36 protein-coding genes and 1 other RNA gene (1 of these 37 running past the window's edge) are annotated in these 57,671 nt (G+C 47.2%); 9 read left to right on the forward strand and 28 right to left on the reverse strand.

Annotated features, from left to right (window positions below; all coding sequences use genetic code 11):
* Positions 1 to 2,682 (forward strand): GEVED domain-containing protein (locus VFC92_01880; protein ID HZK06925.1); only part of this gene is annotated, 2,682 nt, incomplete at its 5' end.
* A 371-nt stretch (positions 2,683 to 3,053) separates the two neighbouring features.
* A complete protein-coding gene (locus tag VFC92_01885) occupies positions 3,054 to 5,033 on the forward strand; it encodes an ABC-F family ATP-binding cassette domain-containing protein (GenBank protein ID HZK06926.1) in 1,980 nt (659 codons plus the stop codon).
* A gap of 246 nt (positions 5,034 to 5,279) precedes the next feature.
* Here VFC92_01885 and rnpB read toward each other — a convergent pair.
* Positions 5,280 to 5,712, reverse strand: an RNA gene (gene rnpB / locus VFC92_01890) — RNase P RNA component class A.
* Positions 5,713 to 5,880: 168 nt separating this feature from the next.
* Between rnpB and VFC92_01895 the strand changes: the two genes are divergently transcribed.
* Together VFC92_01895 and VFC92_01900 are read left to right on the forward strand one after the other, a co-directional pair.
* Complete coding sequence (locus VFC92_01895) at positions 5,881 to 6,144, forward strand: twin-arginine translocase TatA/TatE family subunit (GenBank protein ID HZK06927.1); 264 nt, start codon at positions 5,881 to 5,883, stop codon at positions 6,142 to 6,144.
* Positions 6,145 to 6,207: 63 nt separating this feature from the next.
* A complete protein-coding gene (locus VFC92_01900) occupies positions 6,208 to 7,548 on the forward strand; it encodes an MATE family efflux transporter (GenBank protein ID HZK06928.1) in 1,341 nt (446 codons plus the stop codon).
* Between the two features lie 137 nt (positions 7,549 to 7,685).
* Here VFC92_01900 and lepA read toward each other — a convergent pair whose 3' ends face one another.
* The 4 genes from lepA to VFC92_01920 all read right to left on the reverse strand — a co-directional run bounded on the left by lepA (position 7,686) and on the right by VFC92_01920 (position 15,891).
* Positions 7,686 to 9,476 carry a translation elongation factor 4 gene (gene lepA, locus VFC92_01905; protein ID HZK06929.1) on the reverse strand — a complete coding sequence of 597 codons (1,791 nt, stop codon included), beginning with the start codon at positions 9,474 to 9,476 and terminating at the stop codon, positions 7,686 to 7,688.
* A 336-nt stretch (positions 9,477 to 9,812) separates the two neighbouring features.
* The gene (locus VFC92_01910) at positions 9,813 to 11,336 is read right to left on the reverse strand and encodes a hypothetical protein (GenBank protein HZK06930.1); all 1,524 of its coding nucleotides are present in this window, start codon (positions 11,334 to 11,336) and stop codon (positions 9,813 to 9,815) included.
* Positions 11,337 to 11,421: 85 nt separating this feature from the next.
* Positions 11,422 to 12,912 (reverse strand): RagB/SusD family nutrient uptake outer membrane protein, encoded by a 1,491-nt coding sequence (locus VFC92_01915; GenBank protein HZK06931.1) that lies wholly within the window; start codon positions 12,910 to 12,912, stop codon positions 11,422 to 11,424.
* Positions 12,913 to 12,924: 12 nt separating this feature from the next.
* A complete protein-coding gene (locus VFC92_01920) occupies positions 12,925 to 15,891 on the reverse strand; it encodes a SusC/RagA family TonB-linked outer membrane protein (protein ID HZK06932.1) in 2,967 nt (988 codons plus the stop codon).
* A 336-nt stretch (positions 15,892 to 16,227) separates the two neighbouring features.
* Between VFC92_01920 and VFC92_01925 the strand changes: the two genes are divergently transcribed.
* Both VFC92_01925 and VFC92_01930 read left to right on the forward strand, forming a co-directional pair.
* A complete protein-coding gene (locus VFC92_01925) occupies positions 16,228 to 17,943 on the forward strand; it encodes a T9SS type A sorting domain-containing protein (GenBank protein ID HZK06933.1) in 1,716 nt (571 codons plus the stop codon).
* Positions 17,944 to 18,282: 339 nt separating this feature from the next.
* Positions 18,283 to 18,591: a hypothetical protein gene (locus VFC92_01930; GenBank protein ID HZK06934.1), complete on the forward strand. Its 309-nt coding sequence runs from the start codon at positions 18,283 to 18,285 to the stop codon at positions 18,589 to 18,591.
* A 250-nt stretch (positions 18,592 to 18,841) separates the two neighbouring features.
* On the opposite strand, the gene VFC92_01935 is transcribed toward VFC92_01930, so the two are convergent.
* The 9 genes from VFC92_01935 to rsmG all read right to left on the reverse strand — a co-directional run bounded on the left by VFC92_01935 (position 18,842) and on the right by rsmG (position 33,017).
* Entirely contained in the window at positions 18,842 to 21,253 is a 2,412-nt protein-coding gene (locus VFC92_01935; protein ID HZK06935.1) for a glucoamylase family protein, read from the reverse strand.
* Between the two features lie 17 nt (positions 21,254 to 21,270).
* Entirely contained in the window at positions 21,271 to 23,439 is a 2,169-nt protein-coding gene (bglX, locus tag VFC92_01940; GenBank protein HZK06936.1) for a beta-glucosidase BglX, read from the reverse strand.
* A gap of 72 nt (positions 23,440 to 23,511) precedes the next feature.
* Positions 23,512 to 25,026 carry a RagB/SusD family nutrient uptake outer membrane protein gene (locus VFC92_01945; GenBank protein ID HZK06937.1) on the reverse strand — a complete coding sequence of 505 codons (1,515 nt, stop codon included), beginning with the start codon at positions 25,024 to 25,026 and terminating at the stop codon, positions 23,512 to 23,514.
* A 10-nt stretch (positions 25,027 to 25,036) separates the two neighbouring features.
* The gene (locus VFC92_01950; protein HZK06938.1) at positions 25,037 to 27,994 is read right to left on the reverse strand and encodes a TonB-dependent receptor; all 2,958 of its coding nucleotides are present in this window, start codon (positions 27,992 to 27,994) and stop codon (positions 25,037 to 25,039) included.
* A 101-nt stretch (positions 27,995 to 28,095) separates the two neighbouring features.
* Entirely contained in the window at positions 28,096 to 29,499 is a 1,404-nt protein-coding gene (locus tag VFC92_01955; protein ID HZK06939.1) for a glucoamylase family protein, read from the reverse strand.
* A gap of 131 nt (positions 29,500 to 29,630) precedes the next feature.
* Positions 29,631 to 30,617 (reverse strand): tRNA-dihydrouridine synthase family protein, encoded by a 987-nt coding sequence (locus tag VFC92_01960; protein ID HZK06940.1) that lies wholly within the window; start codon positions 30,615 to 30,617, stop codon positions 29,631 to 29,633.
* Between the two features lie 368 nt (positions 30,618 to 30,985).
* The gene (locus tag VFC92_01965; GenBank protein ID HZK06941.1) at positions 30,986 to 31,690 is read right to left on the reverse strand and encodes a tRNA/rRNA methyltransferase; all 705 of its coding nucleotides are present in this window, start codon (positions 31,688 to 31,690) and stop codon (positions 30,986 to 30,988) included.
* A 43-nt stretch (positions 31,691 to 31,733) separates the two neighbouring features.
* Positions 31,734 to 32,315, reverse strand: coding sequence for a hypothetical protein (locus VFC92_01970; protein HZK06942.1), 582 nt, complete (start codon positions 32,313 to 32,315; stop codon positions 31,734 to 31,736).
* A gap of 30 nt (positions 32,316 to 32,345) precedes the next feature.
* A complete protein-coding gene (gene rsmG / locus VFC92_01975) occupies positions 32,346 to 33,017 on the reverse strand; it encodes a 16S rRNA (guanine(527)-N(7))-methyltransferase RsmG (GenBank protein ID HZK06943.1) in 672 nt (223 codons plus the stop codon).
* A gap of 116 nt (positions 33,018 to 33,133) precedes the next feature.
* On the opposite strand from rsmG, the gene VFC92_01980 reads away from it, so the two are divergent.
* Positions 33,134 to 36,016 (forward strand): PD-(D/E)XK nuclease family protein, encoded by a 2,883-nt coding sequence (locus VFC92_01980; GenBank protein ID HZK06944.1) that lies wholly within the window; start codon positions 33,134 to 33,136, stop codon positions 36,014 to 36,016.
* 116 nt (positions 36,017 to 36,132) lie between these two features.
* Here VFC92_01980 and VFC92_01985 read toward each other — a convergent pair whose 3' ends face one another.
* The 7 genes from VFC92_01985 to VFC92_02015 all read right to left on the reverse strand — a co-directional run bounded on the left by VFC92_01985 (position 36,133) and on the right by VFC92_02015 (position 47,464).
* Positions 36,133 to 37,671: an OstA-like protein gene (locus tag VFC92_01985; protein ID HZK06945.1), complete on the reverse strand. Its 1,539-nt coding sequence runs from the start codon at positions 37,669 to 37,671 to the stop codon at positions 36,133 to 36,135.
* Positions 37,672 to 38,038: 367 nt separating this feature from the next.
* Positions 38,039 to 39,766, reverse strand: coding sequence for an alpha-amylase family glycosyl hydrolase (locus VFC92_01990; GenBank protein ID HZK06946.1), 1,728 nt, complete (start codon positions 39,764 to 39,766; stop codon positions 38,039 to 38,041).
* A gap of 127 nt (positions 39,767 to 39,893) precedes the next feature.
* A complete protein-coding gene (locus tag VFC92_01995) occupies positions 39,894 to 42,398 on the reverse strand; it encodes a TIM-barrel domain-containing protein (protein ID HZK06947.1) in 2,505 nt (834 codons plus the stop codon).
* A gap of 1 nt (position 42,399) precedes the next feature.
* Positions 42,400 to 43,314, reverse strand: coding sequence for a cyanophycinase (locus VFC92_02000; GenBank protein HZK06948.1), 915 nt, complete (start codon positions 43,312 to 43,314; stop codon positions 42,400 to 42,402).
* Between the two features lie 212 nt (positions 43,315 to 43,526).
* The gene (locus tag VFC92_02005; GenBank protein ID HZK06949.1) at positions 43,527 to 44,783 is read right to left on the reverse strand and encodes an MFS transporter; all 1,257 of its coding nucleotides are present in this window, start codon (positions 44,781 to 44,783) and stop codon (positions 43,527 to 43,529) included.
* A gap of 89 nt (positions 44,784 to 44,872) precedes the next feature.
* The gene (locus VFC92_02010) at positions 44,873 to 46,720 is read right to left on the reverse strand and encodes a glycoside hydrolase family 13 protein (protein HZK06950.1); all 1,848 of its coding nucleotides are present in this window, start codon (positions 46,718 to 46,720) and stop codon (positions 44,873 to 44,875) included.
* 18 nt (positions 46,721 to 46,738) lie between these two features.
* Positions 46,739 to 47,464 (reverse strand): prolyl oligopeptidase family serine peptidase, encoded by a 726-nt coding sequence (locus tag VFC92_02015; protein HZK06951.1) that lies wholly within the window; start codon positions 47,462 to 47,464, stop codon positions 46,739 to 46,741.
* A 375-nt stretch (positions 47,465 to 47,839) separates the two neighbouring features.
* Between VFC92_02015 and VFC92_02020 the strand changes: the two genes are divergently transcribed.
* Complete coding sequence (locus tag VFC92_02020) at positions 47,840 to 49,114, forward strand: BamA/TamA family outer membrane protein (protein ID HZK06952.1); 1,275 nt, start codon at positions 47,840 to 47,842, stop codon at positions 49,112 to 49,114.
* Between the two features lie 175 nt (positions 49,115 to 49,289).
* On the opposite strand, the gene VFC92_02025 is transcribed toward VFC92_02020, so the two are convergent.
* From VFC92_02025 to VFC92_02045, 5 genes are all read right to left on the reverse strand, one after another.
* Positions 49,290 to 49,637: a type II toxin-antitoxin system PemK/MazF family toxin gene (locus tag VFC92_02025; protein ID HZK06953.1), complete on the reverse strand. Its 348-nt coding sequence runs from the start codon at positions 49,635 to 49,637 to the stop codon at positions 49,290 to 49,292.
* Positions 49,627 to 49,857: a hypothetical protein gene (locus VFC92_02030; GenBank protein ID HZK06954.1), complete on the reverse strand. Its 231-nt coding sequence runs from the start codon at positions 49,855 to 49,857 to the stop codon at positions 49,627 to 49,629. Before VFC92_02030 ends, VFC92_02025 begins: the two co-directional genes overlap by 11 nt.
* Positions 49,858 to 50,303: 446 nt before the next feature.
* Positions 50,304 to 51,401 (reverse strand): TlpA disulfide reductase family protein, encoded by a 1,098-nt coding sequence (locus VFC92_02035; protein ID HZK06955.1) that lies wholly within the window; start codon positions 51,399 to 51,401, stop codon positions 50,304 to 50,306.
* A 62-nt stretch (positions 51,402 to 51,463) separates the two neighbouring features.
* Complete coding sequence (locus VFC92_02040) at positions 51,464 to 51,589, reverse strand: hypothetical protein (protein HZK06956.1); 126 nt, start codon at positions 51,587 to 51,589, stop codon at positions 51,464 to 51,466.
* A 171-nt stretch (positions 51,590 to 51,760) separates the two neighbouring features.
* Positions 51,761 to 53,881: a prolyl oligopeptidase family serine peptidase gene (locus VFC92_02045; protein ID HZK06957.1), complete on the reverse strand. Its 2,121-nt coding sequence runs from the start codon at positions 53,879 to 53,881 to the stop codon at positions 51,761 to 51,763.
* Positions 53,882 to 54,203: 322 nt separating this feature from the next.
* On the opposite strand from VFC92_02045, the gene VFC92_02050 reads away from it, so the two are divergent.
* Positions 54,204 to 55,094 (forward strand): hypothetical protein, encoded by an 891-nt coding sequence (locus tag VFC92_02050; GenBank protein HZK06958.1) that lies wholly within the window; start codon positions 54,204 to 54,206, stop codon positions 55,092 to 55,094.
* 207 nt (positions 55,095 to 55,301) lie between these two features.
* Here the strand turns inward: VFC92_02050 and VFC92_02055 are convergent, their stop codons facing one another.
* Complete coding sequence (locus tag VFC92_02055; GenBank protein ID HZK06959.1) at positions 55,302 to 57,335, reverse strand: tetratricopeptide repeat protein; 2,034 nt, start codon at positions 57,333 to 57,335, stop codon at positions 55,302 to 55,304.
* A 265-nt stretch (positions 57,336 to 57,600) separates the two neighbouring features.
* Positions 57,601 to 57,671 carry the final stretch of a DUF3857 domain-containing protein gene (locus tag VFC92_02060; GenBank protein ID HZK06960.1) on the reverse strand. Its footprint extends 1,753 nt past the window's final position, so the window shows 71 of its 1,824 coding nt (coding positions 1,754-1,824); its start codon lies off the right edge, out of view; it ends in the stop codon at positions 57,601 to 57,603.

Consider the following 57,671-nt stretch of genomic DNA (forward strand, 5'->3'; position numbering starts at 1 on the left):
GCCAATGTATTGTGTGGAGCCATCAACAACAGCAGTGGCTGGCAAGGTGGTGTAGCCGACTTTACAGCTATTTTCACCGAGATCAACGCTGGCGAATCAGAGCCTATCACCGTTACCAATGGTAATGCCTGGGCTTCTGACCTGGTTACCTGCTGGGTCGACTGGGACATGAGCTATACTTTTGATGAAGGCGACGAAAAATTTGTTCTCACCAGCAATGGTGGCGGCGCTAATTTCACTGGTAATATTGCAGTTCCTGCCGGAACTCCCAATGGCGACTATCGCATGCGCATCAGGATGAGCTACAGCACTGCTCCCACTCCTTGCGGAGCGATGAACTATGGTGAAGTTGAAGATTACACCATTAAAGTAGGTGGTGGCACAACAACCGCATGGCTCTCAGTTGATGAAGCAAACCTAAGCTTTACATTAGCTGCTAACGAAGTGAAGGTTGTTCCGGTTCATTTCAATTCTCAAGACCTGACCAATGGAACCTACACAGGCGCTGTAAACGTCGCCAGCAACGATGTTAACAATCCGCTGGTTGTAGTTTCTTCCACACTGGTTGTAGGTGGTACTACCGGAGAACTGGTAGTTAATCCAACTTCACTCACAGAGACACATATTGTGCCTCCTGCTCAAACTACTACTCAGGTACTTAACCTGACTAACAACACAGGCGCTCCCGTTAGCTGGACACTGGCTATTGATGCCGGTACCGATGCAGGGGCATTGAATCTTGTTCCTGAAGTTTCAACTGAAACTCCGGTTTACAACGGACAAATTCAGGTAGAAAGTCAGCCTGGCGTAACTCCTGGTGAGATGGTAGAAGGCCCTGCCTATACCAACTATGCAATCTATAACGGAACCCGTGGCGAACTCTACAACAACGGTGGATTTGTTACTGCCCCAGGCGTAGGTCCAGGTGGTACCGACTATAGCGAACTGCAGGATGCTTCTCTGGGTATGAATACTTATGGCTCAGGCTGTCAGGTTTCTGCCGGCAACTCTATTGCCGACGACTTCGTAGTTACTGATAACTGGTCTATAGAATCATTTACATTCTTCGCTTATCAAACCGGATCAGGTAATACCTCTACATTAAATGATGTACGTGTTCAGATTTATGATGGCAACCCATCAGCAGGTGGCACCGTGATTTGGGGTAACCTTACAACCAACCTGATGACAAGTACAAGCTGGACCAACTCGTATCGCGTACTTGAATCAGCACCAGCCACAAACCGTCCGATCTTCGAGATCGTTGCAGGTACTAGTGGTTTAACACTATCTCCCGGCACCTATTGGGTTGAAATGCAAATGGGTGGCACAGCGGCTTCCGGCCCCTGGGCTCATCCGATCACAATTGTAGGACAAACCAATACCGGTAACTCCATCCAGAAAACTTCTACAGGATGGGCTCCGCTCGAAGATGTTGGCCCACAAGGTTTACCATTTATCATCACAGGCACCGGCACAGTAGCCCCATGGCTCACTGCCAGCCCTGTAAGTGGTACAATACCCGCTGGTGGATCGATTCCGATTAATGTTACCTTTAACTCCAACGAGTTAGAATTGGGTGTCTATAATGGTAGTGTTACTATCAGCAGCACCCAGCCCGATCTCGTAGTTCCTGTAACATTTAACGTTGAAGCTGGTGGCGTAGGCGAACCTCCAATTAACCTCGCTGGCGAGATCGTCGACTTTGTGAATGTTGATCTTACATGGGATGCTCCAGGCGGTGGATTTGACCCCGAATGGATTACCTATTCCAATGAGGTCATCGGTAACTCTATTGGTACCGGCGGCGCTATCGATTTTGACGTGGCAGGACGTTGGACACCCGACATGCTTGGCGAGTTCGAAGGCGGAATGGTCACTAAGATTAACTTTGTTCCCGGAGAACCCGGAAACGTAAGCACCTATGAAGTGAAGGTATGGCAGGGTGGAAACAACAACCCCACACTGAAATACTCTCAGGCAGTAACCAATATCGTGGAAGATGAGTGGAACACAGTAGTTCTTACTACACCTGTTGCTATTGATATCACCAAGGAACTCTGGATAGGTTTCGGCGTCAACACTACTGGTGGTCACCCCGCCGGATGCGACGGTGGTCCTCAGACAGAAGGCTTTGGCAACATGATGTTCTGGAGCGGTGCCTGGACAACCCTCTCACAGCTTGGAGCAGGTCTTGACTACGACTGGTGTGTTAAAGGCTATGTAGAAGGTGGAATGGCAGTTGAAGGATACAAAGTTTACCGCAAAACGGAATCAGGTAACTTTGGTCTGATTGGTACTACTGGTGCTAACACACTCAACTACTATGACGAGAGCCTGGATTATGGTAAATATTTTTATCATGTTACAGCGCAATATGCTGATGGCGAATCGGGTCCAAGTAATCAGATTGTGTTGGATATCACCTCTATCAGCGATCCTTCGGGAGCCACAAGCACAATGCAGGTTTATCCGAATCCGACCAACGATTATTTCACCATCAAATCTGAAGTTGAACTTCAGTCGGTGATCATGGTTAATTACAACGGACAAGTGGTTATGAACCGCAAGGCTACTGGTAACGAGATGATCATTAATGCCAAACAATTTGCAAAAGGTGTTTACACCCTGCAGATCGAAAGCAAAGATGGCCGCTCAATACACAAAGTGGTCATCCAATAATCCTTAATTGGAATACATTTAGAAAAGGGAATCCGAAAGGGTTCCCTTTTTTTTTGTTCTTTTCTAATCACCACTGTCCGGTTAGAAACAATAGATTCTTCGCTGTGCTAATAATGACAAAGAGTAATGTAGAATGGAATATCGAATACCGAATTTTGAAGTAAAGCCCTGGGAATGTCCAATCTGAAAACTTCGAATAATCCTTTATTTTAAAACTCAATGACCAAACCTGTTACGGGGATTTGGAGTTTGTTTTTTGTCATGCAACTATCGACTTTATAAACGGACACTAAATAGTTACCTTTCCAAAACAGCTTTCTTAGTTTCGGTGGATCTGCATCATTAGCGTTTGTTGCTGTAAATCATTAATTTTGCCAACTTTTAAAAATGTATACGATCAGGATTTGATAGCTATTAACAACATAACGGTTCACTTTACCGGAGAGGATCTTTTTACCGACGTCACTTTTCTTATCAACGATCGCGACAGAATAGGGCTGGTGGGAAAAAATGGCAGTGGTAAAACCACGCTGCTGAATGTGATTGCCGGTGAGATGGAGCCAGGGTCAGGGAGCATCGCCTCACCGTCGGGGCAAAGTCTCGGCTATCTGAAGCAGGAGATGAGCATCGAAAGTAAATTGACGGTGATGGAAGAAGCACAACAAGCTTTCAAAGAACATCTGGCAGTGGAGCGACAGCTGCAAAATCTCACCCGGCAAATCGCCGAACGTACCGACTATCACAGCGAATCATATCTGGCGCTGGTTACACAACTCAACGATGCCAACGATCGCTTTGCTATTTTGGGTGGCCATACCATGGATCAGAATAGCGAGAAGATACTCCTGGGGCTTGGTTTTGAACGAAGCGACTTTCAGCGTCCACTTTCTGAATTTAGCAGCGGATGGCAAATGCGCGTGGAGCTGGGCAAGATACTCCTGCGCAAGCCCGACATTCTCTTGCTCGACGAGCCTACCAACCACCTAGACATTGAGTCGATTCAATGGCTCGAAGATTTCCTGATCAACTATCCGGGGGCGGTGCTGCTGGTGTCGCACGACCGGGCTTTTCTCGACAACGTTACAAATCGTACTGTAGAGCTTTCGCTGGGGCGCAGCTACGACTACAAAGCATCTTATTCCGATTTTGAAGCACTGCAGGAACAGCGGCTGGCCAAAGAGCAGGCGAGTTTCAACAACCAGCAGCAGCAGATAGCCCAGATCGAGCGCTTTATTGACCGATTTCGTTATAAAAATACAAAAGCACGGCAGGTTCAATCCAAGATGAAAATGCTAGATAAGATGGATAAGGTGGAGTTGAGTGAAACCGATAAGGGCACGATCAACTTCCGCTTTCCGCCGTCTCCACATTCCGGCAGGGTTACGGTGCGCGGCGAAAAACTCAGCAAGAGTTATGGCAGCCATCTGGTGCTGCACAATCTTGAATTTTCGATAGCCCGTGGCGAAAAGATAGCTTTTGTAGGCCGCAATGGCGAGGGGAAATCTACACTATCCAAAATGATCGTCGGGCAGTTACTTTACGAAGGAACTCTGGAGCTGGGGCATCTGGTAAAGATTGGCTATTACGCTCAAAACCAGCACGAGATGCTCGACATGGGAAAGACGGTTTTTGAGACCATCGACGATGTGGCTGCCGGCGACTGGCGCCCGCGCGTGAAAGGCCTGCTGGGAAGTTTTCTGTTTCGTGGCGAAGATCTCGACAAAAAAGTAAAAGTGCTATCAGGCGGTGAAAAGTCACGCCTTTCGCTGGCACGCATGCTCCTCAATCCCGTGAATTTCCTGGTGCTCGATGAGCCTACCAACCACCTCGATATGCGCTCCAAAGATATTCTCAAAAGTGCTTTGCTGCAATTTGACGGAACGCTGATCATCGTATCGCACGACCGTGACTTTCTTTCCGGTCTTACCGAAAAAGTTTTTGAGTTTCGCAATCGTGGCATTCGTCAGTTTATCGGGGATGTACATGAATTTCTCGAAACGCGTCGGATGGAGCATTTAGATGAGATGGGTGCAATCAAATCATCTGCTGCTTCGCGGCAGCCGGATGCGCCTTCACAAAACAAAATAGACTACGAACGACGCAAGGAGGCAGAGCGCGAGCAACGGAAATTGGTTTCACGAATCGAAAAAAGTGAAGCAGCCATCCATAAACTCGAAAAAGATATCGCCCGCATAGATCAGATACTTTCTAATCCCGACCCCAGTAACAAAAAAATTCAGTCAGGAGAAATTTATCAGGAATACAATTCGCTAAAGCAGCAGCACGAAAAAGAAATGCAGGAGTGGGAGAGGCTGCACAACGAACTGGAAGAGATGGAAGCCGGAATATAGATTTTAAATCAGGAGTCGCGGGTTGCGGGATGCGGGATGCGAGTTACAGGTTGCGGGTTGCGAATGACCATTGACGAATTACGATTAACAATTAACGATTAACGATGGGAAAAGAAGCAACGCAAAGAAATAAGCAGATTGCTTCTCCGCCAGCCGGCGGATCGCAATGAACCATTCACCATTAACGGATAACGATTAACGATCAACAATCTTCGATTAACAATTTTTCCCAGAGGCAAATAAAAAAAAGGCAGCAGTCTTGTAAGCGGGATTCTGTGACCGGCTTTTGCAAGCCGGCTTCTGTCATTTATCTGGGCTGCATCTCACGATACAGCTCTAACGGCCTACCCCTTACGGTATCCTCAGGTCCCTGCCGCCGTGATTGCTGTCGGGCCGCAGGGTGGATTTCGACGAGCCGTCGTCTCCTGGCTACAGCCAGGAACCGTAATATACATGGCCTTTCAACCCATAAGGTTTACCCCGGCGCCGTGTCGCCACTGCGCCGCGTGAGCTCTTACCTCACGTTTTCACCCTTACCCCGTAGTTACGGGGCGGTAATTTTCTGTGGTACTTGCTGTACCCGCCTTGCGGCGAGTCCTTCCTGTTAGGAAGTATGGTGCCCTGTGTTGTCCCGACTTTCCTCACCGGCCTAAGCCGGCGCGACAGAACAGACTGCTGCCGGGTGCAAAATTAAGCCTTTTAATTTTATCTCGCCACGCGTAAAATCTTAATGATAATCCGGCGTTCGACAAAATGATTTTTTTGAACTTCGCAAGAATGCGTATTAGATCGAAATAAACGCTCCCGGAGAAAATATTACTTTTGTAAATTCTTAATTATTAAAACAATGAATACTATTTTGCTATACATGCCCAGTGGGTACGAACTTATTGTGATTCTGCTGGTAGTGGTGCTGCTTTTTGGGGGCAAAAAAATTCCAGAGCTCATGCGTGGCGTGGGCAAAGGCGTAAAAGAATTTAAAAATGGTATGTCGGGTGCCGACGAAATCAAACGCGAAATGGATCATTCGGCTACGGAGATAAGTGCCGGCATCAACAAACAAACAACCCAAACCGATAACCCCGACAGCCACAATACCGTAAAAAAATAAACTCTGTTGCCCGAACTACCCGGCGTGCTCCTTTGATGGCTGTCGGTTGATGATACCCACACCATGAAAGACCTTACGCAAGGAAAAGAAGGAAAGCTGATTGTGCAATTTGCCATGCCCATGGTGCTTGGCAATATGTTTCAACAGCTCTACAATGTGGTCGACAGCATCATCATTGGTAACTTCCTGGGCAAGGAAGCGCTGGCTGCTGTTGGGGCTGCATTTCCGATCATTTTTTTGCTCGTTTCGCTGGTGGCTGGTATTGGTTCGGGGTTTACAATTATCGTTTCGCAATATTTTGGTGCGCGCGATGTGGAAAAGGTAAAGCGCACCATCGATACCACCTACATTCTTTTATTTTTCGCATCTCTCGTTGTCACTTTTATCGGAATTTCTTTTGCCACGCCCATCTTTCGTCTTACTGATCTGCCGCTCGATGTGCTGCCACAGGCGCGCAGCTATCTTACCGTTTATCTTACCGGCACGGTGTTCTCCTTTGGATTTAGTGGAACCAGCTCCATACTACGCGGTATGGGCGACTCGAAGACACCGCTTTATTTTCTGATTATTGCCACCCTTACCAATGTGGTGCTCGACTTGCTTTTTATTGTGGTTTTTAAATGGGGTGTCGAAGGAGCTGCTTTTGCTACAGTGATTTCTCAAGCGGGAGCTTTCATTACTGCAGCGCTCTACCTCAATCGCCGTCATGAAGTTGTAAATCTCAGCTTTCGCAAATACGTATTCGATCGCGATATTTTCAGAAATAGTATCCGCATTGGTTTGCCATCGGGTTTGCAACAAACTTTTGTAGCGGCCGGCATGATAGCACTTTATGGCATCGTCAATCAGTTTGGAACTGCCACGATCGCAGCCTACAGTGTGGCCACGCGTATCGATAGCTTCGCCTCTTTGCTGGCGATGAATTTTGGCTCAGCTTTGTCAGCCTTCGTGGGGCAAAACCTCGGAGCACAGAAACCTGAGCGGGTGCGCGCAGGCCTCAAAGCTACCTGGATCATTACCTCGGGCATCTCTGTCTTTATAAGTATAATGGTGGCTTTCTTTGGTAAGAATCTGATGGCTATTTTTACTCCCGACGAATCAGTGATCGTCATTGGCAACAGCTATCTGGTTATCGTCAGCTCTTTTTATATCATATTTTCATCGTTATTTGTTGTCAATGCTGTGATGCGTGGTTCCGGCGACACACTCATCCCGATGTTTACTACCCTTATTGCCTTGTGGGTGGTACGTGTTCCGGCTTCCTATTTCCTGGCCGAACGCATCGGTGTTACGGGCATCTGGTGGGCTATACCGCTGGGGTGGGGCACAGGATTGATCCTCGCTTTTTCGTATTATCTCACCGGGCGCTGGAAAACCAAAAGTGTGATCCGGCCGAAGAAATAATCGGTTCTGTATTAATTTATAGAAACGTTAAACCGAAATAAAGGAAAGTTGAATTAGCTCACCAATTGCTGAGGTCTGTAGCAAATAATCCATAGCATGAAATTTACGCTGGTGCAGGAGTCAAAGATCTTTATCCACTATGAGTCTAGCTTCAGCACTGCCAGAAACGCCGATTGTGGAACCTCTACGTTACCAACCTGGCGCATGCGTTTTTTGCCTTTCTTTTGTTTTTCGAGAAGTTTTCGCTTTCGCGAAATGTCGCCGCCATAGCATTTGGCTGTTACGTCTTTGCGCAAGGCTTTCACGGTTTCGCGTGCTATAACTTTGGCGCCGATGGCCGCCTGAATGGCTACGTCGAATTGCTGACGTGGGATAAGTTCGCGCAGCTTTTCGCACATGCGACGCCCGAAGTTGTAGGCATTGTCATGATGGATCAGCGTAGAGAGTGCATCCACCGGCTCGCCATTGAGCAAAATATCTAACCTTACCAGTTTGGCTGCCTGATAGCCCGTGATGTGATAATCGAATGAAGCGTAACCACGAGAAATGCTTTTTAGCTTATCGTAAAAATCAAAAACAATCTCGGCCAGAGGCAGCATAAAGGAAACCTCCACACGATCGCTGGTGAGGTACACCTGATTTTGCAGTTCTCCGCGCCGGTCGATGCACAAGCTCATAATAGCGCCTACATATTCTGATTTGGAAATGATATGCGCCTGGATCATCGGCTCTTCCACGTGTTCCAAAACATTGGGGCCGGGCATGCCTGAGGGATTGTGCACGTCGATTACTTCACCTTTGGTGGTGTAGGCTTTATAGTTTACGTTGGGAACCGTAGTAATTACGTCCATATCAAACTCGCGGTCCAGTCGCTCCTGCACAATCTCCATGTGCAGCAGTCCGAGAAATCCGCAGCGGAAGCCAAACCCCAGCGCCGCCGACGATTCGGGTTCATAGCTGAGGGAAGCATCGTTGAGTTGCAGTTTCTCCATCGAGTTGCGCAGCTCTTCGTAGTCGTCGGCATCTACCGGGTAAATACCGGCAAAAACCATCGGCTTTACGTTTTCAAAACCCGAAATCATCTTATCACAGGGCTTGGCTACGTGGGTGATGGTGTCGCCCACCTTCACTTCTTTAGAGGTTTTAATACCGGAGATGATGTATCCCACATCGCCGGCCTCCATGGTTTCGCGCGGTTGGAGTCCCATACAAAGCACGCCTATTTCTTCGGCATAATATTCTTTGCCGGTGGATACAAATTTCACAAAATCGTTTTTACGTATCGTTCCGTTAAAGATGCGGAAGTAGGCGATTATGCCGCGGTAGGAATTATAAACCGAATCGAAGATAAGCGCTTGCAAGGGCGCCTTCGGATCGCCGGAAGGCGCCGGAACGCGCTCCACGATAGCATCAAGAATGCGGTCGACGCCATAGCCTGTCTTACCACTGGTTTCGATGATGTCGTCGCGTTTGCAGCCGATCAGATCCACAATCTGGTCTTTAACATCTTCGGGCATGGCAGCTTCCAGGTCTATCTTGTTGAGTACCGGTATGATCTCAAGGTTGTGGTCGATGGCCAGATAAAGATTGGAGATGGTTTGTGCCTGAATGCCCTGCGAAGCATCCACGATGAGTAAAGCTCCTTCACAGGCAGCGATGGAACGGGAAACCTCATACGAAAAATCGACATGCCCGGGGGTATCGATCAGATTAAAAATGTATTCAGCAGCATCAGTTTTATAGACCATTTGTATGGCATGGCTCTTAATTGTGATGCCACGCTCTCGTTCCAGATCCATGCTGTCGAGTATCTGTTCTTTTTTATCGCGCTCACCGATGGTGTGCGTCAAATCGAGCAAACGGTCGGCCAGGGTACTTTTCCCGTGGTCGATATGAGCTATGATACAAAAGTTTCTTGTGTTTTTCATCGGTTGCAAAAATACATTTTTTCGGGCGAAAACATTTGTCTTATGATTACGCTTACATTAATTAAGTTGTTGATGATAAAGAAGTCTGTTAATTAAGACCTTCTTTCCATCCATTTCTTTAAACCAAAATCTTTTGGGCGAAAGCCAGATTGGGTTTTCTATCTCTTCAGCGCTGGCCTTTAGGGCAAGGTTATAAGTCCGAAGGACAGGTTCGGCATTTACGCTCTTCCAAAAAACTTGATAATAGTCGGGACAGGGCGGGGTTTTTAGGGCTAAAAAAAAGCTGCCCAAATGATGAGCAGCTTTTTATGTTAGAATATTATTCGCTGTGTGCGATTATTGCAGTTCGTAGGTCCAGGTGAGGTTGTTGACATCAACTGTCAGCAGGTATGTTCCGGCTGCTGGAACTTCGAGGTTTCCAGCTCCACCGTCAGTTGAGAGTTCGCCAGGGTTAGCTCCGGCGCCGTAGTTAGTACCATCCCAATTTGGCTGCGAGGTAAATTTGAAAGTGAAAGAAGGTGCAGTATCAGGAAATTCTACGGTTCCCACAAATACGCCATCTTCGTTAGCATCGCTAAGAGTAGGAGCATCAGCTGGTGCCCATCCCTGATAATCGCCGGGAACCCAAATCATAGGAACAGCACCTGCTTCATTTACAGTTACCGTATAGGTTTCGGTTTCGGCTTCAATCAAAAGAACGATATCATAAAGACCATCTTCGAGCGGAACGAAGTTACCATCGGCATTGGTTTCAAATTTAGCAGCGGCTCCACCAGCCATGGTTACATCGTTGAATCCGATGCTTTTGCCATTCCAGTCTTGACCTTCTCTGAATTTGAATGAACCGAGAGTTGTAATTTCAACACCGTCGAATGTCCAAGTGTAATTGGTTTCGTTTTCAACGGCAGGAGTCTGAAGCATAACGGTTTCGTCCCAGTTGTGCTGAACGCCGCCTACCATGAGGCCATCGCCAACAAGACCCAGCTCGGTAGCTGAATAATCGGTAATGGAGAGGTCGCCGGTTTTTGTTATTGAAGCGGTATAGCCTTCGCCAAGTTTCCAAACCATTTTTGCGGTGTAGTAGCCCGGAGCATCGTTAGCAATATTGTCGCCACCAGGAACCAATGCTGAAACTGCGCCACCATAGTTGGTGTTAATTTTTACGCCTACGTTTCCGTTGCCAACATCGAGGGTGGTATCCAGCTCAACTTTCCAGCCGCCTGAATAGCGGAATTTGAAGTCGCCTTTGGTCATGGTTACATTAGTAAGTTCGAAGGTCATGCTATTCAAATCGAAAGCCTGCGGCGGAATCTGTGTATCGTCGCCCCAGCCACCGGGAGTGGCAGCGCCAATCAGTCCCCAATATTCTACGGGAACAACCACAACTTTCATGGTTCCCATATCGATAGCTACATGATAAAGGCCATCAGCGGGAACGGTGAATTTGGTATCGGTTGCCTCGAGTGAACCGCGCCAGAAAGGAATTTTTGGCTCATCAACAGTTCCCTGGTCAACTTTGGCAAAGTTGGCGGAAGGGCCATAGGTGGTGCGGGTAGCGCCTTCAACTTTGATAATGTTGAATCCGGCAGCACCGGCTTTTACAGCAACATAAAGTTCCATCAAACCATCACGCTCTTCTTGAACAACCTCGTTGCGTGTAATTTTCATCATACCTTTTTTGTCAAAATCAGGAAGTGCAGTGGCTTCACCGACTACATACGTACCATCCAAAACAATTTCCGGATCTGGTTTGGGATCATCCTTATCATCTTTACATGATGAGAAGATTGCAGTCATGCCAAATACAAGCATTGCTACAACTAACAACCGTGAAAACTTAAAAAAACTAATTCGTTTCATAATACTTTACTTTGTTTTAATGTTTAAAAAATAATTGTTGAGAAATTTTATTTCAGTAATAGTTTAATTAATGTGATGCTTACAATTAGTTGGCCAAGTTTGGATTTCCATCGATAGCCCATTGAGGGATAGGGAATGTTCGTTTTTCTTTTCCATGAGCCTCTTTTTCCCACCATGAACCTTCCCATTTGCCAAAGCGGATCAAATCCTGCCTACGATGCCCTTCAACAAACATTTCCCGGCCTCTTTCTTCGAGAAGTTGCGTTAAGCTACATCCTGAATAGGGGGCAACTCCGGCTCTTTGGCGGATGGGGTTCACCCACTGATCACCATTTCCTCCCAGACGAATTTCGGTTTCTGCCTTCATCAAATAAAAATCAGATAGGCGAAATAACGGGAAATCATTGGATAAATTTTCTTTGGCACCCATTTTAATCTCATATTTCCCGATGCGCGCACCGGATGTCCTGATTTGCTTATCAGAAAAACCACTTGTCATCGACAGTGCCGGAAGGTGCGGGTCGATGTCCAGCGGCTCGTTGAGAATACTTTCGATGATCGGGCTTCCGTCGCTGGCAAATTGTGGACCATAGATAAAATGAGCGTCTCTTCGCAGGTCGATTTCCTGGTAGGTATCGAAGTGTGTAGGCACAACGGCAAAACCATTCCAGGGTCCTACTGACATATCAAACGTCAGGTTTGACTGATAGTGGAGTGTACGCATGTGAAGTCTGAATCCCTGGAAATTATCCTCATCATAAGGAATCGAGAAAATGATTTCGGATGAATTTTGATTTTCGGTAATGAAAGGTGCCTTCACATCGCTGGCCAGATGGTAAGGACCAGCCATAACGCTGTCGCAGTATTGTCCGGCTTCTGCCCAATGTTCGGTGCCTGTATAAATTTCTGCGTTGAGGTGCAGCTTAGCCAACAGGGCAAAGGCCATGTTTCTGGTGGCCATGTATTTCAGGTCGCCACGGTTTAGGTAATGCAGGTTTTTCTCGACTACATTCACCAGGCTGTCGTAAATAACCGAACGTTCGACCTTTACAGGCTGAAAGCCTTCGTCCATCACCATAGTAACATAAGGTACGTTGCCATAATTGTCAATCAACAGATAATAAAAGAAGGATCGCAAAACTTCCAGCTCACCGATTTTCTTCAGAATTTCCTCGTTGTCGCCAATGTTTCGCAAAGTGCCAATGGTACGGTTGCATTCGTTAATTCCGTCCCAGAATAGTCCCCACATCCGGTTAACGCTTTCGGTGTCGTTGGTCCATCGGTGTTGATAAACATCTACCCACTTGCCGCCATCGTACCAGTCGGCACCGCGTGTGGGGCCACAGATTTCGTCGGTGCTAATCTCCTGAGCCAAAAACCACCAGCCATTGTCATCGGCCATATTTTGCAGACGTTTGTAGGCATTTACCGTAAGGGTAGCCACCTGCTCGTCGTTTTCGGGATATAGCTCTGACGGTATCTGATCAAAATATTCTTCATCCAGTTTTGTGCAGCCCGATATGATTATCAATCCGGCTATGAGAAACGATGAAATGATTTTACTATATTTCTTCATAATACATCCTCCTTAAAATGTTGCATTTAATCCAAAAGTTATTGTTCGTGTATTGGGGTACACATTGTACTGGTCCCAGCCATAGGCCAGGTTGGCATAATAGATTTCCGGATCGGCACCCGAATACTTGGTGATGGTAAACACATTGTTGGCTACCACAAACACCTTTAGATTTTTAAGCCATTGTATCTTATCGGTATTGACATTATAGCCAAGCGAAAGAAAATCGAGCTTTACAAATGATGCGTTTTCAAGATAATCGGTAGCGATAACGGCAGTGGTAACGCGGCCTTTGGCAGCCCAGTCGAGCGCTTCTTCTACAGCGTTCAGGTCAGGAAGGTCGAATGGAGCATCCAAAAACATTTGCGTGGCATTGTATTTTTTGTGGCCTAACATCGAACGGAACGAAAAGTCCAGCGTCCAGTTTTTGAAGAAAGTCATGTTGTTCGACCAGCCCAACTCTACATCCGGGTTTGGCGAACCGGCAAAGTTGCGCTTTGCCTTGGCCAACTGGGTGGTATACCCGCCACTTGTCGCGGCGAAGACAAACTCGCCGTCAATAAGTGAAACGATTTCGGGCAGATAAAACGCGCTCACTTCATGTCCTGCCTGGTTGCGGATGATATAAAACGCATCGCCTATGGTGCCTCTACCGCTCAAATAGCCAAAGTTGGCATAACCATCACCATCGCCTCCCGAAGCCAACTCTTTCCATTTCGACTTGTTGTGCGCCATGGTAAGTGAGGTACGGTAGGTGAAATTTGTATTGCTAATTACATAAGCCTGCAAAAACAATTCAATACCTTTGTTTTCGATTTCACCGGCGTTGGCAAAGGTGGTGCGGGCCACATTGCCACCTTCTATGGATGTGGCTCTGGGGTATAAAAGGTCGGTGGTATTTTTGGAATACACCTCTAAGCTACCACTCAATTTGCTATTAAAAAAAGCAAAGTCGACACCGATGTTGGTTTCGGCTGTCCGTTCCCATTTCAAATCTGGGTTGTCGTTGCGGGCAGGCGCAAAAGTAATCACCTGCTGACCCGTTTCGGGATTGGTGGCCAGGCCGGTGGGAGTGTATGATACCTGGCTGTAGCCCGAGCCAAATGCCTGGTTTCCTGAAACACCGAAACTGGCCCTGAGTTTCAGTTGGTCTAACCAGTGTACGTCAGATAAAAAGTTTTCCTCTTGCATGTTCCAGCTGACGGAAGCCGTGGGGAACCATCCCCATTTGTTGTTCTTTCCAAACTTGGAAGAGCCATCGCGCCGCAAACTTGCACTCAGATAATATTTTGAAGCATAGTTGTACTGCGCTCTTCCGAAGAAGCCGATGAGCTTTTCGTTGTTTTTGTACGAGCCAACATCCCCGTAAACCACCTCGGAAAACGTACGCAGGTCGTTGGCTCCGATATATGGCGACTGTGGGTTTTGGGCTTGCGAATAAAGCCCGCTGTATTCGGCTTCGCGATAGGAGTAGCCACCCAGAAGGTTCAGATTATGATTTTTGTTAAAGGTTTTTATGTAGGTCAGGTAGGCCTCCAGCTGCTTGTCTTCAAAGTTATCATAGCTTCTTCGGCCAAATCCGTTGTCGGCTGATGCAAAAACATCTTTGGGGCGGAAGTAGGTATATTCCTGATCGTTTCTGATGTAACTGATGCTAGCGGTACCGACGAGGCCTTCAAGAAATTCGAAATCGGCTTTTAAGCTACCCAGATACCTCTTAGCATCACGGACGTTGGTGATCCGGTCGACGACAGCAATCGGGTTTTCGTAATTGAATACCCTTTGGGTTTTATCGTATTCGCCCGAAGCGTTGCGAACAGGATCGGTGGGGTTTCGTGTTAAAGCCTGATAAATAACGTCGTCTTTATCATAGCCATCATAATTTTCGTAATCGTTGTTTTCGAACGAAGTCGCCAGGTTAGCATTCAGCGTCAAACGATCACCTATTCCCTTGTGGGTAATATTGATTTTTGCTGTGGTTCTTTCTTTTTCAGTCCCCCGCATAGCGCCTACCCAGTCGGTATTAGAAAGCGAAGCTCTGTAAAAGCTCTTTTCTGATCCGCCGGAAAAGCTAAGGGCGTTTTCAAAAGTAGTACCCGTTCTGTACAATTCGTCCTGCCAGTCGGTATTTGCACCGCCATCAGTAAAGTCAGGATCATACGTGGCGGCATATTGACGAATTTGATCAGCGTTCAGCACATCTACCTTTTTCTCAATCTTGCTCAACGAATATTTTGAGCTAAAGTTTACTTCAGAAACTGCCTTGCCATCTTTCACGCCACCTTGTCGGGTAGTGATAATGATAACACCGTTGGCACCTCTCGACCCGTAAATGGCCGTTGAGGCAGCGTCTTTCAAAACGTTATAACTTTCGATGTCGGCGTTGGCAATGCTTGTGGGGTCGGCACCCGCAATGCCGTCGATTACATACAGCGGATCGCTGGAGGCGGTGTAGCCAGAGGCGCCCCTGATACGCACAGAGAACCCGGAGTTGGGGTCGCCGCCTTTTTTGGTAATGGAAACCCCGGAAGCCTTACCCTGCAAACCCTGAATGGGGTCGGTGAGTACTCCCTGGTTAAGTTCATCAGCGGTTACGTGCGACACAGCTCCGGTTTTATCCGTCTTCTTTTGCACACCATAACCGATCACCACAATTTCTTCGAGTGCGGTGGCACTTGGCATTAATGCGATATTTAGCCTTGTGTCTGGTTGTACAACCCTTTCCTGAGTTTCGTAACCTATGAAAGAGAAAACCAGGGTAGCGTTGGGCTCTATCGAAATGCTGTAGTTTCCGTCGATATCCGTAACGGTTCCCTGCAGCGTTCCTTTCACCTGCACTGCAGCTCCCGGTAACGTGCCGCCTTCTTTGGCGTCGGTAACCACGCCCTGCACTATACCAGTTTGAGCATAGCCCGCCGAAAACCCGAATACGAGCATCGACAAGAGCAAAATCATTTTGGCTGTTAGATGTTTTCCCATAATTCAACGTTTAATTTGTTCTCATTTTTACTAAGTTTTTCTTGATAATTCTACTCTCTAAGAGCCTGAATAGGCTGCAAAATTAATAAATAACTTCGTCTTGAAAATTTCTTGTAGGATTATATAAGCCTTTCAGTTAAAAGGTGGGTGCAATTCGTTAATTTGAAACTCTCTATTGTTTTTTTCTTGTTGAAAGATATAGATTTTCGTCCGATGTTTGGAAGCTTAATTACAAAAAGAATTTAATTTTACATTTTAATCTAAAATTTATTCTAATTTTGTTTCCTAACAAACTTTAATTCATTAATTTAAATTATTCATTAAAACTTTTTTATTATGAAAAAACTGATACTTTTTGCCTTCTCAATCTTCCTTTTTGGAGGTCTGATGGCACAGTTCGACGTTACGATGAACGTGGACATGAATGGCGTGGAAGGATTTGATCCGGCCACACACGATGTTTATGTAACCGGTAGCCTATGGGACTGGCCCGAGCCAGGCTCCAATGCTGACCTCAAACTTACCCCTACCGCTGAAGATCCTATGATCTATACCATCACCGCTGAGGTGGCTGAGGCTATGGAAATTCAATACAAATATTTCATTGTTATTGATGGTGCTCCATCATGGGATAATGGTGAGTGGGCCGGAGATCCTAATCGCATGGTGACCATTAGTGGTGATGTGACTATCATGGATTCATGGGGAATAATAGTTGTGGAAACAATGATTGCCGATTTCGAAGATGGCACTGCCGGTCCGCTGACTTTACACGTTATGGGCAGTGGCGAATGGGACAATGATGAACTTCATCCGGTGTCAGAAACTTTCGAGGTTGTTGACAATCCCGATGCAAGTGGACTCAATGAGTCATCAAAAGTGATGAAATTCACCCGTCGCGGTTTGGATGATGGCGGTGCCTCTCATGGTGGTTTCTGGGCTAATGTAGATCCTGCTTTCGATGTTACTACCTTCAAATATGTACACGTTATGGTATGGAAAGAGCGTATTAGTCCTTTGAAATTCAAACTTGAAGGTGGCCCTTCCGGTACCCTTGAAATACTGAGCAGCAATGAGCAAGCTGAAACCAGCATGTGGGTTGATATTGTTTTTCCGTTCGACGAAATGACCGGTGCCTATCCGGTGATAGCTTTTATGCCAGATTTTGAAGATCCGCTTACAATGGCTGAGAATCAGGTGATTTACTTCGACAACATCCGTATTAATAGCGATCCGAATCCGGCCGAACACACGCCTATCACCCCCCCAATGATTATCGATTTCGAAGACGGCACTGCTGGTCCGCTGACCTTGCACGTAATGGGCAATGGCGAATGGGACAATGATGAACTTCATTCGGTGTCAGAAACTTTCGAGGTTGTTGATAACCCCGATCCAAGTGGCCTTAACTGGTCATCAAAAGTGATGAAATTCACCCGTCGCGGTTTGGATGATGGTGGCGAAGCACATGGCGGCTTCTGGGCTAATGTAGAACCAGCCTTGGATGTTACTACTTACAAATATGTGCACGTTATGGTATGGAAAGAGCGTATTAGTCCTTTGAAATTCAAACTCGAAGGTGGCTCTTCTGGTACCCTTGAAATACTGAGCAGCAATGAGCAAGCTGAAACCAGTAAATGGGTTGACATTGTTTTCAATTTCGACGAAATGACCGGTGCCTATCCAGTGATTGCTTTTATGCCCGATTTTGAAGATCCGCTTACAATGGCTGAGAATCAAGTGATTTATTTCGACAACATTCGTATCAACAGCGATCCAAATCCTGCCGACAATACCTCGATCTTTACTCCCAAAGCTAATATTTCATTGGCAGTTTACCCCAACCCGGTTACCAGTTCGCTCTATATCGACCTGGAAAATGATGCCCAAAGCATCAGCATTTACAACCTTTTCGGACAGCAGCAAGCTATCTTCACCAACGTAAGTGCGGGTACTTTCAGCTTCCCCACCTCCGAGCTGTCCAATGGCGTTTACATGGTGATAATGCGCGACAATAACAACAAGCAATACACAGCGAAATTTGTCAAATAATAATTAATTGGATTTTCATTTTTGTATTTTTTTAAATTGTTGAAAAGAAAACCTGCCCTCCAAAAGAGAGGCAGGTTTTTTTATGCTGAAGATTTGGGGATACTTATTAAAGCCAATATAGGCGATCAGTCACACCGTGAATTATGCCAAAACAAGCTACGATAGTTTTGGATTTTGTGATGCCGCCCAACATTATTCACGGTGTGACTTTCTAATTTGATGCGTAGTCACACCGTGAATTTCACCAAAGAGAGCAATGATAGTTTCTAATGTGGTAAGGACGTCCAACACGATTCACGGTGTGACTTTTAAAATGTTTTATGATTAGCAGTGGCTATTATGTCGCCTTTTTGGGTTCACCTTTATGGCATTATTTCAAAATTCAGGATTCCCATCGACTACGCTGGTTTTGACTTGGTTAAACTTGGTTCGACTACGCTCACCAACCAACGCTCACCAACCAACGCTCACCAACCAACGCTCACCAACCAACGCTCACCAACCAACGTTCAACGACCACAGGGCAAGCGGTATTCGGTATTCGAAATTCAAAAGGGAGTGTTCAAAAAAGTGTGTCACTTCCGCTACCAATGCCCCATTCCCGGCCCTTACCCGACGCGGGGAAGGGAGCTCGCTTTCGTGGCATAATGGGAAAAACCGGCCGAAGTGTTTCATTTAACAAACTCCCATGTTGTCAAGCAGAAGAGCTCCCATTTCGAATTGGAGAGGGGTCGGGGGTGAGGCAAAAAAGAAACACTTCGCACCACAATCAGTCAAATATCTAACAATAGCCAATTAGTTACAATTCAATAAAGATTGTTCTAAAATGCAGCCACTTCCGCTGCTAACCCTACCAACTTCTTTCTACTTACTCTCTTCTCACCGCTCACCTCTTTTTTCATTTCACCACTAACTTCTGCACACCAAAGCTATTGGCGGTTTTTAGGTATAAAAGATAAACTCCTGAAGGTACTTGTCTGATGTCGATCAGAAGGGATTGCACTCCTTGCGAAAGTTTACCTGTAGCAATTGGGGATAGAACCCGCTGGCCAGTCACGCTCTGCAATTCGATTGTGACTTGCTGCGGTTTATCCAGCGTAAAGCTCACAGTTAAATAATCGGTTGCGGGAACGGGTGAGCTGGTAAGCGCAATTGTGCCTGCACCTGGTTCGAAGATGGACTGCGGATCATACACAAAACCAATGGCATCGAGTGCGGGCTGAATTTCGGGATTAGCCATAAAATTATTCCACAGCAGACCGGAGCGGTGGTTTTCGATCATGTCGATGGTGGTGCCCTGGTCGATGCCCAGGTAGGAATTGGCGTACCAGTTGGCCTCCACATTATAAGCATCCATGAATCCCATGTTGCCCCAGATTTTGTCGCCCAGTATGCGATAAAAATGTTTGAGCGCCGCCATAGATTCGACGGGTGTGTAAGGCATCGACGACAAAGCTGCCGTAGGCGCAATGGTTCCGTTATCGCGGGTGCCAAAAGGTTCGTGTGCCATGTAGCCCCACGGATCGTCGCTGGCGGTAAGCCCCCACGATACGGACGAATATCCATCAAAGTTTTTCGGGTTGGCGATGCAATATGCCCGGTTGATTAGCGTGTGGTTGCGGTTGTTGAGGAAATAATTTGCGTAAGCATCTTTTTTGTTTCTCGGATCAAAACCCAGATATGAGTAGTGAGCGAAAAACAGCGGTCCGCCATAATCCCATCCTACCCATAGCTTGTAGCCATAAAATGAATTCCCATTTACATAATTAGGTGATGATGCCCAGCCTTCGTGCCAGAGTGAGGCGGGTACGTTATGCGTTGGCGAGGCTATGGCCAGCAGATAAACAACGGCAGATTCGTTGGGGCCGCGCACCTGCATGTTCATCGCCCACTGGTGATTGGGCGACCAGTGCCAGTAAAGATATTTGCCGTCATTGCGCCGGTACCAGTCCCATTCTACCGTTTCCCATAGCTGTGTAATGCGCTCGGCAATGGATTGCTCGTCGGTATTGGTTTGGCTGAAATACTGTCGCGCTGCCAGCAGTCCCTGCACCAGAAAAGCCGTTTCTACCAAATCGCCGCCATTGTCGAGGTCGCTGAAAGGAACCACCTTTCCCGTGTTGCCATTGAGCCAGTGTGGCCAAACGCCATGAAAGCGATCGGAATTTTCGAGGAAAGTAAGGATTTTTTTCATGCGTGCGATGCCCTGATCGCGGGTTATAAACTGGCGTTCTATTCCCACCAGCAGTGCCATTATGCCGAAGCCGCTGCCGCCGGTGGTAATCACATTGCCTGATGTGTTTCGTTCGCGTGCCATACCCGAGGCAGGGTGAGCAAAATCCCAAAAATAACGGAACGTCGCCTCCTGCACCATCTCCATAAGTTGCTCATCATTCATATCGTAGGTGCTCGTTTGCACAGTTTCGGAAAATGGGGAAGGTTCGTTGGCATCGTTGAGTGCGGTCATTTTATATTGCAGCCCCAGGTTGGTGCCCAAAGTTCTGACGAAATCAGTGTAGGATGTATCGGTTTTGCCCAGGGTTGCTCGCTTATCGAATGTAGCACCATTATTAGTTGATAGAAAGATTTCATAGCCATTCAGGTTGCTCTCCGTGTTGGGTTGCCAGGTAAGATATGCATGGCTGTCGTAGCCTTTGGCAGCAACTCCGTGCGGAGGTGCCACAGGCGGCGAAGATCCATCACCTTTGAAGATGCGCATATCATCCACATAAAGTGTGTGCGCGCTGCCGTCGGTCAATTTTTGCGCAAAGCCAATGGTTTTGATAGCTTCAAAATTTACATTTGCGGAAGCATGAAAAGGCGCCATCGGAATCGTGATTCTTGTCCAATCGTTTGATTGTAAATTGCCGCTGTAGTCGCTGATCGCAACTTTTACTGTCTGCTGATTATTGGCATCTTCCATAAAAATTGCCGGCAAATTTTGACTATTGAAAACTTCCGGGCTGCGCAGAAAGAGGAGCAGCGTGTCGGCATCAGCAACATTATTGGCTGTCCAGTCGAGACCCGCAGCAATGGCCTGCCAGTTACCTCCCGCCTTGGAAGTCCACGAAAGGCGCAGCGAATTGATGCCTTGTTGCGCCGGCACTTCATTTTCTACCGGAAAGCGATGGCTATCGGCGCCGGCCACCTCAAGCATACTTGGCACATTTACCGTTAGCCAGCTAAAATCATAAAACGTCTCGTCGGGGCTGTCCTGAAAATAAAACCAGGTCTGGGCTTCTGCTTTGCCCAGACCTGTGGTTATTATCATTATTAAAAGAAATGCAATTTTATTTTTTAAAAATTTCATGATAAATGATTTTAAAATCATGGTGAATAGCTAAAACGGACCATGTTTGTTGTGCCTGAATCTGTTCCTACAAAAACCTCAAAGTCACCGGCCTCGGCTGCCCATTGCATATCGCGGGTCAGGAATTCGAGTGCTGCAGGTGTAATTTCAAAAGTAACTATGGATTGTGCTCCGGGTTCAAGGTAAATTTTGCGGAAATCTTTCAGCTCTTTCAATGGCCGCGTGACGCTACCCACCAGGTCGCGCACATAAAACTGTACCACCTCGTGGCCCGCCATCTTACCTGTATTGGTCACCTGCACCGATACTTCAATCTTTTGGTTGGCTTTGAGCACAGGTGATGAAATTTTAAGATTCTCGTATTGAAATGTTGTGTAGCTAAGCCCGTAGCCAAAAGGATAGAGCGGCGTGTTGGGAACATCCAGATACTTGCTCGTGTATTTATCCGCCGACATAGGACGGCCAGTATTTTTATTGTTATAAAATATCGGCACCTGCCCCAGGTTGCGCGGAAAGCTCATGGTGAGTTTTGCAGAAGGGTTGTAGTCGCCAAAAAGCACATCTGCCACAGCGTGTCCGGCTTGTGTTCCCGGAAACCATGCTTCCAGAATTGCCGGCGCATGGGCATCGAGCCACGAGAGGTCGAGTGGGCGGCCATTCATCAGCACCACCACCACAGGTTTACCTGTTGCGATAAGCGCTTCGGCTAACTCCTGCTGCACACCCGGCAAGGTGATTTCGGAGCGGCTGGCAGCTTCGCCCGACATCTCTTTTGTTTCGCCAATTACCAAAACCACAGCATCGGAGCGGCTGACCAAAGTAATTGCTTCGTCAAACCCGGAACGGTCATCGCCCTCCACTTCACAGCCACGGGCATAAACTACGCGCTGTGTCGGCACTTTTTCTTTGATACCTTCCAGTACCGTCACGCTTTTGTTGTTATCGCCAGCTGCTGACCAGGCGCCAATCATATCCTTTTTGCTGTCGGCGAGGGGGCCAATCACAGCAATAGTTCCGAGTTGTTTTGATAATGGCAATGTTTGATCATGATTTTTGAGCAACACCATGCTTTCGGCGGCAAACGCACGTGCAAACGCCAGGTGTTCAGGATGGTAAATCAGCGTGTCCTGTCGTTGCTTGTCGCAATATTTATAAGGATCGTCAAACAACCCAAGCAGCATCTTGATACGCAAAATACGCTGGACTGCATCATCGATATCCTCAACTTTTACTTTTCCTTCTTTGACAGACTTTGCCAAGAAGTCGTTGAAGATACCGCTTTGCATGTCCATATCCACACCGGCATTCACAGCCAGTTCGCCGGCTTCTTTGTTGTCGGCCACGATTCCGTGGGGAACCATCTCGGTGATGGAGGTGTAATCGGTTACAATGAAGCCATCAAAATCCCATTCCTTTTTCAGGATTTCGCGCAGCAGGTATTCGTTGCCGGTGGCCGGGATTCCGTCCACTTCGTTGAAGCTGGTCATAAAAGTGCCCACTCCCGCATCCACGCAGGCTTTGAAGGGAGGCAGGTAAGTTTCGCGCAACACTCTGTCCGACATATCCACCGTGTTGTAGTCGCGGCCGGCAAGAGCGGCACCATAAGCGGCGTAATGCTTGGCACACGCGACCATTGTGTTATCAGCGGCCAGGTTATTACCCTGAAATCCTTTTACCCTTGCTACAGCAATTCGGTTTGTGAGGTAAGTATCTTCGCCGCAGCCTTCCATGACGCGCCCCCAGCGTGGGTCGTGCGCAATGTCCACCATCGGCGTGAATGTCCAGTTGAGGCCTTCGGCGGTAGCTTCGACGGCAGCGATGCGTTCGGAATGTTCGATGGCTTCCATATTCCAGGTGGCAGCTTGCGCCAATGGAATTGGAAAAATGGTGCGGTGGCCGTGGATCACGTCGTAGCCAAACATCAGCGGTATCTTCAGGCGTGTTTTTTCTACAGCGATTTCTTGTAAATCCCTAACGTAATCCACACTGTACGCATTAAAAATGGCGCCCACCTTTCCAGCCTCGATATCTTTGCGGTAGCCGCTTCGGATGGTGGGGCCGGTCACGTCCCAGTCGCTGGTGTAGAGCGTCATCTGCCCAATCTTTTCTTCCAGCGTCATTTGTTGCAGTAGTGCGTCTATCTTGCTTTCGATCGCTGCATTTTCGCTGGTGATTTTTTGAGCCACAACCCGATATGTCAGGCAACTAAATAAGATAAGAAGTATTAATAAAGATTTCCTGTTCATTATCATCATGCTTTAGTAACCGGGATTCTGGGTAAGTTTTCCTCCGCTGGCGTAAATCTCGCTTTGTGGAATCGGGAAGACTTCGTTTTTACCATCGACAAAATTCTTACCATGTGCTCTCATCACCTCGCCTGCTCTTCCCTGGCGCACCAGGTCATAGAAGCGGTCGAATTCCATGGCCAGTTCAAAACGGCGTTCGCGCCATATTGCCTGACGCAGAGCATCCTGCCCGGAGGCCGGCGTGTCGCCCAGGCCGGCACGGTGACGAATCTCGTTGAGTGAAGAAACTGCTTTGCCTGAATTGCCAATCTCGTTGGCTGCCTCGGCATTGATCAGGTAAATTTCGCCCATACGCAGAAGGCGGATGTTTTTGTTGGTGCGGTCGTCGTTGCCGGTCCAGCTTTCTTCGTATTTGCTCACATAGGTTTTGTAATTGTAGCGCGGATTGGCGGCATCCACAATGATGACGTTATCAAAAAGTGTATCGCCAATCGACATGATGGTGGCTTTGCGCCGCAAGTCGCCGGGTTCGTAGCTTTCGAAAAGATTGAGAGATGGCGTGTTAAATCCCCATCCTGTAAAGGCAGAAGTGTCGCGCCCATTGTTTCCGACAAAAGAAAATTTCCCGCCACGGATGCCTTGTGGAGAGCAAAATTGCTGTACAGCAGCTATCGGGAGTCCGGCACGCGACTGAACTTCAAACAACGACTCGATGCTGTTTTCTCCCTCTTCACGCCAGATGGAGTCATAGTCGGCCAAAAGACCGTAGTTTCCCACCTCGCCGTTTATGATCTGATTGGTGAGATTGAAAGCTTCTTCCCATTTCTTTTGGTACATACTCACCTTGGCCAGCAGCCCGATGGCAGCTCCTTTGGTGGCGCGACCCAGTTCTGAGGCAGGATAGCTCAACGGAAGCACAGCGATGGCTTCAGTGAGGGTTTGCTCGATAAAAGCATAAACCTCATCCGAGGGAACCCGCGTATTTGCTTTGTTGAGATCAGCAGGATCCTCAGAATCGACAACCTTATCGAGCAGTGGCACAGCACCAAAAGTGCGTACCAGATTGAAATAATAATAAGCCCTTAGAAATTTGGCTTCAGCCATCAATCGGTCTTTCAAATCCTGAGGGATGTCAAATTTTGGAACGTTGGCCAGCGCCTGATTGCAATTGGAAATGCCCTGAAAGTTGCCTTTCCACACTTCCGTTACCGAGATGGTGGTTGGTGTGTAGGTGAGAGCGTCCATTTGGTCTTTGTCGGCTCCCAGGTCGCCAGGATCGCTGCCTTTGTCGGCATTGTCGGAGGTGATGCTGGCCACGCCCATCCACGAAAAAGCGCTTTGTTCCCAGGTGAGCAGGTTGGCGTAGCCGGCATTAACAAAACGGGTGGCGTTGGCCGGATCGTTAAAAGTAGAGTCGGAAGTGATGAGCTGGTTTTCAGGTGCCGGATCGAGCCAGTCCTTGTCGCAGGCAACCATTACTAAAGAAGTTGCCAAAAGCACGATGATGAAACGAATATATTTTTTCATAATGATTGTTTTAAAATTGAACGTTGATACCAAATAAATATGCAGATGTTACCGGGTAGATGTTCAGCTCGATACCGCTGCCGGTGTTCGAGCCGGGCAGTTCAGGCGTAAAACCTGAATATTGGGTGAAGATGATGGGATTTTGCGCTGTAACGTAAAACCGAAGGCTGTTCATTTTCCACTTGGTGAGCGGTAGGGTGTAGCCCAGGGTCACATTGTTGAGGCGGAAAAATGAGCCCGATTCTACAAAGTAAGTTGATGGTTTGGGAATACTGTTGGACGCGCGTGGTTCGGTTCCATTCGGATTTTCGAGGCTCCAGCGATTGGTAGCGCGGTCTTCCTCGATGTTGTCATTGCCGAAGCGCAGGCCTTTTTTACCATTGTACACTTTGTTGCCACCATTCCCATAGCAATCTACCGAAAAGTCGATTCGTTTCCAGTTGATCCCGGCATTAATACCATAATAAAACTTAGGCTGATAGCTGCCTGCGAAAACGCGGTCGAGTTCGCTCAGGGTACCGTCGCCATTCACGTCGGTATAGATCAGGTCGCCGGGTTTGGCACCTGTAAAGTGTGGCGAGGCTTCTATCTCTTCCTGTGTGCGGTAGATGCCTTCTGTCTGATATACCCAGAAGCTGCCGATGGGCTGGCCTTCTACGGTGTAGGTAACAATCTCGCCATTGCCCAGGCTTCCGCTGCGGATCTGCAGGTTGCCGTCAACAGCTTCCACATTATTTTTATTAAAAGTGATATTGCCACCAACGAAATAGGTGAAATCGTTAGAGATTTTGTCATTCCAGTTAAGAGAAACTTCCACTCCCTTATTTCGTACGTCGGCAGCCTGTGAAATCACGGTGCGGTCGGCATCGCCAACAGCCGAAGGCAGTGTGATACTCACGTAGTTGTTAGACAGTTTGTTATAAAAACCTACTTCACCACGCAAACGACGGTTGACGATCAGAAATTCCATACCGATGTCGTAACCGAAGGTAGGTTCCCAGGTGGCCAGTGCATCTTTTATCTGATCGAAAGTGATGGCTTGCTGCGGTGTTCCGCTTTGTCCGCCAAAAGCATAATAATTGCTCAGAATAGTGACACCGGTAAGTACGCTTAGGTTGCGGAGATAATCTTGTCCAACTTTGCCATAGCTGCCTCGCAGTTTAAGCTCGTCAAAAAAAGTTTGGTTTTCCATAAAGGGTTCCTGAGTAACTATCCAGGTAGCTCCCGCCGACCAAAACGTTTCCCATTTCTGGTTAACGGGAAAGCTGCTGGAGCCGTCGCGGCGCATCGAGCCACTGAGGCTGTATCGGCTCTTATAAGTGTAAGTAGCACGACCATAAAGTGCTTCGCGTGTGTACAAGTCGCCATAGCTGCCACTGTTGATGGTGGTCTGATCACCCTGCCCGATATACCAGAGGTTTCTTTGGTTGGGCACCCCTTTTACACTGCTAAATAGTGAAGTGGGTTTATCGCGATCAGCGGAATAGCCGGCGGTAAGAATTATTTGATGACGCAAAGCGAAAGTCTTGGTATAGTTTGCATTGTTGTCGAAAATCCAATAAAATCCTTGGCCAGATGACACCGTGAGATCGGAGATTTCGTTTTTCTGTCCGCTCCAGATATAGTATTCGGGTAAATAGTTGATGTTGTCGTTATCATAGCGATCGAAGTTAAAACTGCTGCGAAGGGTTAGTCCTTCCACAGGCTTCAGCTCGACATATACATTTCCCATCAAACGTTGCTGCTTAAAAATGTCGTTGGTATAATGCAGCTTTGCCACCGGGTTGGCCACGCTCAGTGCCTGCAAATAGCCCCAGTCGCCATTGGCATATTGTACCGGAGCTGTCGGTGACATCCGATAGGCATCATCGAAAACATTGGGCTTGTTGTCGTTTTTCGATACGCTGATGTTCAGGTTGTAGCCAAGTTTGATAAAGTCTGCTGGTTTAAAATCATTGGCTAACCTGAAAACATACCGCGAGTAATCGTTGCCTTTGATGATGCCGTTGTCCACAAAATATCCCGCGCTAAAATAGTATGTTATCTTTTCGGAGCCGCCGCTGATGTTCAGGTTGTAGTTGTTCATCATCCCGGAACGACTAACTTCATCAAACCAATTAGTGTTGTATTTCAGTGTGTCAGGATCAAAAAGCGCTGGCTGTCCGTCGTAGGCACGGGCTTCGTTGGTGTAGTTGGCATACTGCTTCGCATCGGCCATTTTCACTTTGTTGGTCATTTGGCGAAAGCCAACATAGCTGTCGAAGTTCACCTTCATTTTTCCTGCTTTGCCCGATTTGGTAGTGATAATTATTACCCCGCTGCCAGCGCGGCTTCCATAGATGGCTTGTGAAGCAGCATCTTTAAGGATTTCCATCGATTGGATGTCGGAACTGTTGATGTTGGTAATGTCACCGCCAATATTGCCATCCACTACATATAGTGGGTTGCTTCCGGCATTTACAGAGGAGATACCACGTATGCGTACCTGCGGCTGTTCACCGGGCTTGCCGCTGGATGAAACCTGCACTCCCGCGCTTTTACCTTGCAATGCCTGTGCAGCAGTGAGCACCGGTTCACGTGCTATCTTTTCGCCATCCACTTTGGCAATGGCGCCCACCACCTGGCTCTTGAGCAACTGACCGTAGCCCACCACGATCACTTCGTCGAGAAAGGTGGTAGCAGACCACAGCGCTACATTAATAACCGACTGGCTGCCCACAGTCTTGTCTTGTTGTTCGTAACCGATGAACGAGAATTCCAGCACATCTTCGGGTGCAGCCAGGAGGCTGTAGAAGCCGTTCACGTCGGTGACCGTTCCTGTAAAGGTGCCTTTGATCAAAATGTTGACGCCCGGCAGGGTGGTGCCGTCGGCGTTGTCGGTCACCGTTCCTGTCACAGTTTTTTGCTGTGCCTGAACGGTAGTGAAACCGGCAATGAGAATCAGTAACAGTAGAAGTTTTGATTTCATATTTCTAATTTTTAAGTGAATTCATTTTTGATCTATTTATATTTCCAACAAATGTCTAAAAAATTAGATAAACATTTACATAATATTATTTTTCATTCATTTTAACTCTCAAGCCAGCCTCCGGTAAATCCGGCTTTTTGCAATCCGTCGCGGATATAATTGTTTTGTTTCATCAAATCCCAAATCAGCCCGGTGCGATGGTTTTCGAGCATGATGAGGATGGCTCCCTGATCGATGCCGATATAATCCTTGTCGAACCAACCATCTGGATTTTCTTCATTTACGAAAGTGAGATTAAAAGCATCTTTAAAACCGTATTGGTTGTAGAGGCGCTTGCCATAGCGCTGGTACATTTCGTTTAAAGCGGATAAACACGTATCAGGAGCAAAGGGTATGCTTGCACCAGCGGCGGTAGGAGCGATGGTTCCATCGTCGATCAAATAATCGGCAGCGGCACCGCGTGCCCTGTAGGCCATAAACTGAATGGTGGTGTCGCGGAATTGCTGTCGTTTGTTGCCGGGGCCGTCGCAGGCGGTAAGTCCCCAAATATTTGTGTCGTAACCGGTAAATCCTGTAGGATTCTCTATGCAATAAGCGCGGTTGGCCAGCACGGCGCGGCGTGAGTTTTCGTAATAGTCGATTCCGCGTGCACGCATGTAAGCATCCTGTATGCCACGAAAGTCGATGTACATGTGCGAATACTGATGTCCGAAGAGAGGACCGAAGTTTACATGCTCAAAACCCTGATAATTAGCCCACAGGTAGGTCGCCGTCCAATTTTCCCACACTTTGGCAGGGATGGGGTGGGTTGGGGAACCAAGCGCCAGGATGTTCAGGATCATGGCTTCGTCGTAGCCGCTCCATTCAGCATCCAAAAATCCTTTTCCCTTTTCGGGATGCCAACCCATGGATAAGAGTTGGTTGTCGTTGAGAAACCAATCCCATTCAACGCGGCGGTAGAGACTATCGGCAAGTTGGCGAATTCCCGTTTCGGTGCTGTCGTTGCTATCGAAATATTCGTAGCACGAAAGTATGCCGGCGATGAGCAGTCCCGTGTCGATGGTCGAAAGTTCCACCTGCTCATGACGTAAGCCAGTGCGCATATTTAGAAAATGATAAAAGAAACCTTTGTAGCCGGCCACGCCGGAGGTAGCGTCGCCCATGGGCAGATTCATGATAAAGCGGAGGGTTTTCAGCACGCGTTCGGCGGCCTGCTCACGCCTGATGTACCTGTTTTCCACTCCGATGATGTAAGCTGTAAATCCAAAACCCATCGCGGCAATACTCGAAAACGATTCCGTTGGCCAGCGGTCGGGCGTGAGGCCGCTCACGCTGTCGGCAGTTTCCCAAAAGTAATCGAAGGTACGGCGGTGCAGATCATCCAGGTTCAGGCTGTCGTCCATGCCCAGGCTATTGTCGACACTCTTTTTTTGGCATTGTTGATTGCAAGCCGAAAAAGCAACCAGCAGCAGAGTTGCTAAAGTAAGGATTAGCGTGTGTTTCATAAGTCGGGTCTTTTTGTTTAACAGACTTAAGTTTTCGATCGTCGGAGAACCAAAGCCAAAAGTACAAAAATCAGAGGAGACTACACTTTTTAAAAAGTGAAGTAAAAATTACTGCAACTTTTCCCTATTTACTACCTGCTTTTTAAACGGTGGGCAAAAGGTGCATGTGGCTGATGCGCGAGAATGCGCCCGGCTTCGTCATCAAAGGCTATGGGATCGTTGATGTGAGAAAGCCTATCGAAAAGCTGATCGGAATCCGTGAACCAATGCACGAAGTACCACCAATAGTCTTTTTTCTTGCCAAGTTGTGCAAGCGATGAGCGTCCTTTGGCGGCCAATTCCTGTATCAAATCATTGTAAAAATTAATCAATGTGTCGCGATGTTTTTCGTCCGGAGTGGTTGTGGCGGCCAGCATTATTTGCTCGGCGAGAAAGGGATTGGCAAGCAGTCCGCGACCCAGCATCCAGCCGGCGGCAGTCGGATATCTTTTGCGAGTAGCAAGAAAGCTTTCCCTGTCGGTGATGTCGCCGCTAAAAACCCAGGGATATTTTATGCGTCCCACGGCAGCATCGAGGGTTTCCAGATGCATGGCGCCGTCGTACATCTGCACGCCGATGCGCGGATGGATGACGAGGCTTTGCAGCGGATAGTCATTAAAAACCTCCATTAGCTTCTCAAACTCTTCCGGATGGTGATAGCCCAGCCGCGTTTTGATGGAGAGCGCGATGGGCAGCGCCGGGATGATTTCGTCGAGCAGTTGGCGCAGCAGGTCGGGAAAAGGCAACAAGCCGGAGCCGCGTTTTTTGCGGGCCACCGAGGGTTTGGGGCAGCCCAGGTTCCAGTTGACGGTGGCATAGCCCAGCTCCTGCAGGCGGTGCGACAGCAGTATAAATTTCTCGGGATCGTTGCCCAATACCTGCGGGATGATTGCCAGTCCCGGATTGGCTTCGGGCAGCACGTCGCGAAGATGCTGCTGACGGAAACGTGACCCCTCGGCCAGCGCGATAAACGGACTCATCATCTGGTGGATGCCCGAAAAATGTCGCGACCAGGCGCGCCGAAATTCCGCCTCTGTCAAGCCTTGCAGCGGAGCCATAATCACCATATCTTTTGACATTTAGGGTTATTCATTAAATATTAAACTTCTGTTGTAAACAAATTCCAAAGTCCAAAAAACAATTTTCAAATAAATCACAATATTCAAACCCGACAACCTGATAACTTCTTCATTCCAGAGCTGCAGGCACATCGTTCGGATCACCGTTCGGGCTTAGGCTTGGGTGGCTGTGGTGGCTGAGCCTGTCGAAGCCAGCTTATCGAAGCCTGCCTAAGCTGTATTTATTTTTGCAGGCTTTGCCTGCTTTTACTAATTTAATTGTAAAAAGATGGCAACAGGCAAAGCCTGTAAAACATAGGCTGAACGAGGCACAGCCTCGTCAAAACCTCGTTCAATTCAAATTCCGACAACCCAACAACTTCTTAAATTCATCCTCCCTCCTTTTTGCTGCCGTATTTCTCCAGGATAGCTGAAAGGGCGGCAAGCATCAGGCCGGTGTCGTTGTCGTTGAGCAGTGCCAGGCGCTCCAGGATTCGGTTGTAAAACACTTCGCTGCGGCTGATGTGGGTGTCGGCAAGGATCTCTTTGGTTTGCTGAAGCAGCACCGAAAGCTTGGCCTGATCCGGCACCGGAACCTTTGAAGTGGCTGGCAACTGATGCGAAGATGAAAGAATGTAGGCGTAAAGCATCACCGCCTGCGCCAGATTGAGCGACGGATAAGCGGTGGCCATGGGAACATAGGTAGAGATGTGGCAAAGTGCCATCTCATCGTTGGTAAGCCCCGACTCTTCGCGGCCAAAAACAATGGCCACTTTCTGGATGGTGCCGACTTTGCTTTGCAGCAGTTCGGGCAAAAGATTGGCCGCATGGTGGTCGCCGCGCACGGATCGCTCTTTGGCACTGGTGGCTACAGCAAAATCGACATCTGTAAGCGCCTCGCTGAGGGTATCGAAAACGGAAGCCTGCTCCAGGATTTCTGCGGAAGCATGGGCTACCCAACGTGCCTTCCCCTCCAAAAAGGTACATGGGCGCACCAGCCGCAACTCACCAAAACCCATCGTTTTGAGGGCGCGCGCAGCAGCCCCGACATTTTCGGGCACTGCAGGTTCTACAAGGATGAAGATGATTTGCATAGATTTATTTCCTAATAATAGCTACTTTTCATTAAGCTCAATTTTATTTGAGGTCTATGTCGTTGAGGGTTTTAGAATGTTGAATTCTTTCTTCAAGAATCAATTTGCCTTTACTATTAAAACGAGCGCGGTATACATTCACTCCATTTTCGTAAAACAGGGAATCCATCAAATTTCCATTTTTCCTTATGTATCTTAAGTCACCATGAAGTTGTTTTTCCATAAATCCGGTTTCGATGTATTTTCCAATGGACGTTTTGCAAGCCACTAAAAAGCCGTAGTAATAAGCCTGACCGATTATTGTCCGTGGGTATTCATCTTCATGGTAAGTTTCACGGAAAAGTATGCGGCCTTTCGTATCATAAATTTCCCTGATGCCAACGATTCTTCCTTCCTCCCATATCGATTTTTCAATGATTTTTCCTTTTTCAGAAAACCTTGTGTAATTTCCATGTATCAAAGTACGAGAATTAAAAACCTTGAGCCAATATTCTGCCTGGATATTTCCATTAGGATAATAATCTCTTTTCATAAAGGAATCAGCCTCTGAAACTTGCGAGTAAATGGTTTGGCTTATTACAAGCAAAAACAGAATAGTAAAAAGTGATCTCACACGGATTGTCATTCTGTGAAAGTTATTATGATTAATAATCAGTTATCGTTTTCGCCGATATGCCGTTTTTTTAAAATTCTCTTTCACTCCTGCCGGTTTCCACAGATGCACCAGTGCTTTGGTTTCAAAAAATTCTTCATCGAAGTAGCGGCTGAGCGGATAAACCTGGCTGTGAAGTTTTAGCTGCATCAGCTCGGGGGTAAGGTCGCCGCCTTTGAGGTAGAGGATTCCACTGGGCAAAGTATTGTTTCCACCGGCCCGGATGCGGGGCATTGCCCATTGTACAAATTGCGGAAGCTGCGTCACCGCACGGCTTACGATAAAGTCTGAGGTTTCTTTCGTCTCTTCCAGACGCACGGCGGCGGCCGTTATATTGGTCAGCGAAAGACTTTCGGCGACAGCCTGCACCACTTTTATCTTTTTGGTGATGGAGTCGATGAGGTGAAACCTGACCTCCGGAAAGATGATGGCCAGCGGGATGCCCGGAAATCCGCCGCCTGTGCCCGCATCGATAACCAGCGTGCCATCAGCAAAACTGATTACTTTGGCAATGGCCAGCGAATGAAGCACATGCCGCTCGTAGAGATTTTCGATGTCGCGACGTGAGATCACATTCACGCGTTCGTTCCAAAAAGTGTAAAGTTCCTGCAACTGTCCGAGTTGCTCCAACTGCCGTACGGAAAGGTCGGCGAAGTATTTTTTGATAATTTCCATCGCCGCAAAGATAGTAAGTTGAAAGTTTGAAAAGTTGAAAAGTTAAAGGGTTGAAAGGTCTTTTCCAACCAAAACCCTTACTTTTACCCCCTGTAAAAACGAATACATTTTTTTTGATGGAAACATTTCTTAAACGTGTAGCCCGTACCATCATCGAAACTGATGGTAACCGGCTGGATAAGATCTGCGTGGTGATGCCCAACCGGCGTGCAGGATTATTTTTGCGAAAGCATATTGCCGACCTGGCGGGCCGTACGGTGTGGTCGCCCGACTTTTATGCGGTGGACGATTTCTACGCCCGCCTCTCCGGGTTTACGCTGGCCGATCCGGTGGTGATCGACTTTGAACTCTATGAAATACACCGCCGGATAGAAAAGGAAAAAGCACAGCCTTTCGGCGAATTTATAAAATGGGGACATGTGCTGCAGACGGATTTCAGCGACATCGATGCGCATCTGGTGGATGCCCGCAGCATCTTCGGCTACCTCACCGAGGTAAAGGTGATCGAAAAATGGAACCTCACCCCCGATGAAATCACGGCTGCTGTGCGCGACTACCTTCGATTTTATAGCTCTTTGTACGAATATTATTCGCAGCTGGCCAACAATCTTGCAGCAAATGGCAGCGCCTGGCCTGGCAGGATGTACCGCTTTGCCGCGGAAAATATTACCAAAATAGCTGGAGATTTGCCCTGGACTAAAATTTATTTTGCAGGTTTTAATGCGCTCACCACTGCCGAGGAAGCGGTGATGAAATATTTGATTGATGAAGGCAAGGCCACTTTACTTCCCGATGCCGATCATTACTACCTAGATGATCCTGGCCAGGAAGCAGGTGTTTTTTTGCGAAAGCAAATGCGCCACTTCGGGAAACAGTATTTCGAAGCGGCAACCAACTATTTTGCTGAAGCGCCACCCAAAAAGATTCAGGTGCATGGTGTAGCCGGGATCAGTGGGCAGGCGGTGCATGCCGGAACGCTTTTGCAGCAGTGGCTTGCGGCACAGGGAGCTGATGCCGGGCAGATGGCGGTGGTGCTGGCCGATGAGCAACTGATGATGCCGGTGCTCAACGCGCTGCCCGAGAACCTGTCGGCTTTTAATGTTACCATGGGATATCCGCTCAATGCCACGCCGCAGTATAGTTTTTTGGTTTATCTGCTAAAGATGCACGAAAACAAGAGGCGTTTTGAAATCACTACGCAAAGTGCCAGTCAGGGCTTTCATTATAATGATGTGCTGCGCCTGTTGCAGCATCCGCTTACGGCGCAGGTTTTCGATCCGGCTCCCTTGGTTGGCGCTATCCGCAAATCCAACCAAACATTTTATTCTCCTGCTGAAATCAGATCCCTTGTTGAACGGATCCCAAAGGATGTTTTAGATATTGCTGAAAAACCACTCCAGCTTATGGGGTTGATTTTTGGTGCCATAGGCGACGACCCGGCACAAATGCTGGCCACCGCCGGCGGAATTGTTAACTTTTTTAGAAATCATTATAAAAGTAAAAATGCTGAAAAGCAATCCTCCGGAACCAGCGATCTGCAGTTGGAATATCTTTTTAATATAGCCCTTCTTCTTACGCGCATCAACGATCTGAACGTCCGTTACGGGACCATCGACAGCATCAAATCGTTGCGTGAGGTTTTTACGGCCATTGCGCGCACGCAACGACTTCCTTTTTCGGGTGAGCCGCTGCGGGGCGCACAGGTGATGGGTCTGCTCGAGACTAGAAGTCTTGGTTTTGATAAAGTAATTTTGCTTGGCGCTAATGAAGGCAAATTGCCGGCAGCCAAAAGCAACGATTCGTATATTCCTGCCGACATCCGTGCCGAATACAAATTGCCGACAGCTTCACAAAAAGCCGCTGTGTATGCTTATCATTTTTATCGGTTGCTGTGCGGGGCACAGGAGGTACACATCATTTACAACACCAACCAGGATTCCGATTCCAAAGAGCAAAGCCGCTTTATCCGGCAGATCGTCCATGAGTTGCCACGCTACAATCCGGCTATTAAAATTGAAGAAGCTATTGCAACTGCGCCGCCCCCATCGCCGGGCAGCGACAGGATAATAGAGGTGCAGAAAACCGAAAGCGTAATGGCGCAACTGGCGGCCAAAGCCAAGCGAGGATTATCAGCTACCTCACTCAACGATTACAGAAAGTGTGGGTTGCGGTTTTATCTAAAAAATCTTGCCGGCCTGAAAGAACCCGACGAAGTGCAGGAAACCATCGATCACCGAATCATCGGCAACATCGTGCATGAGGTTCTGGAGAAACTTTACATTCCTATAAAAGGAAAACAACTTTTAGCGGCTGACATTTCCACTCTGCAATCAAAGGTGGAAATTGAAATGCAGTGGGCCTTATTAAAGGAATATAATCAAGGTCAGGTGGAGTGGGGGCGCAACAAGCTGCTGCTTGAAGTGATCCGTAAGTTTATCGACGATTTTTTGCTTACAGAAATAAAGCTACTGAAAGCACAGCCAGAGGCACTGCAGATAATCGGGCTGGAAGAGGTTTTATCATTAGAGCTGGAAATCCCCAACAGGGAGCAGCAAATAAGAATCTACGGCAGAATCGATCGCATCGACCGGCTGGCTGGGATGATCCGCATTATCGATTATAAAACTGGCGGCGTAAGCGGTGCCTCAGAACTGCGACTCAAAGACTGGGAGGGTTTGCAGCAGGGCGATAAGTACGATAAGATTTTTCAGGTACTGCTTTACGCGTGGCTTTATACCAAAACCGGGCATCATACGGGTGGCGACTTTGAGACTGGTATTATCAGCCTGCGCAAGCTCAGCCTGGGAATGATCAGCTTTGGAATAAAAGGCGACGACAAAAAATTCGATTCCGCACTGGACGAAGAAAAGCTGGAAGCCTTCGAGTCGTATCTTTTGGATTTGCTCGATAATCTTTTTGATGAAACAATCCCCTTTTCACAAACCCCAATAATAGAAACCTGCAGAACCTGTATTTATAAAACAATGTGTCGGAGGTAGGGGATTTCCGATTGAAAAACACTCCACGAATTCACGCGAATTAGACGAATGAACACAAAAATAATTTGCATTTAATGGCTTAATTGGAGAAATTCATGGAGGATTTTACGGATAATTTATTTTGGCCATCGAAAGATATCATTGCGATTCATCGGCCGCATGTGCTGGTTCCAGCGGAAGTCGCGCAGAAAAAACTGATCGGCAGGTAGCTCGCCTTCGTTGTAAAGTGTGGCGTCGGGATTTTCGAAATAGATGATTCCATCTATCTGGCGATCGACAATGAAAATCTCCATACGTCCTGCCACAGCTTTATTTATCCCGATAAGGGCGCCTTCTTCTTCGCGCACAAAATAAATAGTCTCGCTGTTGCCGTCCACCTTCACCAGGTTTAGATCGTTATTTTCAAAATAAGCCATCATCTTTTTGCCTTTGATCTGGTTATAATTTTCAGCGCCATAGTCATCTTTGGAAATGATAAAAGCCGAGCCGGTCATCTGCATCGAGTCGGCGCGCTGGCCGGAGCTATAGATGATGATGTCGTCGGCGGTGAGCTGGTTTTCGTCGGTCCATAATATCGGGTCATAAAACATGTGAATGGTGGAATCGGCAAACGAATATACCAGCGAGTCGCTCATCCCCTGCAGGTCGGTTTTATAAAACCTGCTGTGGTGGTAAGCCTTGAGCTGAAGCGGATTGTCGGCCGTGTCGAAGGTGAGCCAGAGGGTGTCGGCATGCAGGAAAAGGCTGTCGGTGGCATTGGCCATAATGGCCACGGCGCTGTCGGTAGCCCAGGCATAACCCTGGTTGCGGTGGTAGTCGGCATAGTTGCCCGTAACAATCACTTTTTGTAATGTGTCCTGTAAAAAAACATTGCCAAACATTTCACCGATACCGGTAGCTTTTTCAAAATAGATGCTGTCGCCGCGCAGGTATTGCTCTTTGTAAATCATATACGCATTTTGCTGCAGCATGGTGATGTCGGTGCGGGTATCGTAATACCCATCTTCGGCATACAAAAACTCGTCTTCCCCGGTGATGGTGGTAGGTCCCGAAATAAAGGCGGTGGCAGTGGTTGTGTTATAAATCAACGTATCGGAACGCAGCAGATATTCAGGATTAGCCAATTCTACATTGTTTTTGAAATGGGCAAGTTTGGTGTCGGTATAATAAATGCCATAGCTGCTGCTGAGTTCGTTGTCCTTGTTTTCGATGCGCCCGCCGGTGGAATAGTAGGCGGTGCGTGTCTTACGGTTGAATTTGAGTTGGTTTGTATAGAGTGTAGCCTGGTTGTCCTTCAATATCACGTTGCCCGACATCACCGCCACGCGCGTTATTCCGTTGTAATGGAGCGTGTCGCCGTAGAGGTTGAGGGTGTCGCTCATTTTGATATGAACTTTACCGTAAGCGTAAAGGTCGCTGCGGCGGGAATTTAGGATGGCGCTGTCGCAATAGAGATAGGCGCCGTCGTGTTCAAACTGCACATCTCCTACCAGAATGTTGAGATCTTCGCCACCGCTTTTCAGGCCCCGCAGGTCGTCGGCATGGATGATTTGTATCCTCGTTTTGGTTTGCCCAGGCACTTTTTTGCAGAGCATGGAACTGCTGCTGATGATCATCACCAAAAAGATTAGACGAAGAAAAGGATTTCTCATCATGAGCCGCATCGCTTGATTATTATTGACCTTCGGATAACTCCGGTGGGGCGAAGATATTATTTTACCGCCATCTTCATCCTCTGTCACCAAAGCATCAGCATTTGATCATTGCAGGAGCGTTATCTCCTGTCTTTATTTGTTAAAATGAAAAAAACATCAACAGGCATAGTCTCGCCCAAACCCCTGGTGCTTTTATTTCAAAATTCAACATTCCCTTCGATAAACTCAGGGCAGGCTTTATTCTGCGGTTCGATATTCAAAAAAAAGGGAATTAGAAATGAAGAAGAAAAAAGAAGATTGAATCTTAAATAGAGCCGTCGTGCGGTGGTTGCGGTGGTTGAGCTTGTCGAAACCAGCGCAGTCGAAACTACATCTTTATCCATAAATATTCCAGCGGCTGCATAGTGATGGTTTGTTCAAGTTCGTTGTAATCTACTTCGTTGCCAAACATATCCGTCCAGTTTATCTCGGGTTGAATGCTAAGCCGGAAAGTCTGCGGCTGGTCGCTGAGGTTATGGAAAATCATCAGGCGTTCGTCCTTCCATTTGCGGATAAAAGCCAAAATGTGGTCGTTAATCATGCCGTCGGTTTGGTGGGTTTCGAGCCAGAAGATGGAGCCACGGCCAAAGGTTTTGTGGTTCTTGCGTTTGTTCACCATTTTAGAAATACGGCTATAAGTGCGTGCTGCAAGCGAAGTGCTGTCGGCCAGGTCGCGGTCGAGCTGCTGCCAGTCGATGTACCCACGCACCAAAAAGCGGGTGTCGTCCTTACCGGTTTCGGCAATTTTCTCTTTATAATAATCGTAATCGTTGCGCTTGCCAAACTCGTCGCCATAATAAATGATAGGTGTTCCGGGCAGGGTAAGCATCACCGAGAAAGCCAGCGCAATTTTGTCGGGGTTGGCGTCGAGCAGATCGGCCAGACGTGCGGAGATACCTTCGCCTATTCTGAAATTCCATTCAGGCTTTTTGCAATAATGATTATGAATGTAGGCACGGTCTTCTTCCGAAACATAAACCAGCTCCAGGCTCAACTCGTCGTGACAGCGCAAAAAAGTAAACCACTGTGCCGACGATGGTATTTCGGGCGTAACATTCTTGCTTAGTGTGGTGCGGATGGGCTTGTTGCTTTGCATGGCGATGGCTTTAAACATCTGCGGCATCAGCGGGAAGTGATAACCGGCGTGACATTCGTCGCCGTTGCCAAAATATTTTACAACCTCCACAGGTTTCTGGCAGGCTTCGGCCAGCAGCAAAGTGTTGGGGCGTACATAATCCAGCACCGCCCTGAAAAACTTAACGATGGTATGCGTCTGCGGCAGGTTTTCGCAGTCGGTGCCTTCCTCCTTCCAAAGGTAGGGGATGGCGTCGGCACGGAATCCATCCACGCCTTCGCCTTGCCAGAAAACCAGATTTTTCACCATCTCCGTCAGCACCGACGGATTGCGATAGTTGAGGTCGGGCTGAAAATTAAAAAACCGATGGAAATAATAGCCCTTCTCATCTTTTTCCCAATTACTCTCTTCGAGACCTTTGAAGATGATGCGTGCGTCTGCGTATTTTGTGTTGTCATCGCTCCAGATGTAGAAATCGCGATAAGGGTTATCGGCGCTTTTGCGCGATTCGACAAACCACGGATGCTCTTCGGAGGTATGGTTGATGGCGATATCAAAAATCACCCGCAGGTTACGTTGGTGCGCTGCATCCAAAAAATCTCTAAAAGCATATTGCTTTTCCTGACGGCTGGCTGAAGCCGGTAACCCGAGCAATTCATGGCGCACGCTGGTATGGTCGCTGATGTCGAAGCCCGCGTCGCGCATCGGTGAGGAGAGGATAGGCAGCAGCCAAAGGCAGTTGACGCCCAGCTTTTGGAGATAATCGAGTTTTTCGATCAGGCCTTCGAAATCGTTATTAAACAAATCGACATACAACGAATAGACGATGGCATCTTTGTACCATTCGGCGGGTTGTGGCTTTATCTCTTTGCTTTTCGCAAAATGATCGAGCCATCCGATAAAATCAATAAGTTTATCATTATGCCGTTCGCCGTAAAGGTTGTTCCAGTGTTTGCGGATTGTTGCGTCGTTGTTTGCCATAGCCAGGATTATTAATGGATTTGATTAGCAAAAATAAAAAAAATCGGCATTGTAGAGACGCACGGCCATGCGTCTGTACGTTCCGTGCGTCTGTACATGCCGTGCGTCTGTACAATACCGCACGTCTTTACATGCCGTGGATTTGTATTAAGATTTTGTCCGTGTCCCAAAGGATTTTAATTATCATCTGTTTTTTTGCGGCATCGTACCAATAGGCCGGTGTAGTTGCCGATTGCAATTTTTCCTGTAAAGATACCGGCTGAATGGATGTTGAGCCGGCCATTATTCTTTCAGGAGCCGTTTCCACCCCATGAACCATCAGCGTAATATTGCGCTTGGCCGGCATGTTTTTGTATGCTCCGGCTATGTCACGCTCAAGTGTTAGCAATAAGAGTTCCTCCGCGGCAGTACTGCGAAAATGAAGCAGTTCGTATTGATTTTTTGCGAAAGTATTGCGCGTGATGCCGTCATCTTCGTACATCGTAAACGCCGAAAACGGAACTTCAGGAGTGTAGTAAAAATGCAGCGTTAGATTTTGAGAACTGTAATCCTTCGTGTTTGTGATGGGTTCCGTCATTGGGATGAAGGCGCCGCCACGCACAAAAACAGGGATTTTTTGCAGCGTCAACGGCTGGTTAATCCATCGTGAACCGTAGAGTTTTTCATCATTAAAAAAATCGAACCATACGCCTTTCGGCAAATAAAGCCGTCGGTGCGTTTGTTTGGATTCTGTCACCGGCGCCACCAGAATATTGTTGCCCCACAGGTAAGTGTCGGTAACACCCGAAAGCGCCTTGAAGTAGGGCTCTTCGGCAAACAGCGGCTTTGTGATGGGAATCCCCTGCGTGCTATTGAGCCACGCCAGCGAATAGTTGTACGGCAGCAGCCGGTAGCGCAAGTCGATGAGTTGATGCAGGATTTTTTGGATGCTGTCGGGATAATTATAAGGCTCGACCGGTGCATGTGGGTCGCCATGAACGCGGAAAACGGGATTGAATACGCCGTATTGCAGCCAGCGCAGGTAGAGTTCGGCATCTTCCACTCCCATGGCAAAGCCGCCCAGGTCGGAGTGCATATACGGGAACCCGCTCATGGCCATGCCCAGCAATGCCCGCGGCTGCGCCTGCAAACCCTGCCAGCTTCGCGCCACATCGCCCGACCACGGGTAAATGCTGTAGCGTTGCGAACCCGCAAAGCCCGCGCGGTTAAGGTTGAAAAGCCTTACTTCCGGGTAACGTTCTGCATAGTTTTCGGCAAGCATCTTATGCCAGTAATGGGCGTAGATGTTGTGAACCTGCGTAGCATTTCCCACCACATGCTGCATGTTGTCGGGATGGTTTTCGGGCTCGCCCAGGTCGCCCCACCAGCCGGCAACGCCAATGTCGATCTGCCGGTGGTATTTCTCCCAGAACCATTGCTGCATGCGTGGCTGGAAAATGTCGAACAATCCGCCGGGGCCAAACCAAAACTTGTCGAGGATCATGGTGCTGCCGTCCTGATTTTTGCCCAGCAGCCCGGCTTCACTCAGGGTGTTAAAATAGCGCGACTCGGGCAGCACGTAAGGCTCGGTGATGAGGATGGTTTTTATCCCCTGATTGGCAAAGTCGGCAATCATCTTTTCCGGCTCCGGCCATTTTTTGGTGTACCAATCCAGGTCGCCCATATAAAAGCTGTCGTGTACGCCGGCGCCAAACCAGTAGAGATCAATCACCACGGCATCGAGCGGATAACCTTCGGCCAAAATACGGCTCACCATCTGTCGGGCCTCCGCCTCCGACTCATAGCCAAAGCGCGACTGGATATAACCCAGCGCCCACCGCGGCGGCATGGGCTGAAAGCCTGTAAGCTGATGATAATTTTTGAGGATGCTGTCGGTGGCGCCACCGCCAATTACATAATACGCCATGTGACCACCTGTGGAAGCAAAGGTCATTATGTTGGCCTGCGCCTCGTCGATGTCGAGGATTCCCTTTTCGGGATTGTCGAAAAGCAGTCCGTAGCCAGCAGAGGAAACCACGAAAGGAACCGAGAAATTCAGGTTGGGAGCGTCGGTGCTGTAACCATAGTGCACCTGGTTGTAAAGCTCGAGGTGTTGATCGCGCAGGTCGAAAGCGGTGGTTCGAAAGCCGGCGCCGTAGATGTGTTCATCGGCGTCAAGTTTGAACGAAAATCCACGCAAAGTGTCATGATCAAAAAAAGGACGGTAACTCGTTAGCACGGTATCCGGGCCGCTGACAAAGGTAAAACGAAGGGGGGATTTGTCTATCACCACCTGCATCTCATTTGATCCATAAATCAATTGCCGGTCGTCGGAAGCGAAGTTTACGGAAGTAGCAGCACTGGCGGGTAAAACAGCGTGTGAGCTATCGATGAACGGGAGTTTTTGGTTGTAAAAAATTATCTCTGCCACGTCGGGCTGTGGCAGGCTGATTCGGAAGGTGCCTTTATCGGTTTTAATAAACAAACGTCCATCGCTAATCTGGTGCGATTCATAGATAAGCCGGGCGTAACCACTTTCGGGTACCAGCGTGCGCGAAAAGCGAAAAATGAAAAAGATAGCTATAAAAAACAGCAGCAAAAACAGATAGGGTTTTGCCTGCACCAATTTGAATTTATTATCGCTGTTTTTCATCTTATTCAATAACCTTGCGGTTGAACATATCGTATTTCTGGCCGGCTTTTAAAAGATAAAATTTCCGGCTACCTTTGGGAAGCTGGCTGACTTCGCCCTCTTTATGATTCCAGTCATCTTTGTCGCGCACCTCACGGTAAAAAGTTCCGTCGTAAATGGCCACGTAACTTTTGCCGATCACTTCAAATTGATTGCCGTGCGCAACGATGGCGGTGTTTTCGTCCAGCCCAATGCCCAGCATTCCCGGATGCGCATCGAGTATATCAAAAATATCAAACTGCCGGTTCATGGCAAGCAGGTGCTGATCGATGGCAGTATTGTCGAAAAATCCAAAACCTTTTTCATGATCGCCCATCATAGCCGTGTTAGTTTGCGAATCGCCACGCGCCAGATAGCTGGCCAGAATACTCGCGCCCGCAGAGCTTCCACCGATTACGCCGCCTCTGTCGAGTAGTTTCTCAAGTTGGTCAAAAACCTTTGTTCCTTCGTAAGCATCCATCAGGCGCCACTGCCTGCCACCCAAAAACCACACGCCGCGTGCATTTGTCAGTGGCTGAACAAACGCTTCGCTGTTGGCCTCTTTTGGGTCGCGTGTGTGCATAAAACTAAAGTTTGTAAAACCATAGCCCCGCCATTGCTTTTCCTGATCTGCATAAAACTGTCCGTCAGCAAGTTCCTCATCCGTAGCCGCGGTAGTTATAATGACCACGGGAGCGTCCGGGCCACCGGAAAGTTCCATGAATTTCTTAAAAACCGCCGTGTCGGTCAGGTTTCCGCCGGCGGCAATCAGGTAGCCGTTTTCGGGGCAGGAGGAGTGGGGTTGCGTGGGGCTTTCGGGTGGCTGTTGTTCGGTACATCCGAAAACGAAAATCAAAACGTAAAACAACACCGATATTTTTAATAATCTGAAATTCATTTTTGTTCTAATTTTTTTAAATCGTTAATCGTTAATCGTTAATCGTTTTTGTCAATCCTGATCTATCTGCGTTTTCAGACGCACGGCCGTGCGTCTCTACGTTCCGAATGTTCCAAATTCAAAAATAAACATACGACATGCATAAATTTAAAATCGTCAATCCCTTCGGCTACGCTCAGGGCAGGCGTAATTCGTCAACCGGACTTTGTAACTCACTTCTTATCGTTCACTGCTTCTTCGTGTGCACTCTTTTCTTTTACCAATAGCCACAGCACTGCCGAGATGGCCAGCGATATGCCGCTGATGAGATAGATGATGGATTTGTCGTCGGCATTCTTTATAAAAAATCCCAGCACCAGACTGGCCACGAGTTGCGGCAGTACCACCGAAAGATTGAAGATTCCCATAAAAAATCCCATTTTTACTTTGTTTACTTTCTCGCTCATGATGGCAAAAGGGAGGCTCACCACTGCAGCCCAGCCCAGACTCAGCAGCACAAAGATGAGGTACATCGTGATGGTGTCGCGCACCAGCAGCACGATTAGAAAATAGCCAACAGCCATCGAAGCCACCGAAAGTACCTGCGTTTTTACTTTGCCAATGCGGCGCGACAGCGGCTCCAGCAGCACGATGGGGAAAATGGCGCCCACAGCGTTAAGGATAAAAAACGACCATCCGATGATGGCGCCGAGATAGGCGCCGTCGGTGGTGTGGAAGCGCTGCTCGAAGAAGGCGATGCTGTAAATAAACATCGTTTGAATTCCCAGCCACGAAAAGCTATGTGCGAAATATATCCGGAAGAGCTGCTTCCAGTCGGTGCGGGTAGGTTCCACATCTTTGTCTTCGACGCTGATCAGGTCGCGCGGCTCGGTGATAAAAAACATCGGCACCACCGAGAATAAGAATACTACGGCAACGCCGATATAAATTAACTCCATGTTACCAACCAGTGCAGCGATGAGATAAGCGCCGGCGCCGAAGAAATTGGAGATGGACTGCATCCAGGTGTAGCCTTTGGTGCGTGGCTCTCCATCGGGCGTTACGTCGGCAATGATGGCACGCGTGGGATTAAAGCTGATGTTGATGGAAAGATCGAGCGTGAGCGCCACGGTAGTTGCTACCGCCACAATACTGCCAATGCCGAGGCTGGTGCTAATCAGCCCGATGTTGGGCAGCGCCAGTATCGCCAGTGCCGCCAGGGTGCCGCCGATAAAGATGAAAGGCCTTCGCCGTCCACCCCAAAACCAGGTGCCGTCGCTGATAAGCCCCACAATAGGCTGCCCGATGATGCCGGCAATGGGACCGGCTGCCCACACGATGCCGATTTCGTCCATCTCCAGGCCGTACTGCGTGCGCAATATCCAGCTCAGGACTGCGATTTGTATCGACAACCCAAAACCCATCGCCGTGGCGGGAAGCCCCAGAACGACGTAGAAAAAATTCGATAATCTCTTTTGAAATGGTAGCATATTATTTAGTTTTCTGATGTTTTAAAATTGCAACAATAAGTCGTTTTTTCTTTATTTAAAAATAATTTCATCTTCCCTAAGTTTAGCGTTTACCGCAATTTAATCACCAGTGCCTCCTTGGCGGGAATAGTCAAATTCTCCAGCACCACCGTGGTTCCGTCGAGCACATTCATTCCGGTACTAATGCCTTTCGTCATCTCGGCGTAGCGTTTCAAATCCAAAGGATGGCTTTCGTTGCTGTTGTTGAGCACGATCATCATCATCTCGTCGTCATTATGACGGAAATAAACATACACATTGTCCTCTGGGATAAAATGGGTGAGTTTGCCGGTTTGTAAAACCTTGTGGTTTTTGCGATAGTTGGCCAGTTTTTGCGTAAAGCGCAACATATCTTCTTCATCGGCGGTGCGCCCTGAAGCTGTGAATTTGTTGGCCGAATCAGTTTGCCACCCGCCGGGAAAGTCTTTGCGCATCTTTCCGTGGCCGTCGCTTTCGTTGCCGCTCATCAGTATTTCGGTGCCGTAATAAAGTTGCGGAATCCTGCGCGTAGTTAGTGTAAAGGCTACGGCCAGCTTCTGGTTGGCCAGGCTGTGCCCCACTTTCGTAAAGAGCCGGCTGCCATCGTGATTGTCAGGAAAAATCACCATACGAGGATTTTCTCCATACACAAAATCCTGCGCCAGCACATCGTACATGCGCGTAATCCCCGTTGACCAGCCGGAACCTTCATTAAAAGCCAAACCAAACGCATCGTAAAGGGCAAAGTCGAAGATGTAGGGCAAATGCGATTCATACCCTGTTTCTACCGCCGGATCATTTTCCCACGGAGCCAGCAGCGCCGGCACGCCCATCCACACCTCGCCCACAATCGAAAAATCAGGATATTCCTCCAGCACCCTTTTCGCCCACTGCGCCATCTGTTCTTTGTAAGGGTAAGGATAGGTGTCCATGCGGATGCCATCCAGCCCGGCATATTCTATCCACCAGATGCTGTTTTGGGTAAGATAAGTCATCAGAAATGGGTTTTTCTGATTCAGGTCGGGCATGGAGGTGTCAAACCAGCCTTTGGTAAAAAGCGTCTGGTCGTAATCAGAAGCGTACGGATCGAAAACCGTGGAGGCGCGGAAATTGGATTTGGTAAATTCCGGAAACTGATGCACCCAGTCGCTGGCAGGCAAATCTTTCATCCACCAATGGTTGAGCCCGCAGTGATTAAAAACCATGTCCATCACCGCCTTCATTCCGCGTTGGTTCAGCATCTCGTTGAGGTGCCGGAAATCTTCGTTGGTTCCCAGGCGTGGGTCTGTTTTGTAATAATCGGTGATGGAATATCCGTGGTACGAATAGGTGGACATGTTGTTTTCGAACACCGGGTTGAGCCACAGCGTCGTGACGCCCAGGCTGTCGATATAATCCAGCTTTTGCATTACACCCTGCAAATCGCCGCCGTGGCGTCCGTCGGGATTGCTGCGGTCGGCAGCTTCGAGCATGTCGGGATGTGTATCGTTTTTTGGGTCGCCATTTGCGAAGCGGTCGGGAAGGACGAGATAGATCAGGTCGCTTTGGTCGAAACCCTTGCGTGACGCTGAGCTTTTGGTGCGCGGCAGCAGCTTGTATTCGTAATCCAAAGTTTTTTTACCCTTACATTCAAATTTGATAATGAATGTTCCAGCAGCTGCTTCGCTGATGTCGAGATCGATAAAAAGATAGTTGGGATTGTCCGTTGTCGAAACTTTCTTAATGGATACGCCGGGATAATTAATCGAAGGTTTGTATGTGGAAATATTATCGGCATGTACCAGCAGTTGCAGATTGGGATTGTGCATTCCGCTCCACCAAAAGGGTGGCTCCAGATGCCGGATGGCAGAGGGCTGACCAAAGATCGCAGATGAGATTAATAATAATGAAAGAAGCGATAAAAGTCGTCGGAAGGCCATGGTAAAAATAATTTGATGTTAATCTTCTCTGTGTTTTGAATGGTTCAGCAACCACTCATAAAGCTCCCGATTGTTGTAGGTAGGTGTCCACGCGTCGTGGCCGGCATCGGGATAAACCGTAAATTCCACCTCGGCGCCATTGTCCATCAGCGCATTTACCATCCGTTGGCTATATTCGATGGGCACAATGTTGTCTCTTTGCCCGTGAAACACCCACACCGGCACATCCTTGATCAGATGCGCGCGATGCGTGTAACCGCCGCCACAAACAGGAGCCGCAGCAGCAAACACGTCGGGGTATTTTATAATCATGTCCCAGGTAGCAAAACCACCCATGCTCAGCCCGGTAACATAGATGCGATCGCGATCGACAGGATAGTGGCTGATGATGTCGTCGAGCAGAATTTTGACATCTTCAATATTCCACCAGGGTTCGCTCAGTGGGCACTGTGGTGAGAGGATGATAAAAGGAAGGTACATCTCAACTGCAATTTTGGGCGGGCCGTTTTTTTTGACAAGCAGCAGGTCGTCGCCACGCTCGCCCGATCCGTGCAGGAAAAGCATCAATGGGAAGCTGTGGCTGCCGTCGTCGGTGTAATCGGCTGGCAGATAAAGCAGGTATTTCATCTTCACCTCCTGTGTGATTTTTTTGTCGAATTGCATGGCTTTCTGCACCGGTTGCGCCTGAAGCGGCAGCCAAGCCACAAGCCACAAAGAGATCGTTATCGTAAGAATTGCTTTCATTATTTTCATTGTCATAATAGGGTTCAAAATTATAGTTTTTTAACGGGTTATTATTCAAAGGGGCTGATGTATGTCAATAAATATAAAAATTAAACACACCACCGCCCGATGTTTTTTGTTAATCACCACACAAACAACAGCCTGCCCCTTTTTTGGGCATTTGAAAATCAAAAACAATTTTAAACCGGAGAAGATGAAAAACAGCTGGTGGCAGGGAAATGACTGTAAGATTTGAAAGTAGAATATTTATCTCAGGTCTTTATTCCTGTTATTATTACGAGGTGAGGTAGCCGATTTAAATAATATTAAGTACAATTTATATTTTGAAATACTGTTACCGCTTACCAAAGGGAACCTCAAATTAAATCCCGTGTCATGAGAGTATTTTTCCTGATATTCATCATTCCTTTTACATTTCTTGCTCATGCTCAGGATACAATACCCGCTATAGCCGATACTGCCTGCATCCAAAGGGATTTTGGCGATGTACTCCGGGTGGCATTTCATAAGCCTCCAAAAGAGTTGGCCGATTCCACCGGCACTATTTTGCTGATACCGGTCATCGGTTCCAATCCGGCTACTGGTTTTATGGCTGGAGTGGGTGGGCAATACGCGTTTAAACTATCCGGGGACGATACCCGTTTTTCCATGCTATCAGGTAGTATGCAGTTTACTACCAAAAATCAACAACTCTTTCTGTTAAAAAATAGCGTCTACACCAAAAATAACAAACTCTTTTTTTCTGGCGATTGGCGATACATGATCTATTCGCAGTCAACCTTTGGCCTGGGAACCAACGCGCCAGAAGGGGGGATTCTTGATTATCAGGTTAGTCTAAGTGGCCTCTCTACAGTTGTGGACTCTCTGGCTCAACCATTAAAGTTTAACTTCCTGCGCATTTATCAATCTGCTTCTTACAACATAACGCGATCATTTTACATAGGTCTGGGCTATTACCTCGACAGCTACTTCGGGATTAAAGATGAAAAACTTCGTTTGAATCCAGGCGACTCATTGATAACCAGCAACTACGCATATAGTAAGTATTATGGTTTTAATGAAAAGAAATATTCTTCCTCAGCTATCGGTATCAACCTGGTTTCTGACACCCGCGATAATATGATCAATCCATATAAAGGACATTTTGCAATGATTAGTTGGAACGGCGCTCTGCAGTTACTGGGCAGTCATAAATCCGCCAGCTACTTTTCGATGGAGTGGCGAAGTTTTCATCCTTTGTCCCATCGAAATCCACGGCATCTTTTGGCGTTTTGGGCGATGGCAGACATCTCCCCTGAGGGTGGATTGCCCTATCTCATTTTGCCTTCTACCGCTTACGATCAGCGGAGCAGAAGTGGACGAGGTTATACGCAGGGCCGCTTTCGGGGAAACCAAATGGTGTATGGCGAAGCTGAGTATCGTTTCCCGATTTCTCAGTGCGGAGGCCTGTGGGGCGGCGTCGTGTTTGTGAATGCTACCACGGCGAATAGCCCGATACATTCTCTGGGTTTATTCGAATCGGTAAAGCCCGGCTATGGCTTTGGGTTCCGATTTATGGTAGATAAGAAATCGCGTACCAATCTTGCCATCGATATCGGATTTGGCGAGAAATCTACCGGGTTTTATCTTTCGGCATCCGAAACATTCTGAAAATTTTAGAGGGGTTTAAAATTATAGTTTTTAACGGATGCAATAGTACTCGTTGCGAACACAAATCCATTTGTGCGTAGAAATTTTGGAACCAAAACAAAAGGGACGCATCAGATTCGCTTGATGCCACTGGAATTGCAAATGGAAACTATGGCCGTGAATAGTCCTTTGTGATTTACTCCAAATCGATAATTATCAATAAATTTTCTCTAACCGTTTCAATCAGGTTGTCGGGTAAATTTCCAATCTTTTTCATGAGTCGATTATTATCGATAGCCCTTATTTGGTCGATCATTACATCACAATCTTGATGTAAATTCGCTTCTCCCTTTTTTAAATGTACGCGTAAAATATCCGAATCTTTATTGGTATTTGTCGTCAACGGACAAACTATCGTTGATGGATGTGGAATTTGATTGAGAAGATTTGTTTGGATAATAAGTACGGGTCTTGTTTTTCCGGGTTCAGTTCCAATTTGTGGATTTAAATCAGCAGTCCAGATTTCATATTGTTTAATCGACATAACCAATCTCCTCAAAATCTTTTAGAACAGCCATCGAATCTGCTTTTACCAAATCAGATTCCTCCTTTAGCTTCTCTTCTAAAATAGCCCGTCGTTGCAATCGATTATAAAAATCAAGTGCTTCGTTAATGTACCTGTTTCTTGGTTTTTTAATTTTTGAAAGAATTTTTTCAGTCTCTCCAAAAATCGCCTCATCAATTTTTAATGATACAGTTTTCATGATTTCTTATTTTAGCACAGCAAAAGTATATCTTATTAGTATGTCAAACAAGTATTTGCTATTCTGTCAAGCTCTTAACCACAAATTTCCTTGCCTCATTTAGTAGGTCTGCAATTTTTCCAAATAATTGGCTGTTTGATTCTGGTACTACCATCTTATCCGTTTAGCTAAATTATGAAATATCATAACGCTTTCTTTTTACCCGGTCGTATTCTTCTTTTTTCTTAAAAATCTCCGAATTAGGATTTTAAAAATCTTATCTGCTTATTAAAATAGTGCCTTTGCGAAAATTCTTTAATATTGTTTGAACGGTTGGCCTATGTGCAGTAAGGGATTGCGGGCAAATTTCCTGTCAAATTACAGTAATTTTAAGCGGGCTACAAACCTTGAAATTTCGCACATCTCCTGCCATTACTTATACAAAGTATTGTAAGAAGTACTTACCTCTAAAAGATCTCTTTTAACTTATCCTTCAATTCTTTACCTTTTAAATCTTTTGCAATAATCCTACCTGTTGGGTCTATTAAAAAGTTTGTAGGGACAAGAGTAACACCATATCTGGAACCAACATTTCCATATTCAGTATTTGAATCTTGTAATGAATACCATTTAATGAAAAACCTATCAGACGCTTCCTTCAAATCATCAATATTTTTGCCTCCTGCGATACTGATTATTTCTAAACCCTTTTCTTTATACTTTTCATACTCAGTTACAATATTTTTATTTTCTTCCACGCATCCTGGACAACCTATTTTCCAGAACTCCAATAAAACAAACTTTCCCTGAAAATCCTTTAAACTAACTTTATTCCCAGTAATGTCTTGCAATGAAAAGTTCTCTGCTATATCTCCAACTTTAACTTCCTTACTAAGTTCCAGCCATTGAGCTATGGATTTCCCGTAATCAGATTCTTTAATTATTGGAGATAGGTTTTCATACAGTGTTTTAATTTCGGATTTTGGAAGCCCTGCCAAAAAGCCTTCTAAGATAAAAGCACTATAAAGATTATCAGGATTCTCTTTGATATAAAGTGCTCCAAACGATGTCCTTTCTTGAATTAAATCATCTTGCTCTTGCCCTAATGATTCGGCTTTATCTCTATCTTGATTCTGCATTGCTTTCATCAGTTCTTTGGTTATGCTATCAAACTTAAGTTCCATTGGAAGTTTTGAATTAAAATAGTCGCTATGTTGCTTTTGTATTTCGCCTCCTATGACTTTGGCAAATTTTATTTCCCCCTTTTTGCCTGTTATCGATATGTCAGCATCTTCAATAAAAAGAAATAAAAATTCTTTTTCGGAACCTTCTCCAATAAGAATTCCGTGGGGACTAACTTTTGTGCTTGAAGCTGCACAATGAAATTCGTTATTTACAATATAAGTGGTGTCTACTCCTTTTTTAGTATCAAAGTTCAAAAGAACTACCTTTGTACTATCAGGGAAACCTTGAGTTTTACCTGTAATTTTAATTTCACCATCTTTATTCATACAGGAATTTAGAGCCATTGAAAGAATAAAGGCATAAATAATCATTTTTCTCATTTTTATCTATTTTATTTGGTTATTGTATTGTTTACAACTTCTGCGTAAACGTAATATTATGTTTATTTCTTCATTACTTTTTGCAAACTTAACTGAAAGGTGAGCCCAAAATCCTTCTCAAAACTCACCCTCACCGCCGGAATGTCGCGGTGAAAGTCATCAGCCAATGTGAATGCAGGATTTCTCATTTGCCTGGTTAATAAAATTGCGCCGCAAACTTAGGAAACATTTCATTTGGAATAATTCTAAATTTCAGAAAGCGCATGGCGCATGGCGCAAGTTCTCCCAGCGAACCAATAAAAAAAGCCTCTCACATCTTTACGATGCAAGAGGCTTTTGTTTGTATCAAAACTTATTCTCTATTCATACACCGGCGTAATGCCCATGTTGTAAAACATGAAGGAGTAGATGTCGGCGTACTCTTCGATGACTTTGGAAGTGGGTTTTCCGGCGCCGTGACCGGCTTTGGTTTCTATGCGGATAAGCGTGGGGTTGTCGCAGCTTTGTTTGGATTGTAGCTCGGAGATGAATTTAAAAGAGTGTGCCGGCACCACGCGGTCGTCGTGGTCGGCAGTGGTTACGAGCGTGGCGGGGTAGCAGGTGCCGGCTTCGATGGTGTGCAGCGGCGAATATTTTATCAGATATTCAAAGTCGGTTGCATTGTCGCTGGTGCCATAGTCGGTGGCCCACGCCCAGCCAATGGTAAACATGTGGTAGCGCAGCATGTCGAGCACGCCCACGGCCGGGAAAGCTACTTTCATCAGTTCGGGGCGTTGGGTCATTACGGCGCCAACCAGCAGGCCGCCATTGGAGCCGCCCTGGATGGCGAGATAATCGGGCGAAGTATAACCGGCGTCGATGAGATATTCAGCGGCAGCGATAAAGTCGTCAAACACATTTTGCTTCTGTTCTTTGGTGCCGGCCATGTGCCACGCTTCGCCGTATTCGCCGCCACCGCGCAGGTTGGGCATGGCAAACACGCCGCCATTTTCGAGCAGTATCAGTCTTTGGGTGCTGAAGGAAGGCGTGAGGCTGATATTAAAACCGCCATAACCATAGAGCAGCGTGGGATTGGTTCCGTCGAGCGTGATGCCTGCTTTATGAACGATAAACATCGGAACCTTTGTGCCGTCTTTGCTGGTATAGAAAACCTGTTTGGTTTCAAAAGTCAAATCTTCGACTTCTATCGTAGGCTCACGGTAGATGGTGGAGGTATCCGTTTCGATGTTGTACCTATAAATGGTGGTAGGGATTGCGAAAGAGGTGAAAGCATAGAAGGCGGTATTTTCGTCTTTCTTGCCATTGAAGCCGGCCAACGTTCCAATGCCGGGGATGTCGAGTGCACGGATGAGGTTGCCCCACATATCGTAGATAAAAGCTTGCGAATAGGCGTCTTTGAGATACTGCGCCACTATTTTGCCACCTACCAGCGTCACACCTTCGAGCACTTCTTCTTTTTCGGGGATCAGTGTGGCCCAGTTTTCGGGTTGCGGAAGCGCCGGGTCGATGAGCAACAATTGGTATTTGGGCGCATTGTAGTTGGTGCGCACCAGAAACTTGCCGTTGTAGTCGTCGACCACAGCAAAATCGTTATCAAAACCCGTGACGATACTGGTGAAATCTTTTCCCGGTTTGCGGAGGTCTTTAAAATAAAGGGCATTGCCGGAGGTGCTTTCGGTATGATATAAAAGCAGGAAATCTTCATCATCGGTAACGCCGGCGCTGTAGTTGCGCAGCGGATAAGCAGGGTCTTCATAAATGAGCACATCCTTACTTTGAGGCTCGCCTACTTTATGAAAATAAACTTTATGAAACTCATTTTTTCCGGAAAGCTCGCTACCTTTGGGCGCGTCGTAACGGCTGTAATAAAAGCCATCACCTTTCCAGGCCATCCCCGAAAACTTCACCCATTTCAGGTGGTCGTCGAGTTGGTTGCGGCTGTCGATTTCCATCACCTTTATCTCGTTCCAGTCGGAGCCGCCGCGCGCTATCGCGTAAGCAAGATATTTACCGTCTTTGCTCACATCCATTCCGGCAAAAGCTACGGTGCCGTCGTCGGACAATTTGTTGGGATCGAGCAGCACCTGCGGCTCGGCGTCGAGGGTTTCCTGCACATAGAGCACGCTTTGGTTTTGCATGCCGTCATTTTTGAAATAAAAATAACGATCACCTTTTTTGAAAGGAACACCGTATTTTGGATAATCCCAAATCTTCGTCAGGCGGTTTTTGATGTCGTTTCTAAATGGAATCTTCGAGAGATACGCCTCGGTAACTTCATTTTGTTGTTTCACCCACTCGCCGGTTTCGGCAGAAGTATCGTTTTCGAGCCAGCGGTACGGGTCGGCAATGGCCTGGCCATGAAGTGTATCCACCACATCGCCCTTTTTGGTTTCCGGATATTTAATCCGCTCTGCCTGTTGCTGGCAGCTTTGTGTAGTCATCACAAGTGTAATAAATAGTACATAAATCAATTTTCTCATCACGCTAATTTTTAAGATGTTTGTCGAAACTTTGTTTTTGCAAAAATAGGAAATCATTGATATAATTTAGATGATGGCCTTTAATACAGAAATTTCAGTAAAGAGTCTTTATTTTAAAATGCTCACGCTACCCCTCAATCCCCTAAAGGAGAAGTCAGCCCACACTCTATCGGTTGTGCGTTGGGAACTCCCCCTTTAGGGGGTCGGGGGGGTGTGTTGGGTTTTTCTAAATCTATAGAATCGATCAACAAATGTAAATTTTAAAAAAATCAACCAACTAAATAATCACAAATCCTTCATAAATTCAAAAGACACCTTTATAATGAAAAAAGTAAAATCGCAGAAAATCTATCGTATTGATGTGGCTCCTGAATCGGAATTTGAGGAATACATGGATACCGAGGGTGTGCAGCATAGCAGCGCCGTTTACAACGAAAATGGGCACTTGCTCACCGATATCAAATTTGATAATTATGGCCAGACTACCGGAACGTCCGTTTACAAATACGACGAGAAAAAGTTTTTAATTTTTGAAGAAACCCTTGATGAGGAGGGGCAGACAGAAGAAAAGGTAAGTTGGGAAGTGGATGAAAACGGCAAAATCCAGAAAAAGTTTGTGTATTATCTGGATGACACTTTCGATACCATCGATTACGAATACAACGAGCAGGGACTTTTATGGCGTGTGATTCAAAAGGATGAAGACGGCGAAGAAGAGTACCGCGAGGAGTATGATTATAAAGATGGGAAACGCATTGCCGAAAGGTATTTCGAATATGGTGAGAAGGAAACGGAAAACCTTTATGAATTTGATGAAAATGGCCGGCTGACAGAAGTGACGCTGAACAATCCGGACGAAGAAGCCACGCTGGTAAATGAATACGACAACAAAGGAAACCGCATCAAAACTTTGAAATATGATGCTGCCGACAAACTCATCGCGAAGCAACTGATGACTTACGACGAGCAAGGGCGACTGACGGAGATGAGCGAGGAGATGCCTTACAAAAAAAACAATATTGCGATAGAGTTGGATGCCGCCGGCAACGCTACCCGGCAGACGGAAACCGATCGAAATGAACAGTTGGTGAGTGAGGTAGAACGCGAATACGATGCCGATGGCAACGTGCTGCTGGTGCGTGCTACCGTTGCCGGGCTGCCCGGAATGCCGCCCCGAAAGTACATGCTAAAACATTTCTATGAATTTTATTAGGAAGCGTGGGTTATTAATTTTCGCGGTACATTGCCTGCATTGTCTGAAGCTCTTATTAATGATTACTTATTTGATTTTGCTGATTAAATTTAGCGTTGATTTAAGCTTCTAAATAATTTATAGCCTGAGCCAAATGCACATCCTCTAATTTTGTGACAGCCTTCATCTCAAGACTGATTAAGCCTTCCACCAAAAAATCTACTCTTCTTACCTGCAATACGCCCTCATCTGTTTTACCGCCGGTGCATAGTTATCAATAGCTGCGTTTTCCCAATAATTGCAAGCATCTTCCAGGCGTTCGAGTTTCAGGCAACATTGGCCGGCATTGTGCCAGGCGTTGGCGTCGCCGGTAATTTCGGCATAGCGCACATAATCTTTTAATGCCTTCTCGTAGTCCATCGATTTGAAATGTGCGTTCGCCCGCAGCACCAATAGCACGTGTTGCGATGCGTCGAGTTGCAGCGCCTCATCAAAATATCCGATGGCCTTTTCCAATTTGTTTTGACGGTAATAAAGCTCTCCTGCTTTGGCATAATTATAATAATTCTTAGGCTCCAGTTGCATCAGATGCTGGTAGGTATCAATCAGAGCGGCGGTGTCGGCCATCTTTTCGAGCGCCATTATTTTCTTGCGATAATTGCCCGTATCACTGCTGTCGGCTGCGATAAGTGCATCATAATCTGCAACAGCGTGTGCATAATTTTCTAAATAAAAATTAGCAGTTGCCCGGTTGTTAATGGCCGAAGTATATCCGGGTTGAATCCGTAGCGCACGATCGGCGTCCTGTAAAGCGCCTGCATAGTCGCCCGACATGCCACGCGCGGAGGCGCGGTTTCCGAATGCTTTGGCGTCGGTGGTATCACGCAGGATGCATTGGTTGTAATCCTCCAGCGCTTTGGGGTACTGTCCTTTCTGGTACCAGGTGATGCCCCGGATCAGATAAGGATGACCACGGTCAGGTTCTTTCTCTATCAGATCGGTAAACAGGGTGATGCTGTCGCTCCAGTCGGTGTTGCGCTGTCGCGTCACTATTGCCAGCATTCCCAGCCATACTGCCAGCACGATTATGAATGGATTTCGCCATTTGCGCAAGCTTGCTTTTTGTGTGCTAATAATTTGCCAAGTGCTCACCGCCAGCATGTAAGTGAGCCCGACGTAAGAAAAATAGGTGTAGCGGTCGGCGGCATAGGCGCGCCCGGCAGGAACGATTTGTAGTATAAAAAGTGTAGGCACCACAAAAATTGCCAGCCCCAGGATCAGGTCGCGTTTCAGGACGCCTGATTTTTTTATTAATAAAAAAACCATCGCTAACAGCGCCAGAAGAATGGCGGCAGAAACGTAAAAACGCAGTGGTAGCAAGCCCGAAGCAGTGGGCGGGTAGTAATGATAAATTTTGAGTTGGATGGGAACAAAGAATTTCCACAGATACATAAGCACGGCATCGGCAACGATAAAAGGCCGGTGCAGCCAGGAGATATCGGGGGTGGAAGTGTCGGCGGCGGTGCTGGTAAACCAGATGCCAAGCAATCCGATGGCGGCGCTTAGCGCAAAAAACGGAATCTTTTCTATCCATACGCGGCGGCTGGCAAGGCTGCGTCCGTAGTACCAATCAAAAGCAAGTAGCAGCAACGGCAGCGATACCGCAATGGTTTTGCTGAGTAGCGACAGCACGAAAAACCCCAAGGTGATCAGGTAGTTGCGGGCACTATTTTTACGAATATAATTTAGATAAAAAATGGCTGCCGCCAGATAAAACACCAGGTACAAAACATCCTTCCGCTCCGAAATCCACGTCACCGACTCTGCATGCATCGGGTGCAGCGCAAAAACCAAAGCTACCAGCGAAGCCACGTACACGTTGGGTTTTAATTTTAATATTAATAAAAAAACCAGCCATACATTTATCAGGTGCAGCAGCAGGTTGATGAGATGAAAAGCAGTAGCATTGAGGCCAAAAAAATGATACTCGATGGCATAGCTGAGCATGGTGAGTGGCAGGTACAAACCTACATACGGCGTGGTAAACATCCGATAGAGGTTGTCGGCCGAAAGCGCTTTGATGTCGGGATTGTCGGTAACGTAGAGGTCGTCGTCGAACTGGTAGATGAAGTCGTTGTCGACGGCATTGGCGTAAGCCAGCACCGTGATCAGCAGAATGAGCGCCAGCCACAACCAGGTGCGGCGGGAGCCTTGCTGCGCCGGCTTTATTTGTTGTTTTTGCTTTGGCAATTCCTTTTTCATGGTTTGCAAAAATAAGAGTTTGGACGAGGTTGCACCACGTCTATACTAATGTTACAGGCTCCAACTATGTTAATTATGCAAACAAAAAAGCAGGCACAGCCTGCAAAAATAAATTCGGCTTAGGCTGGCTTCGACAAGCTGGCTTCGACAGGCTCAGCCACCACAGCCACCGCAGCCTAAGCCGAACAACAGAGGTCGTCGTGGAACTGGGACATCCTCTTTCATGTTTGAGGATGGCCGGAAGAATTATTAAAAGTATTGTAATCTAATCTACTGCTTTGCGCAAAAGTAGCGTGGTGTAGTTGGTGTCGAGCCATTCGTTTATCAATGCGCGCA

Source organism: Bacteroidales bacterium, assembly GCA_035647615.1.
Lineage (GTDB): Bacteria > Bacteroidota > Bacteroidia > Bacteroidales > 4484-276 > SABY01.

Coding starts and splice junctions, on each gene's coding strand:
- VFC92_02010 (HZK06950.1), bottom strand. CDS start 46,720: ATGGCCTTCCGACGACTTTTATCGCTTCTTTCATTATTATTAATCTCA.
- lepA (HZK06929.1), bottom strand. CDS start 9,476: ATGAAAAACACAAGAAACTTTTGTATCATAGCTCATATCGACCACGGG.
- VFC92_01955 (HZK06939.1), bottom strand. CDS start 29,499: ATGAAACACACGCTAATCCTTACTTTAGCAACTCTGCTGCTGGTTGCT.
- VFC92_01910 (HZK06930.1), bottom strand. CDS start 11,336: ATGAAACGAATTAGTTTTTTTAAGTTTTCACGGTTGTTAGTTGTAGCA.
- VFC92_01900 (HZK06928.1), top strand. CDS start 6,208: ATGAAAGACCTTACGCAAGGAAAAGAAGGAAAGCTGATTGTGCAATTT.
- VFC92_01950 (HZK06938.1), bottom strand. CDS start 27,994: ATGAAATCAAAACTTCTACTGTTACTGATTCTCATTGCCGGTTTCACT.
- VFC92_01935 (HZK06935.1), bottom strand. CDS start 21,253: ATGAAATTTTTAAAAAATAAAATTGCATTTCTTTTAATAATGATAATA.
- VFC92_01945 (HZK06937.1), bottom strand. CDS start 25,026: ATGAAAAAATATATTCGTTTCATCATCGTGCTTTTGGCAACTTCTTTA.
- VFC92_01895 (HZK06927.1), top strand. CDS start 5,881: ATGAATACTATTTTGCTATACATGCCCAGTGGGTACGAACTTATTGTG.
- VFC92_01980 (HZK06944.1), top strand. CDS start 33,134: ATGGAAACATTTCTTAAACGTGTAGCCCGTACCATCATCGAAACTGAT.
- VFC92_01930 (HZK06934.1), top strand. CDS start 18,283: ATGTCGCCTTTTTGGGTTCACCTTTATGGCATTATTTCAAAATTCAGG.
- VFC92_02005 (HZK06949.1), bottom strand. CDS start 44,783: ATGCTACCATTTCAAAAGAGATTATCGAATTTTTTCTACGTCGTTCTG.
- VFC92_01985 (HZK06945.1), bottom strand. CDS start 37,671: ATGATGAGAAATCCTTTTCTTCGTCTAATCTTTTTGGTGATGATCATC.
- VFC92_02055 (HZK06959.1), bottom strand. CDS start 57,335: ATGAAAAAGGAATTGCCAAAGCAAAAACAACAAATAAAGCCGGCGCAG.
- VFC92_01965 (HZK06941.1), bottom strand. CDS start 31,690: ATGCAAATCATCTTCATCCTTGTAGAACCTGCAGTGCCCGAAAATGTC.
- VFC92_01915 (HZK06931.1), bottom strand. CDS start 12,912: ATGAAGAAATATAGTAAAATCATTTCATCGTTTCTCATAGCCGGATTG.
- VFC92_02000 (HZK06948.1), bottom strand. CDS start 43,314: ATGAATTTCAGATTATTAAAAATATCGGTGTTGTTTTACGTTTTGATT.
- VFC92_02035 (HZK06955.1), bottom strand. CDS start 51,401: ATGAGAAAAATGATTATTTATGCCTTTATTCTTTCAATGGCTCTAAAT.
- VFC92_01960 (HZK06940.1), bottom strand. CDS start 30,617: ATGTCAAAAGATATGGTGATTATGGCTCCGCTGCAAGGCTTGACAGAG.
- VFC92_02030 (HZK06954.1), bottom strand. CDS start 49,857: ATGAAAACTGTATCATTAAAAATTGATGAGGCGATTTTTGGAGAGACT.
- VFC92_01990 (HZK06946.1), bottom strand. CDS start 39,766: ATGGCAAACAACGACGCAACAATCCGCAAACACTGGAACAACCTTTAC.
- VFC92_02050 (HZK06958.1), top strand. CDS start 54,204: ATGAAAAAAGTAAAATCGCAGAAAATCTATCGTATTGATGTGGCTCCT.
- VFC92_02040 (HZK06956.1), bottom strand. CDS start 51,589: ATGAGAAATCCTGCATTCACATTGGCTGATGACTTTCACCGCGACATT.
- VFC92_02015 (HZK06951.1), bottom strand. CDS start 47,464: ATGAAAGCAATTCTTACGATAACGATCTCTTTGTGGCTTGTGGCTTGG.
- VFC92_01925 (HZK06933.1), top strand. CDS start 16,228: ATGAAAAAACTGATACTTTTTGCCTTCTCAATCTTCCTTTTTGGAGGT.
- VFC92_02020 (HZK06952.1), top strand. CDS start 47,840: ATGAGAGTATTTTTCCTGATATTCATCATTCCTTTTACATTTCTTGCT.
- VFC92_02045 (HZK06957.1), bottom strand. CDS start 53,881: ATGAGAAAATTGATTTATGTACTATTTATTACACTTGTGATGACTACA.
- rsmG (HZK06943.1), bottom strand. CDS start 33,017: ATGGAAATTATCAAAAAATACTTCGCCGACCTTTCCGTACGGCAGTTG.
- VFC92_01920 (HZK06932.1), bottom strand. CDS start 15,891: ATGGGAAAACATCTAACAGCCAAAATGATTTTGCTCTTGTCGATGCTC.
- VFC92_01970 (HZK06942.1), bottom strand. CDS start 32,315: ATGACAATCCGTGTGAGATCACTTTTTACTATTCTGTTTTTGCTTGTA.
- VFC92_01995 (HZK06947.1), bottom strand. CDS start 42,398: ATGAAAAACAGCGATAATAAATTCAAATTGGTGCAGGCAAAACCCTAT.
- VFC92_02025 (HZK06953.1), bottom strand. CDS start 49,637: ATGTCGATTAAACAATATGAAATCTGGACTGCTGATTTAAATCCACAA.